The sequence below is a fragment of the Marinobacter zhejiangensis genome (assembly GCF_900114775.1).
GTDB lineage: Bacteria > Pseudomonadota > Gammaproteobacteria > Pseudomonadales > Oleiphilaceae > Marinobacter > Marinobacter zhejiangensis.
Genome location: NZ_FOUE01000001.1, coordinates 285,877 through 342,653, shown reverse-complemented (window position 1 = coordinate 342,653; position 56,777 = coordinate 285,877). Strand labels below are relative to the sequence as shown.

The following is a 56,777-nucleotide window of genomic DNA, read 5'->3' as shown; positions in this document are numbered from 1 at the left end:
GGTCAGCGCTGTTGGCGACGCCGTCACGGTCGTTATCCAGCTCGCAGCCCATGCTGTCTACGGCAGCACCGGCGGGTGTGCTCGGGCACTGATCCTGGTTGTCTTCAACACCATCGTTGTCAGAATCCATCACCACCGGAGCCGGCTCGGATTTGCTGGAAGCCTTGCCAAAGGCCAGGCTGAAGCCCAGTGACACCTGGGTGTCGAAGGTGCTTTCGTCAATGCCGTGGAATTCTCTCAGGTCGCCGCGCAGCGATACCATCTCGGTGACGTTGTAGCGAACACCACCACCAACGTTGACACGGGTCTCTTCGTGATTTGTGCCAGGGGAGTGGGTCAATTCGTCACCAAAGTCGGCATGGCCGGCACCTACTGCCAAGTACGGGTTCCACGCTTTTTCGGGAGCGGCGAAGTAATACAGGCCGTCGAGGCGGAGTTCCTCAAAGTCGCTGTTGCCAGCAGTGTACTTGCGGTCGGCATTGGCGCGGGAGTAAAGAGCCTCTACCGCCCAGTGGGGCGCGAAACGGTACTCAAGACCAAAACCGAAGGTTCCGGTTTCGCTCAGGTCGCGCTTGTCGTCGAAGTACTGATAGGCGGCAAACGGGTTGAGATAGATATAGTCCTTGTCTTCAGCCAGGGTCGGGGTGCTGATGGCTGCGGCAACGACCGCGATTGCAAGTGGACGCATGCTGGGCATGGTTAACCTCCTGTTAGTGAGTTTCATTCGTCATCCGAGCGCGCTCGCTCGTCGTGGCGGCGCACTTTCTTATAGTCAATGGCGTGTAAAGCTCTCCTTCGGCAGGGAACTTATGCGATTTCAGAGTCTTTGCCTAGCCCCGGAAAGGACGTATTTAACACCGAAAAGGTTCAGTTTTTGACGATAGGGTGTTGCGAATGGCCTGAAGAGACATGCTTGGAGCCCTCAGGATTCCGCTTCCCAGGTCAGTCAGAGCGGCCCTGCTGAGGCAGGGAAAAATAAAGGTGAGCGCTCTTTTTGCTGAAATTGAGCTGCTCTCCGCTGTCAAAGCGGACCTCAAACGCGCTTTCGTCTTCGTTGACCACCGCTCCGGGGCCGAAGATCACATGGTGCAGCCGTGGCTGGGCCCACAGCGGGCCGCCGTGACTCTCAGTGGCCTCTGTGACCTTGCTGCTCAGGGAAACCCCGGCGTCGCGGGCATAGCGTTCGCTGATGGGGGTAATCGGAATGTCCAGGCAGAGCTGGCTGCCGTTGCCGGCATCCTGGTCGCGCTGGTCGAGCCAGTGTCCGAACTGGTCGGACAAGGCAAAACACAGCTCTGGAACAAAGCGGCTGGGCCCCTGGTCACCCTCCAGGTGGGGGGTATGTCCCAGGGGACGGGTAATCAGGTGAAGCTGTTGGCGGCAGCGGGTCATGGCTACATACAGCAGCCGCCGCTCGCTTTCCACCAGGGCCCTGAGGTCATCGGTCTGGCGTGGACTGTAAGGCAGGTACTTTTCCTGCAGGCCGGGAACGATCACCTGTGGCCATTCCAAACCTTTGGTTCGGTGGATTGTCGACAGCAGCACGCCGGACTGCTGATCACGCTGGCTGGCCTGGTTCCGCAACGCCTGCAGGTGTGCCAGAGCCCGGGCGGCGTCGACATCAAGCCCAGCCAGGTACAGCAGGAAACCGTGGATGGTATCGATACGCTCGTCGGCGGTTTCGTGGGTCAGCGCGAGGCTGCGAATGCCTTCGTACAGTTCGGTACCCTCGGCGTAGCGGCGCACCAGTTGAGCGGCCTGGCCCTGGAAACCATCGAGTTTGACCAGGGTTTCCCCTAGGGTTTTCAGCTTACGGGCTGCCATGGGCGGCAGGGCGTTGAAATCGAGGTCAAGCAGCCGGCGCCCCCAGTCCGAACCAAACTGGCTAAGCATCTGTGCCAGCTGGTCCAGCTCGGCTTCCTTCAGACCGACATGGGGAAAACGCAACAGCTGGCGGGCAATAGCAAGGCGGTCGAGATCAGGTAGCTGTGCCAGGGGGCCGGCCACGACCATCAGCAATCCGGTGATGGCTTCGACCTCACGGCTGAACAACGCGCCCTTGCCGGCATCGATACGGTAGGGCACCTGGCGCGCCAGCAGTTGCAGCTCAATGGCAACACTCTGGCTCCAGACCCGGAACAGGATGGCGGTTTGTGCCAGTGATTCTGCCGACTGACCGGTTACCAGCCTCAACACCACGTCACTGTCGTTGCCGTGCTCATGGAGTGAGACGGTGGTGGCCGGGGTGCTGGGGTGGGCGTGGCAAAGGACGTCTTTGCGGCCCCGGTTGTGGTGGATCAGGTGGTTGGCCAGCAGTGCCACCCGATGCCCATAGCGGAAGCTGTAACTGAGGGTCTGTTCCAGCGGGCTGTCGAACTCCTGGCTGAAGCGGCTGAGGATGAACTCCGGGCGGGCGCCGCGAAACTCGTAGATGGTCTGGTCCGGATCGCCGACCACGGTGACCCGGGCTCGCTCCCCGGCGACGTAACGCAGCAGCAGGTGCTGGATCTCGTTGGTGTCCTGGTATTCATCCACCAGGATCAGGTCCATCTTGTTGGCGACCAGCTTCTGCAGCGCCGGCGTCTGGTGAATCGCCAGCACCGGTTCATACAGCATGTCGGCATAGCTGATTCGGCTGTGACGCTTGCGCCATTGCTCGAAACTATGGAACAGCTCGATCAGATAACGATGTTTGTCGGTGTAGCCGAGCTCCTCGAAAACCACGTCCACCGGCGACAGGGTGGTTTTAACGAGGTCGATGAAGCTGACGGCGGTTTCGACATAGTCCTTCTTGTTACGGCGGATCTCGTCAGCCAGTTCTGAAGGTGCGAGTTCACGGGTAAGCCGCCAGACCTGGAAGTTGATTTCCTGGTCGGTGAGGATGGCTTCGGAAAACGCCGGCAGGGCGCCCTCCTGGATGAACCGACGATAAAGCCGGAGCCCCATAGCGTGGTAGGTGCGGATCTCCGGGAGCGCGAGACCGGTATCCTGGGTAACCTCACGGAGCTTGCGCTCGAAATCGACCCGGGCGCTGCGGTTGAACATCAGCACCAGCAAACGGTTTGGGTCGTGGCCCTGCTCCAGCAGGTAGCGGATGCGCCAGGCCAGGGTGGAGGTTTTGCCGCTGCCAGCCACGGCGGTAATCACCACATGCTCGTAAGGGGCGGTGATGATGGCGCGTTGTTCGTCGGTGAGATAGTCGGGAAGGTGCTCGGGCATGGCGGCTATTGTAGTCCGCAACTGGCGCCGGTGTAAGACGTCCACCATAATAGCCGCGCATGACTTTTGTGGGCGCTGGGCGCGTTACTTGAACACGGTGGGGAGATGACAATGGCGGTGGTAATGGATGAATCGGTCAATGTGCTGGGGGAAGTTCTTGAGCCCTGTGGCAACGATCCGTTAACCGGGTTCTACCGTGACAGCTGTTGCAACACCGGACCCGATGACCTCGGCTTGCACTCCGTGTGCACGGTCATGACCGATGAGTTCCTGGCGTTCTCCAAAGCCCGTGGCAATGATCTGAGCACGCCGGTGCCGGCGTTTGGATTTCCCGGGTTGCAAGCGGGGGACACCTGGTGCCTGTGTGCGAGCCGTTGGCTGGAGGCACTGGATGCTGACTGTGCACCCAGGGTGCGGCTGCGGGCAACCCATCTGGCGACCCTGGACGTCTGCAACCTGGATGACCTGAAACGCTACGCCATTGACCTCAACTGATGACTGACGCATCCGCGCAAGCGGCCTGGGGGCAGTTCCAGCGCCAGCTCAGGCAGCTTGGCCAGCGCCGTCTGGTGTTGCTGGAAGGTGAGCGACAGAATTCTATTGCCTGGTTGCGCACGGTGTTACCGGCGTTGGCTGGCGATACCCGGCTGTGGATCGGCGCGGAACTGCCTGAGCCGGCACTGGATTTGGTCCCGGTGTCGGCCAACCGGGCGCGCCAGTGGTTGGGGCGTGAAACCGATGTGCTGGTGTGGGATGGCTGGGCAGGTAATCCGCCGGATGGCCTGGCGGCGTTCAGCGGTACCCTGAATGCGGGTGGGCTCTGGTTCTGGCTGGTGCCGCCCCTGGCCCAGTGGGGCCGGTTTGCTGATCCTGACTATGAGCGCACCGGGCTGGGGGAGGCTTCGGATCACCCGTTTGCCCGCCGGCTGGCGAAACTCCTGGGGGCCAATAGCACGGTCATCCGCATCGATTCCGACAGCCGGCAAGGCACGGTTCTGCCAGAACTGGGTGAGCCCGCTGAGGCTACCGGCGGCTTTACCCCGGGGGCCAGCGCTGAACAACGGCAGTTGGTCAGTGCGATCGTTCGCACCGGTCAGGGGCGGCGGCGACGCCCGCTGGTTATAACCGCTGATCGCGGGCGGGGTAAATCCGCCGCCTTGGGACTGGCGGCGATTGAGTTGCTGCAGGCCGGCCGCCAGCAGGTGGTGGTCACGGCGCCGTCGCCCGAGGCCGTGGCAACCCTGATGCGTCATGCCCGTGAGGCGGCTGGTGACCTTGCCGAGGCCGGGCACGGGGAACATGAACTGGTATTGCGGAGCGGCAGCTCGCTGCGGTTCTGGGCACTGGATGAACTGTTGCGGCAGCGCCCAACAGCGGAAGTGGTGCTGGTGGACGAGGCCGCTGCGATTCCCGCCAATCAGCTGCGGGAGATTCTGCTGGGTTGGCCCCGTTGTGTGTTTGCCAGCACCATTCATGGGTATGAAGGGGCCGGGCGAGGCTTTTCGATCCGTTTTCGCTCGGTGCTGGATCAGCATACGCCGCAGTGGCAGGCCTTCACGCTGGCGACGCCCATTCGCTGGGCCGCCGGTGACCCGCTGGAGCAACTGACCGCTGACCTGTTCCTGCTGGACGCCTCTTCGAGCGATGCCCCATGTCCAGGTGATTGGCAGCTGGAGCGCTGGGACCCGGCGGAAGCGACGGAAACCGAATTGGCCCAGGCCTTTGGGTTATTGGTGGACGCGCACTACCGGACCACCCCGGGAGATTTGCGCCAGTGGCTGGATGACCCCCAGGCGGTGAGCTGGCGGGTTACCTGCGCAGGGCGCCCGGTGGCAGTGCTTTGGGCCAGTGCAGAGGGCGGGTTGACGGAGGCATTGGCGGAAGCGGTCGCGATGGGGCGCCGTCGGGTCCGGGGGCATCTGTTGCCGCAATCGTTGGCCAGTCACAGCGGCTTTGCTGACGCGGCCCGGTTGCGGGTGCTGCGGGTGGTACGTGTGGCGGTTCGTGACGACTGTCGCCGCCAGGGGCTGGGACAAAAGCTGGTGCGCGCAGCGGAAGACTACGCCCGCGAGGTGGGGCTGGATGCCATTGGCACCAGTTATGGTGCCAGTGACGATCTGCTGACGTTCTGGCAAAACTGCGGACTGCCCCTGGTGAGGCTGGGCGTACACCGTGAGGCCAGTAGTGGTGAATATACCGTACAGCGCCTGCGGGGCTTGACCGAGACGGGCCGCGATCTTGAGCATCGGATCAGTCAGCGTTTCGCCGAGCATTGGCCGGTCCTGGTGCCAACGGTGTGGCCGGAACTGGCGTCTTCCCTTGTGCTGACAGTGACCGCCCAGTTGCCACCGGGGGGCGATCTGTCTGTCCAGGACCGGGCTGACTTGCTTGCCTTTGCCGAGGGCTTTCGTGGCTTCGAGCTGACACTGCCAGTACTGAAACGGTTCAGCGGGTGCGCGGGGGTTGTCGGGTGCATGGCTCAGAATCCGTCAGCCCAGCTGTGGAGTCGTGCCGTACTACAGGGCTGGAGCTGGCGCCGCTTACAGGTAGCCGGCGACTGCCGGGGGCGAAAGGAAGGGGAGCAACAGTTGCGGGTCTTGGTCAAGGAAACCTTGGAACTTGTGAACCGCTCGATTTAATTGTCGTTGCTAACGGATCAGAATGCGCCAGGAGCCCGAAGAGGCTTTCAAGGAATAATAACAACGCACGCCTTCTGAAACCTATCGACAGAGACGCTTACACCATGCCGGCTAAAGGATATGCCATCGGTTTCCTCGCTTTCTTTGTTCTCGCTATCGGGCTTGTCAGTCAAACCGGCTGTAGCAGCCAGCCCGCGCCTGCCAATCTGACCCACGGTGCCGCTTCGGTGGCAGACACGCCCCTCATGGCAGCAGTCGCCAGCAGCGATCAGGGCCAGGTGCAAAGCCTGGTGGAGCAGGGCGCGGCGATAAATACTCTGACTGAACACGGCACGCCGCTGGCGCTGGCGGTAGCCCGGGGCGATCGTGAGATTGCCTGGTACCTGCTCAGTCGCGGAGCGGCGGTGGATCTAGCGGGTAGTGATGGCTTCACACCGCTGATGAGGGCAGCCGGTGCCGGAGACCGAAGGATGGTGCAGCTGCTGCTTTCCGCCGGCGCCGATGTCAATGCGCAAGCGGATGACGGCACCACGCCGGTGCTGGGAGCGGCCCGTGCCGGCCAGTTGTCGGTGGTGAAGGTGTTGCTGGCGGCGGGGGGTAATGTCAATGTCAGTCAGGACGGGCGCTCGCTGCTGATGCACCTGGTCGCTGCCGGAGATTTGCTGACGGCGGAAGTGGTGTTGGCCGCCGGCGCAGACGTCAACTATCGGGCGCCGAACGGCACCACCGCCCTGGACCTGGCGCGGGCTAGCCATAACGACGACCTGCAGATGCTGCTGCTTCAGGCCGGAGCCGAGAGCTGACCGGGGTCAGCGCTGCTCAATGGGTGAATTGTCCGGCGTCCAGTCTGGAATGAAGTGGGCGTCGATCACTTCCCGGGGCACTGCTTCAACGCGGCTGTAGGTCCAGGCTGGTGTCTGGTCCCGGTCAATCATGAGGGCTCTTACACCTTCCCGCAGGTCAGGGCGCCGGGTGCACTCCAGTGCCATGGCCAGTTCCATTTCAAAGATATCTTTCAGTGCCATCTGTTGACCCCGTTTGAGCTGCTCTGATACCAGGCAGGCGGTGACCGGGCAGCCGGCGCGAAGGTTACTGATGCAGCTTTGCCACCAGTCGTTGCCTTCCGGGTGAGACAGCAGGCGACCGACCACTTCCTGGAGTGAGCCACGACGGCACAGATGGGCGATGGTCTGCTCGCAGCTCGCCAATTCACTGGTGGGGAGTTGTTCCGGGGCCGGAACATCCAGTTGATTCAGCAGTCGGTAGAGCCGGTTATCATCGGCAGCGACCGAGCCGGTCCAGCTCTGGCTCTGAAGCTGGTCAAGGAAAGCGGCCTTGCCATCCTGATGCACGGCCATGTCGGCCAGCCCGACCCGCAGGGCATCGCTGGCATTCAGACGGGCGCCGGTGAGCCCGAGGAACAGGCCCAGGCCCGCCGGCAAGCGGTTGAGAAACCAGCTGGCACCGACATCCGGGAACAGACCGATGGTGATTTCCGGCATGGCCATAATCAGGTCCGGGGTTACCAGACGGTAGCGACAGGCCGAGAGCAGCCCCATCCCGCCACCCATGACTACACGCTGAGCCCAGCCAATCACCGGTTTTGGAAAACGGTGGAGGTGGTACAGCAGCTGGTATTCCTTACTGAAGAAGCGTCGGGGGGCTTCCGGGTCGGCCTGGCCGGTCATACTTTGGTACAGCGTAACAATGTCCCCTCCAGCGCAGAAGGCACGGTCACCGGCGGCGTCCACCACCACCAGGCAAATCCGGTCGTCATCCTGCCACCGATCCAGGGCTGCCTGCATGGCGTCGATCATGTCTTCGCTGAGGGCATTGAGGGACGCCTGGGAATCCAGGGTGATCTGGCCGATCACCCCTTGCTGGCAGGCAAGCTCGTGTACCTGAATGGGCATGCTGAAGGTCTCCGGGGTGTAGGTGCACCCATGGTTGTTGTCGTTTGGGAATGTCCGCAGTGTGCCACACTCTGGCCCTGGAATGGACGCTTGCCCTGGCCTGCTTGTGCCAAAGTCGTATCTTGACCTATCGCATTTGAGCGGGGCAGGGGCTATGTTATAACTCCGCCCGCCAAGGGCTTGATTCGACAATGGTTCGGTTGTCCGTTGGCCGGTCAATAATTAATGAGAGGGAAAGTCCATGAACCTGAAGAATGTAACGGTTGCCGGAGTGTTTGCCCTGGCTGCAGCGATGCCCGCAGTGAGTGCGGCGGGTGATGCCGACGCCGTTCTGGCCAAGGCAGCAGTCTGCGCGGCCTGCCATGGCCAGAACGGCGTAGCCATGATTCCAATGTATCCGAACCTGGCTGGCCAGAACGAAACCTACCTGGTCAACGCCCTGAACGCTTACCGTGCCAAAGAGCGTAATGGTGGTAACGCGGTCATCATGCAGGCTCAGGCCGCGGCCCTGAGTGATGATGACATCGCCAACCTGGCGGCCTACTACGCCAGCCTGCCTGCCGGCGGTTGATGCGGATTGAAGCAGCCCTCACCGGGCTGCTTCGTCACTCAGGCTGCCGCGCCGCGCACGATCCGGTAGCTCGGTGAGTAGGCAATAGCGCCCGGAAGTTTCATCCGGTTCTGCTTAACAAACGCTTCCAGCATCTCCTCCAGCGGTGCCAGCAACTCAGGGTCTCCCGCAATTTCAAACGGCCCCTTCTGCTGAATCTGGCGAATTCCCTGTTCTTTGACGTTTCCGGCAACAATGCCACTGAAGGCCTTCCGCAGGTTGGCGGCAATCAGGTGGACCGGCTGTTCCCGGTGCAGTGCCAGTGCCCGCATGGATTCGTGTGTGGGTTCAAACGGCATCTGGAAAACCGGATCAATATTCAGCATCCAGTTGAAGTAGTACGCGTCCTGCATGGCGCGACGGAACGCGATTACCTCTTCGATCCCGCTTTTCATGGTTTGTGCGACCCGGATCGGGTCGTCGATGATGATTTCATACTTGCTGGCGGCTTCTTCGCCCAGCGCCTTGCGAATGAAACGGTCGATCATCTCGAAGTATTCGGCATTCTCCTGACGGCCGGTGAACACAACCGGGAACGGCAGGTTGCGATTGTCCGGGTGCAACAGGATGCCCAGCAGGTAGAGGATTTCTTCGGCGGTACCTACGCCACCAGGGAAGACGATGACCCCATGCCCAGTGCGGACAAACGCTTCCAGGCGTTTTTCAATGTCAGGCATGATCACCAGTTCATTGACGATGGGGTTGGGGGCTTCGGCGCCGATGATCGCAGGCTCGGTAATGCCGATGTAGCGGCCATCTTTTACCCGTTGCTTGGCGTGGCCGATGGTGGCCCCTTTCATCGGCCCTTTCATGGCGCCCGGGCCGCAACCGGTGCAGATGCTGAGGCCCCGCAGGCCGAGTTCGTGGCCAACCACTTTACTGTAATCGTATTCGTCGCGATTAATGGAGTGGCCACCCCAGCATACGATGGTATCTGGCTGGCGGCCGGCCTGCAGGACGCCAGCGTTACGGAGGATGTGGAAGATGAGGTTGGTAATGTCCTCCGGATCGTCGCGGCGGAAGCCCTCGGCGGTCAGTGGAATGGAGCTGGTGTAAAGAATATCCCGCAGCACTGAGAACAGGTGCTCCCGGTTGGCCCGGAGCATTTGCCCATCGACAAAGGCGTGGGCGGGGGCGTTGATCAGCTCCAGCTTGAGCCCCCGCGGCTGGGGGATCAGGCGCACATCAAAATCGGCGTGGCTTTCCATCAGCGCCTTACAGTCGTCGGTTTCGATGCCGGTGTTCAGGACCGCCAGGGCGCACTGGCGAAAGAGTCGATACAGGCCGCCTTCACTCGTATCCTTGAGCAGATCTACCTCGTGTTTGGAAAGTACTTCGAGGCTGCCTTCCGGGGAAACGAGTGCATTGATTCGGGTTTCGTTCATAGATCATCCTTTTTGGAGCGGGCAAACAGCTTCCCGTACAGCTTAACCTTAGCCCATTTCACTCGTGCGTCGCGACCACGCAATTTTGTGGCGGTTGCCGATCGGGTTAAACTATGGAGACGCCGGGACGAGGTCCCGATAACGCCTTAACCACCCGCCAGTCAGTCTACAGTCGGTTTCCACTATGAAATTCCAGATCCGTCCGGCCTCCGAAGTGGCCATCAAAAGTAAGCCCGTCCGCCAGCAGCAAATGCGTCAGTTGCGTCAGAACATTCGCAAGATCCTGATCCGCCTGGACCCGGATATCAGCGTGGAAGGCGCCTGGGACCGGGTTACGGTGGATGTGCCCGATGGCCGTGGCCTGACCGGGCAGGTGGTGGATGAGCTGGTTCGCATACCGGGTATTTCAACCATCCAGGAAGTGGCGGTGTACCCGCTGGTTTCGATGGACGACGTGGCAGAGAAAGCGGTGGCTGCGTTTGCCGCCAGCCTGGCGGGCAAGACCTTTGTGGTGCGGGCGAAGCGCCTGGGGGACCATAGTTTTACCTCCATCGAACTGGAGCGCTTTGTCGGTGGCGCCTTGCTGCAAGCCTCGGAAGCCAAAGGTGTGAGCCTGAAGACTCCCGACATCACCGTGCGGATTGAGGTGCGCCAGGGTGATTTTCTGGTTGCGCTGCGGCGACATCGGGGAGCGGGTGGCTACCCTATGGGGAGTATTGAGTCGGTGATGACCCTGATTTCCGGCGGGTACGATTCCTCGGTGGCAGCCTACCTGATGATGCGTCGGGGCCTGCGAACCCACTTCCTGTTCTTCAACCTCGGGGGCACCGCCCATGAAGTCGGGGTCAAGCAGGTGGTGCATTACATCTGGCAGCGTTATGGCTCCTCCCACCATGCCAAGTTTATCTCGGTGCCGTTTGACGCCGTGGTCGCCGAGATCATGACTTCGGTAAATCATCGTCACTGGGGCGTGGTACTCAAACGTGAGATGCTGCGTGCGGCATCCGCCATTGCCGATGAAAACAACACCATGGGGCTGGTGATGGGCGATGCGGTGGCGCAGGTGTCCAGCCAGACGCTGGCCAACCTCAATGTGGTCGACCGTGCTTGTGATCAGGTGGTGTTACGGCCGCTGATCTCCATGGACAAGGAGAACATCATTAAGATCGCCAGGGATATCGGCACCGAACCCTTTGCCCGTACCATGCCGGAATATTGCGGCGTGATTTCGCAGAAGCCCGCTACCCGCGCCAAGCTTGATCGGGTTCTCCATGATGAAGAGCAGATGAACCCGGCGGTCCTGCAGCAGGCCATCGACAGTCGCACCGAAACCCCGGTGGCGAGCCTGATGGACACCATGACCACGCCCGAGGAGGTCGAGCTGGTGCCGACCCCCGGTGTCGGCGATGTCATCATCGACGTCCGACACCCGTCCGAAAGCGAGCAGTCGCCGCTGACGCTGACCAACAACGAAGTGCTGCACATTCCGTTCTATGAACTGAACCAGAAAATCGCTGAGCTGCCCGCGGATCGCCAGTACCTGTTGTACTGCGACCGGGGCTCCATGAGTCGCATGCACGCCGGTCACCTCAAGGCCGAGGGCTATGGCAACGTCAAGGTCTACACTCCTGGGCGCTGATCGCCTGGCCCGGTGGTTGGCTTTACAAGCGCTGGAGCGGGTATCAAGATGAGGTGAGTGCCTGGCCTGTTCCGGACCGGCACGCCCCATTTGCCGATAGGACGAGGTCGAGATGATTGTGTCACCCCTGTTGCAGCATGTTTCCGGTTACATTGACGGTGAGTGGCAGGACGCGGGGGAGGGGCCGACCTTTGATGTCCATAATCCCGCCAACGGCGAGACCCTGGCGTCGGTGGCGGCGATGGGTGCCAGCGAGGTTATGGCAGCGATCAGTTCCGCGTGCTCGGCGCTGAAGCTGGCGCAGCCTTACCCGCTGGAGATCCGAAAGCAGTGGCTTGAGGAAATCCGCGAGGCGCTGCTGACCCACCGCGACGAGCTCGCCCGTATCCTGTGCTCCGAACACGGCAAACCGCTGGCGGAAGCCCGTGGTGAAGTGGATTACGCGGCCGGATTTTTCGATTATTGTGCCGCCCACATCACGGCGCTGGCCCCTGATGTGCTGGCTGAGCGGCCCCGGGGCTGCTCCTGGACCGTTCACTATCGGCCCATTGGTGTTGTCGGCCTGATCACCCCCTGGAATTTCCCCCTTGGCATGATTGCCAAGAAACTGTCAGCGGCGTTGGCCGCTGGCTGCCCCTCGGTGATCAAACCAGCCAGCGAAACCCCGCTCACCATGATTGCCCTGTTTAGCCTGTTGGATGAATACACCAGTCTGCCACCGGGCATGGTCAACCTGGTGATGGGCCCCGCCAGCGTGATCGGCAAGGTGCTGTGTGACAGCCCGGACGTGCCGATGCTGTCATTTACCGGCTCGACCGAAGTGGGGCGGCGCTTGCTGGTGGAGACCGCGCCACAGGTCAAGAAGCTGTCGCTGGAGCTGGGGGGGAACGCCCCCTTTATTGTCTTTGATGATGCTGACCTTGAGGCTGCCGTCGATCACCTGATGGCCAACAAGTTTCGTGGCGGTGGCCAAACCTGCGTTTGTGCCAACCGGGTCTACGTTCAGCGGGGCGCCCTGGCGCGATTCGAAGCCCTGCTGGCGGAGCGGGTCAATGCGCTGACGGTGGGTGATGGTATGGCGGACGGTGTCGATATCGGACCGCTGATCAACCAGGCGGGTTTCGACAAGGTGCGCCGCCATGTCAGTGACGCCCTTGCCAAGGGCGGCACCCTGGTAGCGGGCCCTGACCCCGTCACGCTGGACAACGCCGGGCTGTTCTATCCGCCGACGGTGGTGTCGGGTGTGACTGCGGAGATGGACTGTGTCCGTGAAGAAACCTTTGGACCGTTTGTGCCCCTGGCAGCCTTTGATGGTGAGCAGGAAGTAGTGGCGCTGGGCAACGACACCGAATTCGGCTTGGCGGCGTATGTCTTTACCCGGGACCCGGAGCGGGCCCAGCGGGTGGCGGCCTGTCTGCGGTTTGGCCATGTCGGCTGGAACACCGGCACCGGTCCGACACCGGAAGCGCCGTTCGGCGGCATGAAAGCCTCCGGGATTGGCCGCGAAGGTGGCGTTGAGGGACTGTTTGAGTTCGTGGAGCCGCAAACCATTCCACGGGGGGACTGAGTCCCCCGGTAATCCTCACCGGAAACCAAAGAATTCTCCTGCTATAATCCCGGACCTGTTCATTTAACCAGTAACGGGTCTTGTCTTATGGATGTCTCCCACATTATCGATTCCCTCAACGACGCCCAGCGTGAGGCGGTGACCGCCCAGAACGATCATCTGCTGGTGCTGGCGGGAGCGGGCAGTGGTAAGACCCGGGTGCTGGTTCACCGGATTGCGTGGTTGATGCAGGTGGATGGCGTGCCGCCCACTGGAATCCTGGCGGTCACCTTTACCAACAAGGCGGCCAAAGAGATGCGTTACCGCATCGAGCAGATGATGCAGATCCCGGCGCGAGGGTTGTGGTTCGGTACGTTTCACGGCATTGCCCACCGCCTGCTGCGCGCCCACTGGCAGGACGCCGGGTTGCCGGAGAACTTCCAGGTCCTCGACAGCGACGACCAGTTGCGGCTGGTGAAACGGGTGATGCGGGAGCAGCAGATCGATGAAACCCGCTGGCCGCCCAAGCAGGTGCAGTGGTTTATCAACGGTCAGAAAGACGAAGGCCTGCGGGCGGGCTACATCCAGGTCAATCCCGGTGACCATTTCACCGAGACCATGGTGAAGGTCTACCAGCAATACGAATCCCTGTGCCAGCAGGGTGGCATGGTGGACTTTGGCGAGCTGCTGCTGCGCTCCCATGAGCTTTGGCTGAATCGGCCGGAGCTGCTGACCCATTACCAGCGCCGCTTCCAGCACATTCTGGTGGACGAGTTCCAGGACACCAATACCATCCAGTACGCCTGGCTCCAGGTGTTGGCTGGCCACCGGGTGCCGATGACCATCGTCGGCGACGATGACCAGTCCATCTACGGCTGGCGGGGCGCCAAGATCGAGAATATCCAGCAGTTCCAGCGGGACTTTCCCAATGCCCGGCTGGTGCGGCTGGAACAGAATTACCGCTCCACCAAAGTGATCCTCAAGGCCGCTAACTCGGTCATCGCCAACAACCAGGACCGGCTCGGCAAGGAGCTCTGGACCGACGGCGCCGAAGGGGAACCCATCAGCCTTTATGCCGCGTTCAACGAGCAGGATGAGGCCAACTACATTGCCGACAGTATTGAAAGCTGGGTGAATGAGGGCAACCTGCGTCGCGAGTGCGCCATTCTCTACCGCTCCAACGCCCAGTCCCGGGTGCTGGAAGAGGCGCTGATGCGACAGGGGATTCCTTATCGAGTCTATGGTGGACTGCGCTTCTACGATCGACAGGAAATCCGTAATGCCCTGGCGTACCTGCGGCTGGTGCATTACCGCCGGGACGACGCCGCTTTCGAACGGGTAGTCAATGTGCCGCCGCGGGGGATCGGCGCCAAGAGCCTGGCCGACCTGCGCAGTTATGCAGGTGAGGTGGGTATTTCCCTGTGGGAGGCCAGCGAGCGGATGTTGCAGGCGGGGCAGGTCAAGGGGCGAGCCAAGACCGGTTTGCAGGCCTTTATCGACATCATCGAGTCGCTGGCAGACAAGGCCGAGCATGCCACCCTGCAAGGTCTGATGAAACAGACCATTGAGGACAGCGGCCTCAAGGACTACCACGCCAACGAAAAGGGTGAAAAAGCCCAGGCCCGTATTGAAAACCTTGAGGAACTGGTCAACGCCCTCTCGGACTACGAAGTGGAAGACGGCGTTGATCCGCTGGCGGAGTTCATCGCCCAGGCCGCGCTGGATGCTGGTGAGGCCCAGGCGGAAGCCCATGAAGACAGCGTCCAGCTGATGACCCTCCACTCCGCCAAGGGCCTGGAGTTTCCGCAGGTGTTTCTGGCTGGGGTGGAGGAGGGCCTGTTCCCCCACAGCATGTCAGTGGAAGAGCCTGGGCGGATGGAAGAGGAGCGCCGTCTGGCCTATGTCGGCATTACCCGGGCGATGAAGAAGTTGGTGCTTACTTACGCTGAATCGCGGCGTATCTACGGCCAGGAAAAGTTCCATGCCCTGTCCCGGTTTGTCCGGGAGATTCCTGCCGATTGTCTGCAGGAAGTGCGCTTGCGTAACACGGTCAGCCGTCCGGCGATGGTGGCGCGTCCCAACGAGGGGCTCTTCGCCAGCGAGTCCAGCGCCCAAGCCGGATTCAGCCTCGGTCAGCGGGTTCGTCACCCGAAATTTGGCGAAGGTGTGGTGATGAACTGTGAGGGTACCGGGCATCATACCCGCATCCAGGTCAATTTCGATGAAGGCGCCAAATGGCTGGTGCTGGCCTATGCGCCGCTGGAGGCGTGTTAGCGGTCTGGTAGTGTGCGATGGAGAGCGTAACCAAGCGTTCGATGGGCCGTCTTCCCTGACTGGCCCGGCGGACAGGTCGGGTTATTGCTCCGGCACTTCCCGGATGCGCCCCTGCTCATCAATCGCAACAAACACGAAGAGTGCTTCGGTCACTTTGCGGGGGCGCTTGGCGGTACGGTCCAGGGTCCAGACCTCCACGTTGATCTTCATGGAGCTACGACCAATGTCCACCAGCTCGCAATAGCAACTGACCGGTGAGCCTACCCGCAGCGGAGACAGGAACTCCATGCGGTCAACAGCTACGGTGGCAGTGCGCCCCTGGGATACGCGTCCGGCAATGGTTGCCGCCGCCAGATCCATTTGCTTGATCAGCCAGCCAGCGTAGACATCGCCGTTGGCATTGGTATCCCCAGGCAGTGGCACCACCTGAATGGTAAGTTCGCCGCGGGGGCGGGGTTTGTCATCGTCTAGTGTCGTCATCATGAGCCACCTGTTGTGATTCTTATTGAGTTCAAGAAAGCCAAAAGCAGCATGTTAACCGCGGTGGGAGGCGCTGCAAATGAAATTGACTTTAAATCGCGCCATTTCCAATCCTTAAACATGTCTGTAATATTTCAAAAGCTGTAACAAAGTTGTCATAGAGGCTGCGTATTCTCCACTCATCGGCTCACCCATGCCGTTAGTCTGTGGATCGGATAAGCCGCCAATTTTCTTAAAAAAGGCGCGATCTGATCCCATCAGCTCACCAAAAGCAGCTTAATAAGCTCAAAGTGATGGAGACGTAACGTGATCAAACTGAAAACAGCTTTTGCCAGCCTGGCGGTTGCCGGCACCCTGGCTGCGGTTTCAACTCCGACCCTGGCCCGCGACACCATCAACATTGTTGGTTCTTCCACTGTTTACCCGTTCGCGACTGTGGTTGCTGAGCACTTTGGCCGCGACACCGATTTCCCGACTCCGAAGCTGGAGTCCACAGGTTCCGGCGGTGGTCTGAAGCTGTTCTGTGCCGGTATCGGTACCCAGCACCCTGACATCACCAACGCTTCCCGCCGTATGAAGGCGAGCGAGTTTGAACTGTGCCAGACTAATGGCGTAGAAGAGATCGTTGAAGTTCAGATCGGCAGCGACGGTATCGTTCTGGCCAGCTCCCAAGAAGCTGAAAACCTGAACGTATCCCTGCAGCAGCTGTTCCTGGCCCTGGCCAAGGAAGTTCCGAACCCGAACGGCAGCGAAGAGCTGGTTGCCAACCCGTACAACAACTGGAGCGACATCGACGCGAGCCTGCCGAACACGGCGATTCGTGTAATGGGACCTCCTCCGACGTCCGGTACTCGTGACGCGTTCAACGAGCTGGCTCTGGAAGGCGGCTGTAAGACTTTCTCCTGGATCAAAGCCATCAAGGACGAAGACAAGAACGCCTATAAGGCCATCTGTCACAGCGTTCGTGAAGACGGTGCTTTCGTTGAAGCTGGTGAGAACGACAACCTGATCGTTCAGAAGCTGACCGCTGACCACTCTGCCTACGGCATCTTCGGCTACAGCTTCCTGGAAGAGAACTCCGGTACTCTGCAGGCCGCTACCGTTGCTGGCTTTGAGCCGACCATGGACAACATCAGTGCTGGCGACTACCCGCTTGCCCGCTCCCTGTGGTTCTACGTGAAGAAGGCTCACGTGGGTGTGGTTCCGGGTATTGCTGAGTACGTTGCCGAGTTCGCCAGCGAAGGCGCCTGGGGCGACAACGGTTACCTGGCAGACGTAGGCCTGATCCCGCTGGATCGTGCTGACCGCATGGCTGCTGCTGAGCGTGCCGCTGCCCTGGAAACTATGACTGGTGACGAGCTGTAAGTCAGCGGGTCATTGTCGAAAGTGGTAACGAAAAGTGCGGGGCCTGTACCCGCACTTTTCGTGTTTAAAAGGCCTGTTTGTCAGTGTCGATTGGCACTGGAAACCGGCTTTCAATAGCAGATACAGAGAGAAACCATGCAACCGGCGAATCTACTTCCACTTATTGTGGTGCTGGTCATTATCGCCTTTGTCCTGGGGTACGCACGGTCACGCGCCCTGGCGGCACCGCTCGGCGGTATCAAGCACCTGAAATCGCTACCTTTCTACTACGCTGCCCGGGCAGCCATGTGGTGTGGATTGCCGGCCCTGTTGGTGCTGGCCTGCTGGCTCGGTTTTGAAGGCAAGGTTATCCAGACCCTGGTGGTTGGCAGTCTGCCAGCCGAACTGCAGCCGGATTCGGCGGGTAAAGCCAGCCTGGTGCTGTCTCAGATCACCAACGTCGCATCCGGAGCCTTGTCAGCGGATTTCGTCCCGCCGGCCATTGTCGAAGCGTCCACCCGGTTGACCAACCTGCAGCAGAGCAGCCAGTTGATGATGACCTTGCTGGTGGTCTGTATCGCGGTTCTCGGTGGTTTCCTGGCCTGGCTGCGCATCGCGCCTCACGTGAATGCCCGGGTTAAATTTGAAACCACCCTGCGCAGAATTTTCTTTGCCTGTGCTGGTCTGGCGATCCTGACCACCGTGGGTATTGTGTTTTCGGTTATTTTCGAGACCGTTCGCTTCTTCGGCAAAGTGCCGATGACTGAGTTCCTGTTTGGTACCTCCTGGAGTCCACAAACTGCGATCCGGGCTGACCAGGTGGGGTCTGAAGGGGCGTTCGGAATGATCCCTCTGTTTGTGGGAACCCTGCTGATCTCGGCCATTGCCATGGTGGTGGCGGTACCGGTTGGCCTGATGTCGGCCATTTACCTCGCCGAATACGCCAGCCCGCGGATGCGCGGCATCGTCAAGCCGCTGCTGGAAATGCTGGCGGGTGTGCCGACGGTGGTTTACGGCTTTTTCGCCGCGCTGACGGTGGCGCCATTCATCTCAGGACTGGCGGCGGCATTGGGGCTGCAGGCGTCTGCGGAAAGTGCGCTGGCGGCGGGCCTGGTGATGGGCGTAATGATTATTCCGTTTGTGTCGTCCCTGTCGGATGATGTGATTAATGCCGTTCCCCAATCCCTGAGGGACGGCTCTCTCGCACTGGGCGCAACCCAGTCCGAGACTGTGAAAAAAGTCATCTTCCCGGCGGCGCTGCCCGGCATCATGGGTGGAATTCTGCTGGCGGTTTCGCGGGCCATCGGCGAGACCATGATTGTGGTCATGGCCGCAGGTCTTGCCGCGAACCTTACTGCCAACCCTCTGGATTCGGTGACTACCGTAACGGTCCAGATTGTCACCTTGCTGGTGGGCGATCAGGAGTTTGACAGCGCCAAGACCCTGGCGGCGTTTGCCCTCGGTATGCTGCTGTTCATCGTCACCCTGGCGCTGAACATCCTCGCTCTCCATGTTGTTAGAAAATATCGGGAACAGTATGACTAACTCAACTTCGCAGGCGGAAATTGTCCGCCAGTCGCTGAAGCGACGTTACCGTAAGGAAAGGCGTTTCCGGGCCTATGGTATAACGGCCATTGCGTTGGCCATCACTGCCCTGGTGGTGCTGTTCAGCGACATCATCAGCAAAGGCCATACTGGCTTTCTCAAGACGACTGTGACCCTGGAGGTGACTTTCGATCCTGAGATCATGTACCTGGAGGACGCCACCGATCCTGCCCAGATTCGTAATGCGGATTACCTGGCGCCCCTAATGGCGGCCCTGAAGCGGGAGTTTCCGGAGGTCTCCGGCCGCAGTGGGGAACGGGCTCTGAAAGGGCTGCTCAACAGCTATTCCTCCAGTGAAGTGAAGGACCTGGTGGTGGCTAATCCGGCGGTCATGGGTACCACGCAGACACTGACCTTTGTGGCCAGCGATGACGTCGATGTATTCGTCAAACACCGTGATGACAGCAGCTACTCGCTCAAACTGACCGAGGAACAGCAGGCGTGGACGCTGGCCCTGATGGAGCGTGGGGTGATCGACACCTCGTTCAACGATGTGTTCTTCACCCATGGTGACAGCCGCGACCCCGGCCATGCCGGTGTCCTGGGTGCCATTGTCGGGTCTTTGCTGACCATGGCGGTAACCCTGTTGTTGTCATTCCCCATTGGTGTTGCGGCGGCGATCTATCTGGAGGAATTTGCTCCCCAGAATCGTCTGACCGACTTCATTGAGGTCAACATCAACAACCTGGCGGCGGTTCCCTCGATCATCTTTGGTCTGCTGGGCCTGGCGATCTTTATCAACCTGTTCGGTATGCCTCGCTCGGTACCGGTGGTGGGTGGTCTGGTGCTCATGCTGATGACCCTGCCGACCATCATCATTTCCAGCCGCGCAGCCATCAAGAGTGTGCCGCCGTCCATTCGCGAAGCGGCGGAAGGCATTGGCGCCTCCAAGATGCAGGTGGTTTTGCACCATGTCTTGCCACTGGCGATGCCCGGCATGCTCACCGGTTCGATTATCGGTATGGCGCAGGCTCTGGGTGAAACGGCCCCGCTGCTGCTCATTGGTATGGTGGCCTTTATTGTTGATGTCCCGGACGGCTTCTTCAGTTCGGCGACGGTCTTGCCGGTCCAGATTTTCCTGTGGGCGGGTAGCCCGGAACTGGGCTTTATTGAACGCGCGTCGGCAGCCATTATGGTGCTGTTGACCTTCCTGATCAGTATGAACGCATTGGCCATCTGGCTCCGTAAACGTCTTGAGCGCCGGTGGTAAGGAGAATCCCATGAGTACTTTGAATACCAGCATTACCACTGATACGGCCCAGCGCGAAACAACGACACAGGACGCCGTGTCCATGGCGAAGGAAAAACCGGCGGAAGCGGCGATTGAATACGGCAAGACGGTGGGTACCCCGTTTGCCGACGACGCCAAGTTCTGTCTGCGGGATGTTGAAGTGTTCTACGGCGATACCCAGGCAATCAAGGGCATCAGCCTCGACATTGCCCGCAACGAGGTTATTGCCTTTATCGGTCCGTCAGGCTGCGGTAAGTCAACATTCCTGCGCTGTCTGAACCGGATGAACGACAGTATTGATATCTGTCGTGTGAAAGGGCGCCTGGAACTGGATGGCCAGGACCTCTACGATCCCAAGCGCGATGTGGTGGAATTGCGGGCTCGGGTGGGCATGGTTTTCCAGAAGCCCAACCCGTTCCCGAAATCAATCTACGATAACGTTGCCTACGGCCCACGTATCCATGGTCTGGCGAATCGCAAGTCGGAACTGGATGACATCGTTGAAGACAGCCTGCGCAAGGCTGGCTTGTGGAACGAGGTCAAGGATCGCCTGGATGCACCGGCAACCGGTATGTCTGGTGGTCAGCAGCAGCGTCTGTGTATCGCCCGTACCATTGCGGTAAGCCCGGAAGTGGTGCTGATGGACGAGCCCTGCTCGGCGCTGGATCCGATCGCGACCGCCAAGGTGGAAGAGCTGATCGCGGAGTTGTCACAGAGCTACACCATCATCATCGTAACCCACTCCATGCAGCAGGCGGCCCGGGTATCGCACCGTACCGCTTACTTCCACCTGGGGCACCTGGTTGAAGTCAACGACACCGACAAGGTGTTCACGGCGCCAGAGCATGAGTTGACTGAATCTTACATCACCGGCCGTTTCGGCTGATTGTCGCTGCGACGGATTGATCAGGAGAAGAAAGAGCTATGCCTACACAACAGGATGATGTTTACGGTGATCACATTTCCAATCAGTTCAACGAAGAACTGGCGGAGCTGAAAACCGAGTTTCTGAAAATGGGTGGATTGGTCGAGCAGCAGCTGATGGACGCAGTCCAGGCGCTGATCGAAAACGACAGCCAGCTGGCGGAAGATGTCCGTGCCCGTGACAAAGCGGTGGACCGAATGGAAGTGGCCATCGACGAGGAAGCGACCCGGGTTATTGCCCGTCGCCAGCCGACTGCCCGCGACCTGCGCCTGGTGGTTTCGGTGATCAAGATGGTGAACGACCTGGAGCGGGTGGGCGATGAGTCCAAGAAAATTGCCAAGTTTGCCATTGGCTTGTCAGAGGAAGGACAGGCGCCCCGTGGCTATGTGGAAACCCGTCACATTGGAAACCACGTTGCCAGCATGTTGCACGATGCCCTCGATGCCTTTGCCCGCCTTGACTCTGAACAGGCTCTGAGGGTGATGAAGGAAGACAAGCGGGTCGACGAAGAGTATCAGGCGGCGACCCGTACGCTGTTGACCTTCATGATGGAAGATACCCGCAATATCTCCCGCTGCATGTCGGTGATGTGGGTGCTTCGTGCGCTGGAGCGCGTGGGCGACCACGCCTGCAATATTGCCGAGAACGTCATTTTCATGGTGAAGGGTGAGGACATCCGTCACACCTCCATGGAACGGGCCGAGGAAGTTGTGAAGCGGTAATCCGTTTCACTGCAAAAAAAAAGCCGGTACAGGGAAACCTGAACCGGCTTTTTTTATGGGCCTGACGTGGGTCGGATCAGGCCTGTTTCATACGATCCGTGTATGGAGGCCAGCCCAGGGGTTTACCCGCCAGCAGGTGCAGGTGAATGTGGAACACGGTCTGGCCGGCATTTTCGCCGCAGTTCATCACGGTGCGGTAACCGTCGTCGGCAAAGCCCATCTCTTCGGCGAGTTTGGCCGCCACCAGGTACAGGTGGCCCACCAGTTCGCGGTCGGCGGGGTCCAGGTCGTTGATGGTGGCGATCGCCTGCTTGGGGATGATCAGCAAGTGCACCGGGGCCTGGGGGTTGATGTCGCGGAATGCCAGGCAGAGGTCATCCTCGTAGACGATGTCGGCGGGAATTTCCCGGTTGATGATCTTGGTGAAAATCGTTTCTGACATGGCGGTTGGGTCCTTACCGTGGTTAAAAGTGTGCTGGCATCGCTGCCGGTTCAGGGCAGCGGCAGTGCAGGTAAACGGCTGGCCAGTAACTGCAGCGCCGCTGGCAGTTCCTCCTCAATGCCCATGGCATAGCGGGCCACGCGATTTTTCGCAAAGGGAAGCGCCTGGGCCAGGCCCAGCCCCAGGTTTCGGGCCAGGTGCAGCGGTGGAATGCGGTTGCTGAACAGGTAGTAGAACAGGTCCATGGCCAGCATCATGCGGCGGTTGGCCGGGCGACGCAGCTGTTCATAGCGTTGCAGGCTGGTGCGGTCCGCCAGGTCCAGACCATTGCGGCGACACTCCTTCAGCAGATCCTGCAGACAGAGGGCGTCCTGGAAACCGAGGTTGACGCCCTGGCCGGCCAAGGGGTTGATGGTGTGTGCGGCGTCGCCCACCAGTGTAATCCGGCCGTGGCTGTACTGTTTGGCATGCTGGCGGGCAATGGGGAAGCTGGCGCAGGCATCGACATGGGTCAGCGTGGGCAGCTCCTGCGGGAACGCCTGTTGAATCCGCGCCAGCAGTGCTGGTCTATCCAGGGCCTTAAGCTGGTTCAGGGTATCCGGGCTGTCGTACCAGACCAGCGACGCCCAGCTCTCACCAGGGTAATCTTCGCCCGCGCTGTGCAGTGGCAGGAAAGCGCGAGGGCCACTGGGATGGAAGGCCTGCCAGGTAATATCCTCGACGGTACCGCGATAACGCACGGAAATCACCATGGCTTGCTGGCCATACTGGTCCCGCTCGGTGCCAATGCCTGCCATGTCCCGCACCCGGGATTGGGCGCCATCGGCACCCACCACCAGCTGACAGGTCAGCTCAGTGCCGTCATCAAGCATGACTGTGGCCTGATCTTCCTGCTGACTGACCGCCTGCACGCTGCAGCCTATCAATAGCGAAACCGTTGGCTGATCGCTGGCGCATTGCCACAGTGAGCGCTGGGTAACGCGGTTTTCGACGATATGGCCCAGGTGACTGGTTTTAAGGTCCTGGGCACTGAACACGGTGCGCCCGAGCGTTGCTGGAAGTAGGTTGCTCAATGGATGGCGGGCGGCATCCCATACCCCGAGACGGGCGTAAGGGGTGGCTCGCATGGCGATTATCCGGTTCCAGGCACCCAGTTGCCGCAGATAGCGTTCGCTGCCGGCGCTGATGGCTGAGACTCTGAGGTCGGGCGGTTGGGTCGGGTCGAAGTCTGCGGCGGTATCGCGGTCGACCAAGGCGACACGAAAACCATTCTGGCCAAGACCGGTGGCAAGGGCTGCGCCAACCATCCCGGCTCCAACCACCACAATGTCATACGCTTGCGTCATAGGAGTATCCTGTCCGAGGCCCCCAAGTTTACGCGATGGGGCCACGGAGACAAGCGTACCCGCTCATTGGCGGGTAAATGATGACCTGGGGCAGAATTCTGGCGGACTAATACCCCATAAGGTCCGGTGAAATAAGGTCATCTGTTTGTAGTCGCCGGGGCTTCTGGCCCTTACGTAGCCAAGCCGGTTTCTGAGCGCCGGGTTTGGTAAAGCCCTGGTTAATCACTACTGGATGGACGAGTTCCAGAAAGTCCTTGGTTTTCATGTGGATAGATTCGGTATGGGTGCCGGCGGCAAAGGCCAGTTCGGGTTGGTTGGTCAGCGCTTCGCTGACATAAACCGACATATCAAAGAGGTTGCCAAACGGTGGCATGGCGCCGACCTCACAGTCCGGGAAACGGTCCTGGAATTCCTGCTCGTCCGCCAGGTCGAGAAAGTCGGTGTCGAGGATGCTGCTGAGCCGATCCCAACGGACCCGCCAGGTTGCGGGCATGACCAGCATGGCCATTTTGCCGTCCAGTTCAATGATGACGGTTTTGGCGACCCGGTCGCCGGCGATTTGAACGTGATGGGCCAGCTGCTGGGCCGTGAACGCAGGAGGGTGGGGCAGGCACATGTATTCAACGCCCGCCTGATCGAGAAACTCTTTCAACTGTTGTACCGGCATTGTTACAGCCTCCTACCAGCAATGACAGTTTACCGGTTGGTCGTCAGTCGGTGGTGCCAACCGTACGTAGGGGTGGCAAAGGAGTCGGCTGCACACCCTTACCCGTCAGCTTAGCCAAGACAGGGAAGAATGCTAGAGGTTTTCGAAGGGTTTTGAGAGCTCTGTCCCACTTGGTGATGGGTGTGGGGGGGAGAGGGAACCCCGGATGGGGTTCCCGGTATGGCACAGGCTTAGTCAGCCTTGTACAGGTGAACGTCACGTTGAGGGAAAGGGATGGAAATACCTTCGGCATCGAAGGTCTTCTTCACGTTTTCCTGCATATCGAAGTAAATGCCCCAGTAATTTTCGGCCTTTGCCCAGACGCGGACCGTAAAGTCCACCGAGCTGTCGTTGAGTTTGCCGACAACCACCATGGGGGCAGGGTCTTTGAGAACCCGCTCGTCCTGCTCCAGCAGTCGGGTTATGACCGCTTTGGCCTTGCTGATGTCATCGCCGTAGCCAATGCCAAAGGTCATGTCGACGCGACGGGTATCGTAGGCGCTGAGGTTGATCAGGCTGGAGTTGGACAGGTTGCCGTTGGGAATGACAATACGGCGGTTGTCGAAGGTGTTGAGGACGGTGTAGAGGATCTGGATTTCCACAACGGTACCCAGGTAGCCCTGGGCTTCGATTACATCGCCAACCTTGAACGGTTTGAAGATCAGGATCAGCACACCACCGGCGAAGTTGGAAAGGCTGCCCTGCAGAGCCAGGCCGACGGCCAGACCGGCCGCACCCATAATGGCGACAAAGGAGGTTGTGGCGATGCCAACCATCGACGCGACCGAGATCAGCAGCAGGATCTTGAGGGTGGCACTGATCAGCCCGCCCAGGAATTTGCCCAGTGTCGGATCTTTGGCCGAGAGCCGGGCGTCGAGAACGCGCACCATCCGGTTGATAAGCCACAGGCCTACTATCAGGGTGATGACGGCGAGTATCACCTTGGGAGCGTAAGTCATGATCATGCTGGTCGCCTGATCCATCAGCTCGGCGGCTTGTCCGTTCGTTCCGAAGAGGTCTTCCATTCGAACTCCTTGTTCAGATCTGAGGTTTTTTTAGGGAAACGGGTAAGTCAGTGAGCGCCCAACGATCACGGGCTCTGCTCCTGTTTATAGCAGAGTATGGTATTGGCCGTGTAGCGGTTATGACAGTCTGGGCGAAATTATGTTGCTGAAGTAAAAGAAAAAGCTGTCAAAAAGGGCCTTCGAGTCAGGCTCCGCTCCAGGCAACCAGCTCGTCGGGGTTACCTCGAACGACAATGCGCCCTTCTTTCTGGCTGAGCTGGTAGTCGTACATGGGGTCGTAATAGTCGACCAGCAATTGCTGGATCCAGGCATCGTGGCCCCCCAGGTTGTCTTGGGTGCGCTGTTGCTGGAGGGCTGACTCCATCAGTTGGTGTAACTGTTGATAACGTTCTCCGCCCAGTCGTTTGCGGATGCGGTGGAGGGCGCTAAGCAGGTAGTCGCTGAAGTTACTCCAGCCAGCTTCTTCGCCATCCCGTTCGCAGTAGGCGGCGAGCATGTCCTCAACATAGTCCTCGCGGATAATACGGATGCGTTCCTCTATCGGACGCTCCAGAATCATGAGTTCGGCTTCTGCCATCCGGGCTCGCAGGGCATCGGACAGGCTGCAGCGGCCAATCAGTTTGCTTTCATCTTCCAGGTAGATGGGGCCCTTGTGGTGGTGGCTGGCCTTGAGCATGGCAACGGCAAGGGCATTTTCGAAGTCTATCTGCCCTGGCTGTGGTGACACCTGTCGGCCGAAACTGGAGCCCCGGTGGTTGGCCAGCGCCTCGAGGTCGACCGGGTTGGGCAGGCGTGCGAGCACCCGAGTCTTGCCGGTCCCGGTTTTGCCGCTGAGGATGCGGAACGAAGCCGAGGCTGTGAGCTGCTCAAGGCTGTCAATCAGGAAGCGGCGCATGGCCTTGTAGCCGCCGCTTACCAGAGGGTACTCAAGGCCCGCTTCCTGCAACCAGCGCTGGGTCAGTTGCGAACGCAGTCCGCCACGGAAACAGAACAGGTAACCGTCCGGATTCTGCAGCGCGAAGCGCTTCCAGGCAGCAATTCGCTCCGCCTTGATGTCACCGGACACCAGCTGATGTCCCAGTTCAATAGCCTTGGGCTGGCCCTTTTCCTTATAGCAGATGCCCACCCGGTGACGCTCGTCGTCGTTCATCAGCGGGGCATTGATGGCTTGCGGGAAGCTGCCTTTGGCAAACTCGACCGGTGCCCGGACATCCATCAGGGGAATGTCGTTCAGGAACAGCTGGAGGTAATTGTCGGTATTCGGTCTGGACATGGGCTTGCGTGATTCACTGCACCGGAATGGAAGGCGCAGTATAGCGGAATCGGCGGATTATTGTCCTTGGCGGATGCCGGATGGCGTCAGGGACATTAGAATGTCGGCCTTTCCCCGTATCACAGGAAACACCATGTCCGCACAAACTCTGGATCGCCACCTGCAGAAGACCCTGAGCCGAGGGCGCGTGGCGGTAACCCGGCCCGCTGGCTGTCCCGCTATTGAGCTCTACCTGTTCGACCCGCAGGTATTGCAAGGCCCGCTCAGTCATGACGAGGCCCAGGCGGTGGTGGGCGAGCCGGCCTACTGGTCATTTTGCTGGGCCAGCGGGCAGGTGTTGGCAAAGTGGATACTTGATCACCCGGAGCTGGTGGCGGGGAAGCGGGTGCTGGATTTCGGCAGCGGGTCGGGAGTGGTAGCGATTGCTGCCGCTCTCGCGGGCGCGGCCGAGGCGATTGCCTGTGACCTGGATCCGGCGGCGCTGGATGCGGCGGAAGCCAATGCCGCCTTGAACGGTGTTGCGTTGACCCGCTGCGATGACTGGTACCAGCGCCCGTCGGGAGTGGAGGTAATCACCGCTGCTGATGTGCTTTATGATGCGGACAACCGAGGCTTTCTGGCGGAGTTCAGGGCTGCGGCCCCCCAGGTGCTGCTGGCCGATTCCCGAGTCAAGGATCTGGGCGATCCGGAGTATCGTCGGCAGGCGGTGATTGAAGCCCGCACCTGGCCGGATCTCAACGAGTTTGAAGAGTTTAATCAGGTGCGTATCTACCAGACAAGCTGAGTGCCCATCTGGGCGAACCGCCGGTCGTCATCGGTTAGTAACAAGGAAACCGCTATATAAATGGCGGAATGGGAAAGTAGAGGCGTTCAGATGATGCGGGAATTGTTGCTGCTCCGTCACGGCAAGTCCGACTGGCGGCAGCCGGTATCGGATTTTGATCGCCCACTGCGTAAGCGGGGGCGACAGGGTGCCAAGCGTATTGGAGAGTGGCTGGTGGAGCAGGCACTGGCACCGGATTATGTGCTGTCTTCGCCTGCGGAACGGACGGTATCGACGGCCGAAAAGTGTGTGCGGGCGCTGGGGCGAAAAGCCCCCTGGGTTCACACCGACAAACGACTGTACCTGGCAGACGCTGAGGTGTTGCTGGCGGCGTTGCAGACGGTGCCTGGTGATTGTCAGCGGGTGCTGCTGGTCGGTCATAACCCGGGGTTGGAAGACCTGGTGCGCCAGCTGGCTTCTATGCCCCCGCAAACGCCGGACGATGGCAAATTGATGGCGACAGCAACGTTGGCGCACTTCCGGGTGACAGGCGAGTGGAGTGAGGTGTCTTGGGGGGCAGCCGAGCTGGTGGAGATCGTTCGGGCGAGAATGCTGGCAGAATCGGTACCGGAAGACGACTGAGCCCGGGTGTTATAGGACAATAAAAAAAGGGCAACCATGGGTTGCCCTTGCTCGGAACGGTCGCGACATCCATTGTCGCGTCTGGTGAAACTGCAACAGCCATGTTGCATCACTATCCTGTTTGCCACTCCGTGGCTCGCCGCTCCATGGCGCCAGCTTCCTAGCCAGCGATCCAGATTGTTATCCCTAAAGCCTAGCGTCCGTGAGTCCTTGCTTCTCCCCGCTTCCAGTTGCAGGGGTGCTTCCTAGCGTCTTCCGTATTCCCTGTCATCCTTGACGGCTTCACTATACCAATTCGACTTTGACGGATTTGTGACGGATTTCCATCGGTGTTCTGGGGGAATTTTGATCAAAGAAAATAAATAATAAAAAACAGGTGGTTACGATTTTGTTTGGACGACTGCCAATGGCTGCCTACGCAAGGATTCCGAACTGTCTTACGTCAGCGTGAGATATTTCCTACATGGAAAATGGCGATATTCTCCATTGCTCCAGCCTGGGTTAAAGCGGTGATTCGGAAACCGGGGGCGGTAGCAGGGGCCATAGCGCCATACCCAGCATTATTCCAACGCTGTCGGCGAGCATATCGGCCAGAGAAAATTCGCGATGAGGCAGTGGCCACTGGATCAGTTCAATGGCTACGCCATAGGCTGCGACGAGCGCGAGCAGGACAGCGGGGTGACTTCTCGGCCAACTCAGACGGGCCAGTAGGGTCAGCTCCATGAATGCCACTAGATGGTTGAGCTTGTCGCTGGGGGAGGGCGGCATCAATTCACTGCCGGATGTGGTGGCCAGGTAGAGAATGGCGATAGCGGATATGGCCAAGGCCAGTCGCCAAAGTGGTTGGTAACGAAGTACGGTAAACAGCTGGCTTTTCAGGGGCGTCATGGTCCGGTTTCGGCTGTGGCAAGGGCCGCAACATGATATGCTTTGCGCCCCACCCCTGTCATTGCGGTAGTGACCACTGGAGAGCCCGCTTCTATGTTCAACGGCAACTTCTTCCACGGCCTTGGCTATCTGGGCGAAGGGTTTCGGCTGATAAAACAGCCCGGTCTGCGGCTGTTTGTAATTATCCCATTGATGATCAATCTCGTGCTGTTTGTCAGTATGGCGTACTTCATGGCGACGGCCTTCTCGTCGCTGATTGAGACGGCCATGGGCTGGCTGCCGGACTGGGCCTGGTTGCAGAGCCTGGACTGGTTGTTCTGGCTGCTCTACGGCGCGGTCATCCTGTTAATGCTGGCCTACGGTTTCGTGGTGGTGGCCAACCTGATCGGTTCACCGTTCTATGGCTACCTGGCGGAATTGACAGAAAAACACCTGACGGGGGAGGAGCCTACGGTTGAAGGCGGTTGGGCGCAGATCGTCCGCGACATCCCCCGGGCGCTTTGGCGAGAGGTGCAGAAGATCCTCTATTACCTGCCCCGCGCGCTGGGGTTGTTCATTATTGGATTGATTCCCGTCATCAACCTGGCTGCGGCGGTGCTGTGGTTCATCTTCAATAGCTGGATGATGGCCTTGCAGTATGTCGACTACCCTGCGGATAACAACCGGGTCAGCTTTCCCATGTTGAAAAAGCAGCTGGCCCAGCGGCGGTTGTCTGCGCTGGGGTTCGGGTTTCCAGTGGCGCTGGCGGCGATGGTGCCGGTGCTCAATCTGTTAGTTGTTCCTGCTGCGGTTTGCGGTGCCACCGCCTTCTGGGTGCGTGAATCCCGTTTGCCGGTAAAGACATAAGTTGGAGGTTTTTTGGATACGTCAGATTTCGTCATAGGACAACGCTGGGTCAGTCACAGTGATACCGGACTGGGCCTCGGCATTGTGACGGAGGTTTCCGGTCGTCGGGTGACCCTGGGTTTTCCCGCGGCTGATGAGGAGCGCACCTACGCGATTGATAGCGCGCCGCTGGCTCGGGTGATTTTCCAGGTTGGTGAACAGATCGAAACCTTCGAGGGCGACCGGCTGACGGTTCGCGAGGCAGAAGACCTGGGCGGGGTCATGCTTTATCACGCCGATGATGGCAGTGACACCCTGAAACAGATTTCAGAAGTCAGGCTGAGCAGTGTGGTGAACTTTTCGGCACCGCAGCAGCGACTGTTTGCCGGACAATTCGATCGCAACGGTGCTTTCCGGTTGCGGGTGGCGGCCCTGCAACACATGGAGCGGTTACGTGCATCCCCTGCACAGGGGCTGATTGGAGCCCGCACCCAGCATCTGCCTCACCAGATCCATATTGCCCATGAAGTGGCGACCCGATTCGCCCCTCGAGTGTTGTTGGCGGACGAGGTAGGACTGGGTAAGACCATTGAAGCCGGGATGGTCATTCATTATCAGCTTCACACCGAACGTGCCCGACGGGTATTGATTGTGGTGCCTGAGTCGCTGCTGCATCAGTGGCTGGTGGAAATGCTGCGTCGTTTTAACCTGCGTTTCTCCATCGTCGATCAGGACCACTATGGTGACGACTATGACCAGGACAGCGAAGAGCCCATCGAGCGGGACAACCCGTTTGAGGGTCAGCAGCTGGTGCTGTGTAGTCTGGACTTCCTGACCCGCAATCGTGAAGCCCAGAAAGACATGCTCGCGGCGGGATGGGACCTGGCGGTTGTCGATGAGGCCCATCACCTGGCCTGGAGTCCTGAGGGCGCGAGTCCGGAGTACCAGGTCGTGGAGCGCCTGGCCGATATTTCCCGTGGTCTCCTGTTGCTGACGGCAACGCCAGAGCAGGTGGGGGTGGCCAGTCACTTCGCCCGTCTGCGCTTGCTCGACCCGGCCCGTTTTCACAGCCTTGAAGTGTTTCGCCAGCAGGAACAAGATTACGAGCAGGTCAATCAGGTGGTTCGCCGCTTGTTGGCCAGTTCTGGGCTGCCGGACGACAACGACCAGGCGGTTCTGGCCGGGTGGTTGGGGGACGATTTGCCAAACCTGATGCAGGCCGAAGAGCCGGTTGCCGCCATTGTGGACGCCCTGCTTGATCGCCATGGTACGGGCAGGGTGCTGTTCCGTAACACCCGTGCTGCGATTCAGGGCTTTCCGGAACGCCGGCCAGAGCCGGTGCCACTGCCCTGCCCGGATCTGTACGCTGATGCTCACGGGATGGCAGCGTTGGCCCCTGAACGGGCCGTTGCCGACGAGGCCTGGCTGGCTGAGGACCCGAGAGTCGCGTGGCTGGAAAAGACGCTGACGGGTCTGAAGCGGGAGAAGGTGGTGGTGATCTGCGCCCATGCGGAAACGGCGATGGCGCTGGAATACCACCTGCAGTTACGGGCGGGCATCCGTAGTGCGGCCTTTCATGAGCACCTGAGCCTGATTGAGCGTGACCGGGCTGCGGCGTATTTTGCCGAAAACGAGCAGGGTGCCCAGGCACTGATCTGCTCGGAGATTGGCAGTGAGGGCCGCAACTTCCAGTTCGCTCACCATCTGGTGCTGTTTGACCTGCCGGCCAATCCGGACCTGCTGGAGCAGCGCATTGGTCGTCTCGACCGTATTGGTCAGTCAGAAACCATTCATATCCACCTGCCGTATCTGCAGGGGACCACCCAGGAAGCCCAGTACCGCTGGTTCCACGAAGGGCTGAATGCGTTTGCTGAGAGCTGTGCTGTGGGCGTGGCCGTTCAGGAGACGGTGATGGATGCCTGGCAGGCGGTGATCAACGGCGAAGACGGGGCTGATCTGGAGGCGCTGGTGGCCGCCAGCCGTACCGAGGCGGACCGCCTCCGTGCCCTGCTGCAGAATGGCCGGGATGCGCTCATTGAGCTGAACTCCTGTCGTCGGGAACAGGCGCAAGCCCTGATTGCCCAGATCGAAGAGGAAGAGAGCTCCGTGCAAGTGCGGGAATTCATGATGGAGGCGTTTGATATTCTCGGGGTGGATGTGGAAGACCATTCAGAGCATGCCGATATACTGAAGCCCAGCGAACAGCGGCATACCGGCCATGTTCCCGACCTCCCGGAAGACGGCCTGACCGTCACCTGGGACCGGCGCCAGGCGCTGGAACGGGAAGACATGGCCTTCATGAGCTGGGAGCATCCTTTGGTAACGGGCGTGCTGGAATCCGTGACCAGCACGGATCTTGGCAAGGCCGCCCTGGCGAGTATGTCGGTCAAAGGGCTGCCCCCAGGTACCCTGATGCTGGAAGGACTGTTCCGTGTGCACTGCCCATCGCCGGATGCCCTGGAACTTTCCCGCTACCTGCCGCTGTCGCCCCTGCGGCTGCTGGTGGATGTGCGTGGACGGGACCTGTCAGCGGCGTTGCCACACGACCGGCTTAATGATCTGTGCTCCAACATTCGCCGCCGTACTGCGCAGGCGGTGGTGCCAAAGATCCGCACAGAAGTGGAAACCATGGTGGGGCACATAGAACGGCTGTCGGCGGATCATCTGGAGCCGCTGCGTGAGGCGGCCCTGGCGCGGGTGAAAGGTTTCCTGCAGCCAGAGATCCAGCGTCTGGAGGCACTGCGGAAGACCAATCCTGCCATTCGTGACGAGGAAATCGACTTCTTCCGCGACCAGCTGGCGATGAGCGAAGAAGCCCTGGCGCGCGCCACCCTGGTGCTGGAAGGCATTCGTGTGATCGTGACCTCGTAACGGCGGGCCTGGTGCTGGCGACCGGTCTGGTGATCGGGTAACGTGGTGCCAGGTGATTTAACGGTTTTGCCCCTGGTCGTAGGGTGACCCTGGGGCAGTGAATTTCAGGATAACCAACGGGAAAGAGAGGCTACCATGACCTGGTTTCTTCTGTTTGTTGCCATTGCCGGACTACTGATGGTGATGGCCAGGGAGTCTGGCGCAAAGCCGGCCATTATGGTGTTGGCGGCGGTGGGTGTGGTGTCCCTGCTGTTTGCTTCCGGCACGCTGGCCCTGGTGTTGTTTATTGCCGCTGGCGCGGTGGCCGCGGCGGGTCTTCCGGGCTTTCGTCAGAGCTGGTTGACGGGACGAATGTTCGACACCTTCAAGAAGGTTGCTCCGAAGGTTTCCGAGACCGAGAAGACTGCCCTTGAAGCCGGTACTGTTGGTTGGGACGGAGAGCTGTTCAGCGGGCGGCCGGATTGGCACAACCTGTTGATCAACCGCAATACCGGTTTAACTGAAGAAGAGCAGGCCTTTGTCGATGGTCCCTGCGAAACCGCCATTGCCATGTGCAATGCCTGGGACGTGGCGGTGGAGCGCGCGGACCTGCCGCAGGAAGCGTGGGACTTCCTCAAGAAAGAAAAATTCTTCGGCATGATCATTCCCAAGTCCTACGGTGGCCTTGGCTTTTCCGCCAAAGCCCAGTCCGCGGTGCTGCAGAAGCTGGCGCCCAATGAGTCGCTAATGGTCACCGTGGGTGTGCCTAACTCCCTGGGGCCCGGTGAGCTGCTGCTGAAATACGGCACTGACGAACAAAAGAACCATTATCTCCCGCGTCTGGCCGATGGCCGTGAAATTCCCTGTTTTGGCCTGACCGGGCCCCGGGCGGGTTCCGATGCGACGTCTATCCCCGATACCGGCATTGTTTGTAAGGGGACCTACGACGGTAAGGAAGTTATTGGCCTTCGCCTCAATTTTGAAAAACGCTGGATTACCCTGGCGCCAGTCGCCACCGTGGTGGGGCTGGCGTTCCGCATGTTTGATCCGGACGGATTGCTCGGTGATACTCGTGACTACGGCATTACCTGTGCCCTGGTGCCCCGGGATACCGACGGCATGGAGATTGGCCGGCGCCACTGCCCGGTTGGCAGTCCCTTTATGAATGGGCCCATCGTCGGTAAGGACGTGTTCATTCCCCTGGAATTTATTATCGGTGGTCAGGAAATGGCGGGGCAGGGCTGGCGGATGCTGGTGGAGTGCCTGTCGGTCGGGCGTTGCATCACCTTGCCGTCCGGTGCGGCCGGAGCTGCGGCTTATGCGGTGGGCACCGCCGGTGGTTTCACCCGGGTGCGCCGGCAGTTCAATACACCGGTGGCTGAGATGGAAGGGGTGCAGGAGCCACTGGCCCGCATTGCCGCCCACGCCTACATTACCCGGGCGGCGGTCAACCAGACCGCCAACATGGTGGACAACGGGGAAAAGCCCGCGGTGCCATCGGCGATCCTCAAGTACCACCTGACGGAATTCCAGCGTCAGACTCTGGCCGACGCGATGGATGTCCACGGCGGCAAGGCGGTGACCCTGGGTCCCCGCAACTACCTGGGCATCAGCTACGCTGGCGTGCCGGTGTCGATCACCGTTGAAGGCGCGAATATCATGACCCGTAGCCTGATGATCTTTGGTCAGGGCGCGATCCGTTGTCATCCTTATGTGTTGCAGGAACTGGCGGCTAAGGATAACGACGACCAGATGGCCTTTGACGAAGCCTTCTTCGGCCATGCCGGCCTGATCTTCGGGAACGCGGCCCGTGCCTTTACCCAAGCGCTGGGACTGGGTCGCCCGGAAGTGCCTTTTGACAGTGTCTCTCGCCGCTATGCTCAGGCTGTCGCCCGCTTCAGTGCGGCATTCGGACTGTGTTCCGACGCGGCCATGACCACGCTGGGGGCGGAGTTGAAAATGCGTGAACTGATCTCGGCGCGACTGGGTGACGTCCTTGCCAACCTTTACCTGGCCTCCATGGTTCTGAAGCAGTGGTATGAAGCACGACCGGTGGAAAGCGAGGAGGAGTTGATGAGCTACAGCCTGCAACTGCTGCTCCACCGGGCGGAAAAGGCGTTGGATGAATTCCTGCTCAACCTGCCCAACCGGCCGGTTGCCATGGCCTTGCGGGCAATCACGCTGCCACTGGGACGGCGCTGGCATGCGCCCGGGGATGACCTGACCCGTGTGGTGGCCAGGGCCATGTCCACGGATACCGCCTTGCGTGGAAGCCTGCTGGAAGGCGCCTGGACGTCTGTAAGCGAGGGTAGCGCACAAAATCCGGTGGCCAGTTACAACCACCTGCTTAAGGGCTACGCACGGGCGGAAGGGCTGTATCGCAAGGTTGCCAAGGCCTACGGAAAAGGTGAGCTGCCGGTTGAATCCCTGCACCCTGAACAACGGGTGGAGTCTGCGCTGGAGGCCGGCCTGCTGTCGGCTGAGGAAGCGGAATTCATGCGTGATTACGAAGCCCGTGTTCTCGAAATGCTGACTGTGGATGATTTTGCATTCGACGCCTTTGCCCGCAACCAGGAAACCCTGGTCCGGCATTCCGCAGCGTAGTGCATAGTTTGGTGACGCGGGTAGTGACGAAAGGGAAGCGCCAATGAGCCTGTGGTGGTCTGCTTTGGCTGTCAGCACCGGCGCCATCATTGGCGCTAATCTGCGGTGGTTGCTGGGACTGTGGCTGAATACGCCCTACCATGTGATACCGGTGGGCACACTGGTAGCCAATCTGGCCGGAGGCTGGCTGATCGGTATACTGATCAGCTACTTTAGCCATGGCACCACGCTGGCCCCGGAGTGGCGTCTGTTTGCGGTCACCGGGCTTTGTGGCGCGCTGACGACGTTTTCCACCTTTTCCCTGGAAATGTACGCCGCCCTTCAGGGCGGCAAGTACCTGATGGCCGTCACTGGCAGCCTGGCGCATTTGCTGGGCAGCCTGCTGATGGTGTTGCTGGGGGTCATGACTTACAACTGGCTAAAGGGCTGAGTATTCTCACCTATTATATTGAAAATGCCCTTGGCAAGTCAGGGAACTAAGAGTAGAGTGCTCACTGAAGGAAAGATTAGCAAAGCATTTCATGAATAAGACGTATTCCGCCGTAGTGTGTAGTGCATCGTCCTGTTTTTGAACCCGCGCGTTGAGTTTTTCCCTATAAACGTCCGTCACCGTGAGTGTGGCGGCAGTAATATGATTGATTTCAGGAAGTGTAAGCATGTCTACTACTACCGGTACCGTTAAATTCTTCAACGAAGCGAAAGGTTTTGGTTTCATCACCCGTGAAGGTGGTCCTGACGTATTCGTTCACTACAGCGCAATTCAGGGCAACGGTTTCAAGACCCTGGCTGAAGGCCAGCAGGTTGAGTTCACCGTTACCCAGGGCCAGAAAGGTCCTCAGGCGGAGAACGTTGTTGCTCTGTAATTAACAGGCAATAACTAAAAAGGCAGCTTAGGCTGCCTTTTTTTGTGCCTGTAGGTTTTTCGTTTAACGCCCGAACAGCTCCTGATAGAAGGCCAGGGTGCCGCGCCAGGTGCGCTCGGCAGCCTGTTCGTCATAGGCGACGGGCATGCCAAAACGTTCGGCCACGACATCGGCGTCCGGGTTGCTGAACGAATGCTTCACGCCGGGATAGCTGGTCAGGGTTAAATCAACGCCCGCGGACTGCATTTCATGAACCAGCGCGGCGACCTGGTCGGCCGGAACCATTTGGTCTGCTCCGCCGGTATAGACCTGAACCCGTGCCTTGACCCGTCCGGGTTCGGCCTGAATCGGGCTGGCCAGGGAGCCATGGATGCTAACAACACCAGCCAGATCCATCCCCATCCGCGCCATGTTCAGGACCACTGCGCCACCGAAGCAGTAGCCCTGGGCAGCGATCTTGCTCGCATCCACCGTTGGCTGATCCTGAAGCAGCCGCATGGCTGCCTCGAACCGTTCGCGAATGACGTCGCTGTTTTCCGTGGCGGCCTGCATGAACTGGCGGGCGTTATCGGGATGGTCGGCCACCTTGCCACTGCCGTACATATCCAGGGCAAAGGCGGTGAAGCCCTCGGTAGCGAGCCGTTCCGCTTGCTGGCGGGCAAACTCGTTGTGCCCCCACCACTCATGAACGATCAGGATGCCGGGCCGCTGACCGCTGATCTGGTCATCGTAAGCAAGGTAGCCGGTGAATTGATCATCGCCTACCCGGTAGTTGATTTCCTCGGTGTGCAGCTCGGCTTGAACCAGCGCAGGGGCGATTGCCAGCACGATCAGGGGGTGGAGCAGGGCATGGGGCTTCATTGCATTCCCTCGGGTCATGGGTTTTATTTAACGGGTGGTAACGTAAGAGTAGCTGGTTCTGGCCTGCGTGACGGAAAGGAGCTGAGTGGGTGAACGGTTGGGGGTGGTGGATCGAAGGTTGGCGGCAGCGGAACTTGGCGTTGCGGCGGCTGGTGACGGTTTTGCTGACAGTGCTGCTGACGACAACTTTGGCACCGGCGGCGGAGGTCCCGGCAAGTGGCCTGTCCCTGTTCCGTCCAGCGATTTTGTTTAACAGCGCCCCGTTGGATGATAGCGGTTTCAATGCCCAGTTGATTGAAGGTATTGAACGCTTTGAACACCGCTATGATGTTGCGGTGACCCGCTTCGTCGGAGCCGACCCGGAGCAACGTATGCAACGGCTGGAGACGATCGCCAGCCAGGGCTATAGCCCCATCCTGGTCCCCAGCAGCAGTTCGACACCAGCGGTGCTTGCTGTTGCACCTCGTTACCCGGCGACCACCTTTGTCACGCTCGATTACATCCTGACTCTGCCAAACGTCCATTCGGTGGCGTTCCGGGAGGCGGAAGTCGCTTTCCTGGCGGGTATGGCGGCGGCCTCTCGCAGTTCCTCGGGTCATGTCGGGTTTATGGGGGCGCAACCTCAATCCGTTATTCGTGAGTTCCGTCGCGGGTTTGAGGCCGGCGCCCGATTCATCAATCCAGCGATCGACGTTCACGAGGTGTACCTGTCAAAGCACAGCCGGCGGCCCTGGGATGACCCTGATCAGGGGGCGAGGCTGGCTGCCGAGTTATACGCGGACGGTGTGGACGTCCTGTTTTCGGTGGCTGGGCGAAGTGGCCTGGGGGCGATGGCGGAAGCCGGGCGCCAGCGCCGGCTGGTGATTGGTGTGGATGCCAACCAGAACGCGCTTTTCCCCGGCGTCGTGTTGACCTCGGCGGTGAAACGTCTGGATGAGGCGGTCTACGTTTCGCTGATCAATGAGCGCTACCGGCTCTGGAGTGCCTCTCACAAGATGCTGGGGCTTGCTCAGGGCGGTTTGAGCCTGGCGATTGATGAATACAGCCGGCCGTTGTTGGGTGAGGCGTTGGTGCGGCACCTTGAGATGGCTGAACGCAAGATCGTCCTGGGTGTGCTCGATCCGGAAACCGGTTACGAGAATACCGAGCTTTGGCAGGCGCTGACTGACTCGGCCTTCCGCCCCGAGGCTCTAACCCTGGTACTGCCCGATGAGGCCCGGTTTCCCTTGGTGGTGGGGAGTGGCGATGAGCTGGTTCAACCGCGACCGGGGTTGCTGGTGGATGCCCTTGCGATCGCGGAAGAGCGAATGGGGATTCGTATCGACTACGTGCGACAGCCCCGCCGGAGAGGGGTAATCAGCCTTCGCCAGGGCGGTGTGGATGCGCTGGTCAGTGTGACCGATCCGGCGCTGTTTGATGAGGTTGGTCGTCTACCCGGTGAACCGGGGCGTCCGGACCGTGAGCGGGCATTGATGCTTTGGAACTGGGCGACCTACCGGCTCAGCCCTGAGCAGCCAGACGATCTGCCGACATCGTCTTGGCTACCATCGCCGGTGTTAGCGCCAACGGCATCGTCTGCGGCGGCGCGCTTGCGCGCCATGGGGCTTGAAGTCTACGAAAACCCACGTCTGGAAAGTCGGTTTGAAATGTTGCTCCGGGGTCGGGTCCAGGCGGTTGTGGACTACGACCTGCTGGCGGACCTGCTACTGACAGCGGACGAACGCTACCGGGGGCGTGTCCAGCGGGTTCCGCTCGATTTGGGGGAAGGGGCATCCTATCTGGTGTTTTCGAAGCGGTTCTATGACCGTTACCCGGAGTTCTGTGAGCTGATGTGGAACCAGTTGTCGGAAATCCGTGAGTCTGCTGAACTGTGGGACAGGGTGCCATCTTATCTGGATGAGCGGTAAAAATGATGGGAGGTAGGTAGTCATGTTGATTGGCGTTCCGAAGGAGATCAAGAACCATGAATACCGCGTCGGCTTGATACCGGCCTCGGTCCGGGAACTGTGCCACAACGGTCATCAGGTTGTGGTTGAAGCCATGGCAGGCGCTGGAACCGGGTTCAGCGATGCCGATTATGGCGCTGCGGGAGCGTTATTGGTCGACGGTGCTGATGAGGTCTATGCCAGAGCCGAAATGATTGTGAAGGTGAAGGAGCCCCAGGCAAGTGAACGTCGGCTGCTCAACTCCAGCCACACCCTGTTTACCTATTTGCACCTCGCTCCGGACCGCCCTCAGACTGACGAGCTCGTGGCGTCTGGAGCCCTATGTATTGCCTATGAGACGGTGACTGACGAACTCGGACACTTGCCGTTGCTGGCGCCGATGTCGGAGGTGGCCGGGCGCATGGCTGTGCAGGCTGGCGCCTATTGCCTGGAAAAGTCCATGGGCGGTCGGGGGGTGCTGCTCGGTGGTGTCCCCGGTGTATCTGCCGCACGGGTCACCGTGATTGGAGGCGGTGTGGTCGGGCGAAGCGCGACAACCATTGCGGTCGGGATGGGGGCGGATGTCACCGTGCTGGATCGCGACCTGGGCGTGCTACGTCACCTTGACCATGTCTACGGCAACCGTATAAAAACCCTGTTTTCCACCCAGGAGGCCCTTGAACAAGCGGTAATCAATGCCGACCTGGTCGTGGGGGCTGTGCTGGTACCCGGGGCATCGACGCCAAAACTGGTGACCCGTGACATGTTACGGCGGATGGCCGAAGGTAGCGTGTTTGTTGATGTTGCCATTGACCAGGGAGGATGTGGGGAAACCTCCAGGCCAACAACCCATGCCGATCCCACCTTTGTAGAAGAGGGGGTGGTGCACTACTGTGTGGCCAACATGCCTGGCGCTGTAGCTCGAACCTCCGCGATGGCGCTCAACAATGCGACCCTGCCCTTTGTACTGGCATTGGCCAACAAAGGGCCGGTGGCGGCACTCAGAGATGACCCCCACCTGCTGGCTGGCCTGAACATCGGTTGTGGGCAGGTGGTACACCCAAGCGTGGCCGAAGCCCATGGCTATACGCCGGTTGCGGCTTCCATTCTGCTTGACCAACTTTCCAGACGCTGAGGGAATGACATGAAACTGGTAGGTTCCACAACCTCGCCCTACGCACGCCGGATCCGCCTGTTACTGGCCGGCACCCCACACGATTTTGTCAATCTCGACATCTATGGCGGTGACCGGGATGAGCTGCGCAGGCAGACGCCGGCACTGAAGATTCCGATGCTGGAAGATAACGGTCAGGTGCTGTACGACTCCCGCGTGATTGCCCGATACCTGAGCCCGAAGCTGGGGTTGCCACCACTGAACTGGGATCAGGAAAACCAGCTGACCCTGGTGGATGCAGCCAATGATTCGTTCGTCACTCTGCTGCTGTCGAAGCGCTCGGGCATCGATATTGACCAGGACTCCCTGTTCTACACCCTCCAGCACGAGCGGGTAACCCGGACCCTGAATGCGCTGGCAGAACAGGTTGAGGCGGGAGACTTTGACCACTGGAACTACCCGGCCATCTGCCTCTATTGCCTTGTCGACTGGATTGATTTCCGCGATTTGCTTGAGGGGAAAGCTGCGCCGGTCTTACTGGCTTACCGTGACCGCTGCCGTGATCGGCCTGGTGTGGTCGAGACCGATCCCCGTGTGAGCTGATGTTGGAGCTTTTGCCGTTTCTGGACTAGGTTTTTAGTGAAGTGCACCGGTGTGTTTCGGCACTCCGGACTGTGACTGACACAATAAGAGGGAAACGGCTATGCTTCTGGGTCATGCGTTTGGTCTGTTTACCCACCCTGACGACGAGTGGGCATCCATCCGAAAAGAACACGAAACACCAACACGAGTGTATGTAACGTATGTGTTGCTGCTGGCGGCGATTGCGCCAATCTGTGCTTATGTCTCCACCGCCTATTTTGGCTGGACCGTGGGCAGTGACCGGATCATCAAACTGACTGAAATCAGTGCGATTCAGCTGAGTGTGCTGACTTACCTGGCCATGCTGGTGGGGGTTTTCGCCCTGGGCTACGCCATCAACTGGATGGCCCGTACTTACGGTGCCAGGGAGGAGCACAACGCGGCTAACGGCATCGCGCTGGCGGCGTATTCCTGTACCCCGCTGTTCCTGGCCGGCTTCGCCTTGCTGTATCCGGTGCCCTGGTTCAACGCCTTGGTGTTTCTGGGCGCAGCCTGTTATGGCGCCTGGCTGATGTACGATGGGTTGCCCATTGTGATGCAGATTCCCAAGGAGCGGGCTGTTATGTACGGCGGAGCCTTGTTGACGGTGGCGCTGGTGATACTGGTGTCTACCCGGGTGGGCTCGGTGCTGCTGTGGAACTTTGGCTTCGGTCCGGTCTTTGTCAGCGGCTAATCATCGTTTGCCCTGCTGCCACCTGGCCTGGGTGGCAGCGCTCCTACCGCCCTGCCGGTGCTTTTCCCTACTGCGTCAATACCATCTCCTGCTCTGTGTAATGGCCAACCATGGTGGCCAGTCCATCCACCAGTTCGTCGAAACTGATGGGCGGGGCCGGGTCACAGAGATGCCGCACCACTGAAAAAATTCCGCCGTTGATCAGAATGTAGCTCATGGTCGGGATGTTCCGGATACGGAGGGTTTCCGGGTGGTGCATCAGGTACTGGGTGACCAGTTCCGATAAGGCCTTCTGTAACGGCTCCATATGCTCTTCGAAGCCAAGGGTCATGGCATGACGGGCACATTTCAGGTAGCGCTCGTCGTCCTGCTGCAGGAAATTGCGGAAGTGTTGCAGCAAATCCCGTACGGCTTCCTTGATGGGTTTCCGAACAAGGGCCGGAATGAGTGGCTGGATCAGGCCGATGGTGTCGGCCACGAAGCGCTCGGCCATGACCTGGAATATCTGCTCTTTGTTGTCGAAATACTCATACAGCGAGCCCACACCAACCCCTGCAATATCAGCAATTTGCCGGGTAGTTGTCGCTGCCGGGCCATGCTCGGCCATCGCGATGAATCCGGCTTCGATAATGGCGTTGACGGTTGCTTTGGCACGTTTCTGTCGAGGTACTCTGGCCATAATTTTTCCCGAATTGAACCCGAACAAGCATTCGCTTTAACGTGGTCTCAGGTGGTGGTCTGTCTGTGGCCACGAAAACGTTAAGCAACGATTGTAGGTCTTTCATGTTCGGAATGGGTTCGCCGAAGAAACCGAGCAGCTGTGCCAATGCGGTTGTTACGGGCGCTGGCAGTGGTATTGGTCGCGCCTTTGCCCTGGAAATCGCCAACCGGGGTGGCGCGGTACTGTGTTCGGATATCAATCTCGCCGCCGCTGAAGAAACCGCCGGGCAGATCACCGCCAGTGGAGGTCAGGCCAGGGCCTGCCAATGCGATGTCAGTGACCTGGGCCAGGTGGAAGCGTTAGCCAAGGCCGCGGATGAGCATCTTCCCGGTGACGTGGACCTGGTCATCAACAACGCCGGGGTGGGGATCGGTGGCTTACCCATTGGCGAAACCGCCATTGAGGATTGGCACTGGACCCTGGGGATTAACCTCTGGGGGGTGATCCATGGCTGTCATGTGTTTGCGCCCAGGCTGCGCAAGCTCGGACGGGGCGGCCTTGTGAATGTTGCCTCAACCGCCAGCTTCTCAGCGGCGCCGTTGATGGGGCCGTACAACGTGACCAAAGCGGGCGCCCTTGCCCTCACTGAAACCCTGGCGGCGGAACTGGCCGGATCCGGGGTGGCTGTGACCGCGCTGTGTCCCACCCTGGTGAAAACCAACATCAATGCCAACGGCCGCATCGTTGGTGATTCCTCAAAACTGTTTGACCGGCTGATGAACCGCTTTGGCATGTCCGCCGAGCGGGTGGTCAACGATGCCCTCAATGCCCTTGATCGGGGTGATCTCTACGTTATGCCCCAGTTTGATGCCCGTCTGATCTGGCGGGCCAAACGCCTGATCCCTCGCACTTATGCACTGGGCACGGGCCTGATCAACCGCTTTGGCGCCAGCCGTCTGAACTGAATTCCCCGGCCGCAAGGAGTAACTCATGGCTAAGATCGACCTGGATAAAATGCTCACCAAGGTGAAGAACACCCAGTGGGCGCTGTCAGACATTGATTGGGAGGCCCCAGGGGCCGACCTGATTACGGAAGAACAATGGCCAAAGCTCAAAGAGTTCATGGCCGACCTGATGTGGATCGAACACGTGGGCGCCCGCGCTTTTGCCGCCATGGCCAAGAAGGCACCTACGGACACCTTACGGGAGCTGTACACCTACTTCCACGCCGAAGAACAGCGCCACGCCAATGCCGAAATGGCGCTGATGAAGCGCTGGGGGATGCTCGACGGCGACGAACTGCCAGAGCCCAACATCAACCTGCGCCTGGTCATCGAGTGGCTGGACCGATACAGCGATGAAATGCCGGTCTATGTACTGGGCACAGTGGTGCCGATGCTGGAAATCGCGCTCGATGGCGCATTGTGCAAGTTCCTGCTCGATACCGTGGACGACCCGGTTTGCCACCAGGCGTTCGAGAAGATCAACGATGACGAGTCTCGCCACTTGGGGGTTGGGTTCACGGTGATGGAAATGCAGGGCCATGGCGCTACCTACATCAAGATGGTGGAGATGGCGGCACAGCTGATGGACCCGCGGCTGATCCTGGGCATTGCTTCCTATTTCCCTCTGCTCAACAAAATGAGGGACAACGTTGTGGCTATGGGGCTGTCCGAAGAGAAACTGTACGAGTGCATGCGCAAGTTCGAGAAAATCGGTGGTCGCACTGAAGACGGGCGGCGCAACGTCTGGTTTCAGATCATCAAGCAGCATTCCCGTTGGGTGGTGGATCGTGACAACCGTTTCTACCACGCACCCGTGGACGCCATCGTCAGATTGACCGGGTACATCCCCCGCAAGGCCCTGCCGGCCATCCCAAGCTGGGTACGGGAACTGACCTACAAACCGACCGCCTGACCTGGGCCCTGAGAGTGTGATATGAGCAAATCGACAACAACCCGCAAGAACCCCTCGGCCACGGTACTGATCGTTGGCGCCGGTTTTGCTGGTCTGGGTGCCGCCATCCGCCTGCAGCAGGCGGGTATCCGCGATATCGTGACCCTGGAGCGTGCTGACCGTGTCGGCGGTACCTGGCGGGATAACAATTACCCGGGGGCGGCCTGTGACATCCCGTCCAACCTGTATTCCTACTCCTTTGACCAGAACCCGGACTGGTCCCGCAGTTTTTCTGGCAGCGAAGAAATTCTTGGTTATATCCAGGCGATGGTGGAGCGTTTCGGGCTTCAGAAGTACATCCGTTTCAACCAGAACGTGACCGACCTGGCCTTCGATGATGAGCTGGGGGTGTGGCATGCCACCACCGAGGCGGGGGAGGTCTTTTCTGGCCGTGCCGCAGTGATGGCCCAGGGACCCTTGTCCAACGCCGGCTTCCCCGACATTCCGGGTATCGAAGACTATCAGGGCCATAAGATCCACAGCGCCGCCTGGGATCACGACTACGATTTCCGCGGCAAGAAAGTTGGTGTGATCGGCACCGGAGCCAGCGCCATCCAGATCATTCCGGAGCTGGTCAAGGAGGCTGGCAAGCTGACGGTGTTCCAGCGTACGCCGGCCTGGGTGATGCCGCGTCCGGATTTTGAAACCCCGGACTGGCAGAAGACCTTGTTCCGCAAGGTACCGGCCAGCCAGTCAGCGCTGCGCAAAGGGCTGTATCTGGCTCACGAATCCATGGCGCTGGCGGTTATCTGGGATTCTCCGGTCACCCGGATGGCTGAACGGCTGGGCCGCTGGCACCTCAAGCGCCAGGTCAAGGATCGCTGGCTGCGCCGACAACTCACGCCGGACTACCGCATTGGCTGCAAACGAATCCTGGTGTCGAACGATTACTACCCGGCCTTGCAGCAGCCGAACTGCAAATTGATTACCTGGCCGATTGCCCGGCTATCGGAGCACGGTATTCGTACGGTGGAGGGGATTGAGCACCAGTTCGATGCGATTGTGTTTGCGACCGGGTTTGACGTTAGCCACTCGGGCACGCCGTTCCCGGTGCGTGGCAGTGGTGGCCGGCTCCTGGCCGATGACTGGAAGCGCGGTGCCCAGGCCTACAAGAGCATCAACGTGGCCGGGTATCCCAATCTGTTCCTGACCTTTGGGCCCAACTCCGGACCGGGGCACAACTCGGCGCTGGTCTACATGGAGTCTCAGATCGACTACATCGTCAAAGGCGTCAAGACCATTCTGAGCCGGAACCTGAAAGCGCTTGCCGTCCGGGATCGTGCCCAGCAGGAGTACAACGAGGCCATCCAGCAACGTCTGGCCAAGACCAACTGGAATTCCGGCTGCAAGAGCTGGTATCTCACCGAGGATGGCTTCAATGCCACCATGTACCCGGGGTTCGCGTCCCAGTACGCTAACCAGATGAAAGAGCTGGATCTCAGGGATTACTCTCTAGTAACTGCTTAACACTCGCTGGCCGACTCCAGTAGTAACCCTGGCCGTACAGGCCCGGGAACTGCTGGAGCCAATAGGCCGTTGCCTCGTTCTCTACCCCTTCCACCACAATATTCAGCTGCAAGGCATCTCCCAGTTCCAGCGCTGTGCGGAATATCCGTTGCCGGGTTGGGTTGGTCAGGATGTCCTCCAGGAAACTGCGGTCGATCTTTAGCTCATCGAGGTCGAAGCTGGCCAGGGTACCCAGGGAGGAGTGCCCGGTGCCAAAGTCATCCAGTGCGATCTGGATACCGGCACTGCTCAGTTGGTGGATCATCGCCCTGGCTTTGTCCGTATTGCTCATCACCGACGTTTCTGTGATCTCAAGGATCAGGTTACGAGGCTGCACCATGTGGTTTTGCAGGGTGGCAAGTACGGCCTGATCAAAGCCTGGCTGGCTCAGATCCTGGGCGGAAATATTGATCGCCACCGCAACTTCGCGGCCGTAGTGCTGGGCCAGTAATGGCCAGTCGCGGCAGGCGCGGTCCAGTGCCCAAAGGGTGACCGGATAGATGGCTCCGACCTGCTCCGCCAGCGGTATCCACTGGTCGGGGGTGACCATGCCGAACTCCCGGTGTTGCCAGCGGATCAGTGCTTCGAATGCTACTGTCTTGCCGTCGCGGACACTGACTTTGGGCTGGTACAGCAGGTAGATATCGCCGCTGCTGAGGGCATTTTCCAGGTCGAGCATCAGGACCTGCTTGCGCAACTGTTGCTGGGCGATATCAGAGTCGTATTCGGTCAGAGTCTGGTTTTTATCAAGTGCGGCGAAGCCGGCGCAGGACAGCACCTCAGCGGAGGATTTACCGTGAATGGCTGAATCGGCGACGCCCACAGACGGGTGCCAGCTGAACGCATAGCGGCCTTCAATGTAGCTGCCTTCGAGCCAGTCGGTGATGGTTTTATGGATGGCGGCTGGCCGCCCGGGAAGCATGTTGGTTCGCAGTGCGAAGGCGTGGCTGGTAATGTCGATGGTGGCCAGCCCTTTATGGTTGAAGCGAACCAGGGCCTCACCAAAGGTATCCCGGAGGAAATCGTTGAGCCGGGCCAGGTAGCTGTTGAGCAGGTTGGTTGCGGCCTGGTAACCCAGCGACTGTTCGATCTGGCTGAAGTATTCCAGGCGTACCAGGAACAGGTTGTAGCGTTCGCCCCGGCGCTGCATCTCTTCCAGGGTTTCTTCCAGAACCAGGCGGTTGGGCAGACCGGTATTCTGGTGGGTGATCAGCAATTGGTCGTAATCGGCTTTCAGGCGGGTTCGGCGCAACTTCTCTTGACGAGCCTGGATCGAGGCACTCAGGCGCCGCCGGCGTTCTTCCAGCAGTAGCTGTCCGATACCCATGGTCAGCAGTATCGAGGCAATGGCTGTGCCCAGGAAAAACGCCGAGTTGGTTACGCTGTTGACGGGAACCAAGCCCACTGTGCGGATCGATGACGTGATTGCGCCAATGAATATGGCAATAACCGCCAGCGCGTAGTAGCGGGCGTATAGATGGGAATGCAGGCGCTTGGTGACAATGATCAGGATATAGAAAAGTGCGGCACCGGCGATAATCAGGAGCGTGCCTTGGCCAAGGTAGGGAATCCGGATCGGAGTGGTGACCAGCAGCAGCAAGGCGATCAACGACACCGCATTGAGGATCCAGGTGGGGCGCCTCGGGAGGTCAATAAAGTGTGGCGTAAACTGGCAGATGGCGATGACACACAGGGGCAGGGTGACACTGAGCAGGCCATTCGCCGCCGGGTAATTGGGCCAGAGCAGCCATGGGCCAAAGCCCTCCAGCACCAGCTGGGAAAGGATAATGCTGATCATCAATACGCTGAGCCACGCCAAACCAGGGCGTCGCAGCAGGGTCACGATCATCAGGTTGAGCAACAGGGCAAACCCCAGGACGCCACTGACAAAGGCCTTCCAGACCAATGTGCTGGCGGTGGACCCGACCACCGATTCCGGGGTCTGCAGTGATACTGGCAGCATGGTGGGCCCTGAGTTGCGAACTTCAAACAGGAACAGGGTGGAGCTTTGTGGGGCGATGGTGACCGGCCAGACCCATTGCGGAAGGTCGTATATACGGTTGCTGAACGGGTACTCATCCCCCATCACCGGCATGCGGGTAACGCCGTCGCGGCCAATCGCCGCGGGGGCGATATGGTCCAGGAACGGTGCCGGTACCACAATCAGCCGCTCCATGGGGCGCTCCGACAGGTTTTCGATGCGGAAGCGGAAAGTCACTGGATGCCTGAGATAGCCCAGGCCGCTCCCGCTGCGCTCGGCGTGGAGCCACTGGTCGTCCTGCCAGAGCCGGCCGGTAAGAATTTCGTCCAGATCTCGCATCGAATAGTCGACACGAATGTCGTTCGCAGGGGTCGAGCTGGTGATGGCGCCGGAGGGGGCGTGACTGGGGGTGTTGAACACAGATTGTGCCAGCAGGCCGTACAGAATGGCGGCGATGACCAGTAGCAGCGGCCGCCACAGGTTGGTGATTGAGCGCTGTAGGCGATCGACCCGCGAGCCGGCTAATGAACCGTGGGAAGGATGTTCAAAATCCATGGACAGCTGACCTGTTTATCCTTTCCTCAAGCGAGTTTGGGAAAGTGCTGAGAGATAATCCATTTGCCTAACTAATAAGAGCTTGAGCTTAAAAGCATTTTACGAGATTTTAAAGTCTGTTCCCATGGCTGTCTGAAAGTTTCATGGCCAAGTGTTCATGCATTATCCATTCTGCGGGTGCTCAAGGTTGGGGCTGGCGCTGGTATAGTAGGCCTCATCGATCCTGCAACACCCCGCGAGTTCCGGTCTGAATCGAACTCTCCTATGAGCTTAGTCGTAAAACGCCGTGGCGGGTGAAGTGGGTCAAAATTTTCTGCAAAAATAAGGTACCCGGGATGCGGTCATCGATTCTGATTTCCTTTCTGGTGCTGCTGGTCAGCAGTGCCTTGTCGGCGCAGGCCGACACGTCACCATTGCCTAACCTGGCGTCGGTCAATGCAGCGGCCGCCTATCTCGATGATGGGGAATTGCTGTTGTCGAAAAACGCGGATCGGGAAGTGCCGATTGCTTCCATAACCAAACTGATGACCGCGCTGGTGGTGTTGGAATCCGGGCAATCCCTGGATGAACCGCTGGAGTTCCTGGCGCGTCACCAGCAAGCCCCCAACAATGCCTATACCCGCATTCGGGTTGGATCGACCCTGCGTCGGGGCGACGTGTTGCGGATTGCGCTGATGTCTTCCGAGAACTTTGCGGCCTATACCCTGGCTCGCCATCACCCCGGTGGTTACGACGCCTTTGTAGCGGCCATGAACCGGCAGGCCGAAACCTTGGGTATGACCGGCACTCACTTCGTCGACCCCACCGGTCTGTCCGCTGGTAACTATTCAACCGCCGCAGACCTGGTCAAGCTGGTGGTGGCAGCCAGCGCTCATGAGGCAATTCGGGAGTATTCGACCACTCAGTACTTCACCGCCAATTTCCGCCAGCCTCGTTACACGTTGGATTTTGGTAATACCAATATCTTGGTTCACCGGGACAGCTGGGACGTGGCATTGAGCAAAACCGGTTACCTTAATGAAGCGGGACGCTGCCTGGTGATGGTGTCGGAGCTGGATGGCCGCGATGTGGTGATGGTACTGCTGGACTCCTTTGGTTCCCGTTCGCCGGTGGGTGATGCGGGTAGAATCAAACGCTGGCTGCGCACTGGTGATCTGGGGCGGGTAGCCGGCGCGGCGAAGGCTTACGAGCAGCGGCGAAATCCGCAGTTTGCGGCGGCGGATAGCGCTCGGACCGTCAATTGATCAGGGCGCTACTCAGGGCGCTACTCAGGGCACTATTTCAGGGCACTTTTGGGGGCAGGGAATGATTCAGGTTTTTACCACCGGCGGAACGATTGATAAGCACTACTTCGACGCCAACAGCGAATTTGAGATTGCCGACAGCCTGTTGCCGGAACTGCTGCAGGAAGCCAACATCACCGATCGCTTCCACATAACCGAGCTGTTACGCAAAGACAGCCTGGAGATCACCGAGCAGGACCGCCTGGCCATTGTGGCTGCGGTATCCGGAGCTGAAACTTCGCGTATTCTGATCACCCATGGCACCGACACCATGCCGGACACGGCGCAGGCGCTGTCTGGGATTGCAGGCAAAACCGTGGTGCTGATGGGGGCCATGCAGCCAGCGCGTATGCGGCGTAGCGATGCGGTCTTTAACCTGGGGTTTGCCTGGGCAGCGCTGAAACTGTTGCCAGCAGGGGTATACATTGCCATGAACGGCGAGGTGTTCGAAGCCGGTCAGGTGCGAAAGAACCTGGCGGCCCAGCGCTTCGAGCGGAGCTGAGCCCGAAGCCATCACGCCATACAGGCAATTTCCTCAGCCGTGAGCTGGCGGTACTCACCAGCAGCCAGTGCGGGGTCCAGCATAATGCCGCCTACTTTAAGCCGGTGCAGCCCGGTTACCCGGTTGCCGACGGCGGCGATCATGCGTTTGACTTGATGATAGCGCCCTTCGGTAATGGTGAGGTCTATGGTGAGCTCATCCACCAGCGATACGTCTGCTGCCACTGCGGGTTTGGAGTCATTCCTCAGCATCACGCCCTCCGTCAACAACACCACGGCGTCTTCTGCCAGGGGTTCGGCCAGGCTGACCCGGTAGGTCTTGGGGCATTGGTGTCGGGGCGATGTGACCCGATGGCTCCACTGCCCATCAGTGGTCAGCAGCAGTAGCCCGGTGGTGTCCAGATCAAGCCGTCCGACGATCACCAGTCCTCGCCGCTGGTCGGCGGGGATCAGGCTGAGCACGGACAAATGGTCACCGTCCTCCGTTGAACAGACCACCCCCGCCGGCTTGTGCAGCATCAGATAACGCTCTCCGGGTAAGGCGAGTGGCTGCCCCTGCAGGGTCACCTGCTGCCCGCTCTGGAGCTTGTACGCGCCTTTGCGGCAGACCTCGCCGTCCACCTCGATCTCGCCAGCCCCCAGCGCCCGCTTGGCTTCTTTGCGGGACAGTCCGGAGGCGTTGGCGATAAAGAAATCCAGTCGCATGGAGTGTGCCGACCTAGAGAGTGATTCCCAGGTTTTCCAGCAGGCCCTGATCCGGATAGCCATCGGCGATCAGGTTATTGGCGTGCTGGAACTGGCGGATGGCCCGACGGGTGGAGGGCCCCAGAATGCCATCAGGTTCACCCGCGCTGAAGCCCTGGTCATTGAGGGTTTGTTGCAGCGTCTTGATGGTTGCCCTTGACAGCCGTGGCAGATCCTCTGGCGGCGGGTTGGTCAGGCCGCCGGCACCGGCGATCCGGTCTGCCAGGTGGCCGACGGAAATGGCGTAGAACTCCGAGCGGTTCCAGCCCATGATGACCTTGAAGTTGTGGTAGGCAAGAAACGCAGGGCCGCTATGGCCCGACGGTACAATCAGTGCGGCCTGGATTGAGGCATTGTCCAGCGGATGGCCGAAAGCGTCTTTCAGGCCCATGGCACGCCACTCACTCAACGGGCGCCGGGCGCCATCGGCGAGGGCATAATCAAAGTTGGCCGGCAGCAACACTTCGCGACCCCAGCGGTAGTCGCCATCCCAGCCCATGGACTGCAAGAATTTGCCAGCGGACATCAGGGCATCGGGCAGGCTGTGCCAGAGGTCGCGGCGGCCATCACCATCGGCATCCACTGCGTGTTGCAGGAACACCGTTGGCATGAACTGGACATGTCCCATGGCGCCAGCCCAGGAGCCTTCCATCTGTTCGACGGGGATGGCGCCCTCATCAATGATCTGCAAGGCAGCGATCAGCTGGGTGGTGAAGAACCGGCTGCGTCGAGGGTCACAGGCCAGGGTCGCGAGGGCGCTGGGCACTGACATGTTGCCAAAGTAGCTGCCAAAGTTGGTTTCCAGCCCCCAAAAGGCCAGCAGGTACGGGGCTGGAACACCGGTTTCCCGGGTCACCCGTTGCAACAGTTCATCATGGGTGCGCAGAAGCAGCCGGCCCTCAACAATGCGCCGGGTATTGACCCGCCGGTTCAGGTAGTCGGCAAAGGTGGTGGTGAACTCGGGCTGCTTGCGGTCTAGCTCGATGACCCGATCCAGGTGCTCCACCTGGGCCAGCACCTGGTTGGCGGTGGGGGCTGACACACCGGCTTCGACGGCTTTGGTTTCCAGTCCGGCAACGCATTCACGGAACCGTTCCTGGCTCTCGGCGGCGGTTTCGGGCTGGCCGGTGGTTTGGTCTTGGCTTTCGGCGTGCGCCTGGAAGGACGTCAGACTTGCCAGCAGCGCCAGCGAGTAAAGCGGGTTGCGGATTATGGCTGGGGTACGGTTCCGATCCTGGTACCGGGAGTGCAGGTTGAGCACGTGAGACCTCGACAAACGGTGGTTGTAATCTGGCCCCAATGGTAGCGCGTTTGCGGCTAAAAGAGCGGCTGATTTTGCGGCATAAGGTGACAAATGTTTAAGGAGCCGTTGGTTAGCGTCGGGATAAGGCGCTTTGATCTATAGTTGAAGGAACCATTTCTCCAGGCGGCGTTGCTGGTTTGCCTGGTCACCGTTGTTGAGGAAGGTGCCTGTCTATGGCGTTGTTGAAGGCGCTGGTGGTTGATGATGCCAGCTTTGTTCGTGACTTGGTCAAGCGCACCATGCGTCAGAGTTTTCCAGTGATTGACGTTTCTGAGGCGCCCAATGGAAAACGGGCGCAGTCGCTGATGATGCGGACCCAGTTCGACTTGATCCTGTGCGATTGGGAAATGCCGGAGATGTCCGGTCTGGAGTTGCTGCAGTGGATGCGTCAGGCTGAGGCCTATCGCAAGGTTCCGTTTATCATGATTACCAGCCGCGGCGACAAGGAGCATGTTGTTGAGGCGGTTAAGCAGGGTGTATCGGAATATCTGGGCAAGCCATTCAGTCCGGAAGGGTTGGGCAAAAAGATCATCAAGGTGATGGGGCGGCGGCTGGAGGAGGCCATGGCCCGGGCAGGTAAGTCCCTCGCCGGACCGCCCGACGCCTTTGCGGAATCTGCGGCGCTGTTGACCCGGAAGTCATCGCCGGCCCCGGTTAGTCCGGCGTCGGCTCCGGCCGCTGCCCAGGTAAAACCGGCGACTGTACCAAGAGCGCCCGCCCCGCAAGGGCCAAGAAGCATGGCGTCGGTACGATTCGCTGACAGCTCTCTGCGCTCTGTTGTGAAAGATATCAATCTGACTGAAGTGCAGGTCATTGCCAAGCGGGGGCAGTCATTTCCCGGCATTCTGGAGCCTGCGGTGGTGGACATCGAGACCGCCGAGGGGCAGGTGTCGCGCTTAAACGGCTATGTCCACCAGCTGCAGGCGGTGGACAAGCGCCAGGACACCGACTTTGTCAGTATGGTGATTCGCTTTGTCGACGAAGACCCGGTGAAGCTGGAAGAGCTGTCGCGCTTCATCTCCCGCTTTCGTGCTGGGCTTTGATCCGCGTTAATTGGGGATTTCTGAGTCCGGGGTTTCAGGGGGCAGTTCGGTCAGGCGCCCGCGGGGGAAGTGACAGATGAATTCGCTGCCTTCGCCAATCCGGCTCTTGATCTCCAGGTTGCCGTCATGGTTCAGCAAGACGTGCTTGACGATCGCAAGACCCAGGCCTGTACCGCCGGTTTCCTTGTGGCGGCTGGGGTCGGCACGATAGAAGCGCTCGGTGAGCCGGGGGATATGGACCGGGTCGATGCCGATTCCACTGTCGCGTACGGACAGGTGGGCGCCATTGCGGTCGGTGTACCAGGAAATGAAAACCTGGCCGCCAGCCGGCGTGTATTTGACCGCGTTGAAGATCAGGTTGGAGAAGGCGCTGCGAATCTGGCTCTCGTCGCCGGTGAGCAGCCGCCGCTCGCCAATGTCCATGGTGATCTCATGGGCCTGGTCGCCGCTCAGGGCTCGGGCATCGTTACAGATCAGGGAGATCATGTTGCCGACATCAATGACGCTGTCCGGGGCGGAATGTTCGCCGGTTTCGATTTTTGACAGCAGGATCAGGTCGGTAATCAGCGCTTCCATCCGTGAGGCCTGCTGGTCCATGGTCAGGATAGCCCGACGCCACTTGGGGGGGAGATCGTCGGCATTGTCCACCAGGGTTTCCAGATAGCCACTGATCACGGTCAATGGCGTGCGCATCTCATGGGAAACGTTGCCCACAAAATCCCGCCGCATCTGTTCCAGCTGGTACAACCGGGTAACGTCTTTGGCCACGATCAGGCGGTCGTCATCACCGAACAGGCTGATCTGTATCTGCAGGTGAATATGGGGCTTGGCGGGAGAGGTAAGCTCCAGCGGCTCGCGGTAATCACAGGTATCGAAGTAGGCTTTAAACGCGGGGGTACGGATCAGGTTATGAATGGGCTGGCCGCGATCCGATTCGCGCTGAAAGCCCAGTAAATGCTCAGCTGATCCATTCCACCATTCCATGGTGCCGCGGGAGTCGGTCATGATGACACCGTCACGCATGGCGTTGGTGGACTCCTGGACCCGGTTGATCTGCCGCAGCAGGCGGTCGCGGTTGCTCAGGTGGTTCTGCCGCATCTTGTGCAGACCGTCGAAAATATCCCCCCACAACCCGAGGCTTTCCGGGGCGCCAGCCATCCCGTTTGGGTTGAGCAGCCACTGGTATAGCTTACGGGCCTGAACCAGCGTCCAGGTCAGGTAGACCAGGAGGCCGGTCAGCAGGCCCAGGACAGGTTGCCCGAAGAACAGCCCAACACCGGTGAACGCGATCAGGATGGCGATGATGATGCGCAGATAGCGCGACCAATTGTGCTGCATGTAGCTACCGATATCGGGTTTTGACAGTTAGGCGGCCCGGGTGGAGAACCGATAGCCGGTCCCTCGGACGGTCTGGATCAGGTGATCGTATTTCTCGCCCAGCGCCTTGCGCAAGCGACGGATATGGACATCCACGGTACGCTCTTCAACATAGACATTGCCACCCCAGACCTGGTCCAGCAGCTGGGAGCGGGTGTAGACCCGTTCCTGGTGCGTCATGAAAAATTGCAGCAGACGGTACTCGGTCGGGCCCATACTGAGTGCGCCTTCGCCGGTAGTGACCCGGTGTCCGACCGGGTCCAGAGTCAGGCCCTCAACTTCAATGGGGCTTTCAACGCCGGGCGGTGTAGTACGGCGTAGCACTGCCTTTAGGCGGGCGACCAGCTCCCGGGGCGAAAATGGCTTGGTGATGTAGTCATCGGCACCCACTTCCAGTCCCTGGATTTTGTTGTCTTCCTCCACCTTCGCGGTCAGCATGATGATCGGAATCTCGGAGGTGCTTTCCTCTTTCTTCAGCCGGCGCGCCAGCTCGACACCGCTGGTACCGGGCAGCATCCAGTCGAGCAGGATAAGGTCCGGCTGTTTATCAATGATCAGGGCATGCGCCTCTCGGGCATCCGCTGCCTCTAAATAGTTGTAATCTGCCATCTCGAGGGCAACGGCGATCATTTCCCGGATCGGGGCTTCGTCATCGACGATCAGGACAGTTTTTCCAGACATGGGCATTAACCTGTATCCATCGGATTATTGTTGCTGCCTCATTACAACGACCAACTGTTACAAGTATATGACAGGGTTGGTGTGTCGTCGTTATTGTCACGGGTGAGGCGCTGTTCAGCCGTTGTGGCTCAAAATGCCAGATCCAGGGCCAGCCCTGCAAAGACCGAGAACCCTGCCCAATTGTTGTTAAGGAAAGCCTTAAAGCAGCCATCGCGATCTCGGTTGCGTGCCAAATGCTGTTGATAGACAAACAGGCAGGCCATGACCACGGTGCCCAGATAGAAAAATGCGCCCAATTTTGCCTGAACACCAACCATGACCAGGATCAGAACCACCAGGGCCTGCAGGGTTGCAATGATGACTCGGTCGCTGTCGCCGAACAGGATGGCGGTGGACTTTACGCCAATCTTCAGGTCATCGTCCCGATCGACCATGGCGTAGAAGGTGTCGTAGGCGACGGTCCACAGCAGGTTTGCGGTAAATAGCAACCACGCGAGCCGGGCCAGTTCTCCGGTCTCTGCAGCCCAGGCCATGGGAATTGCCCAGGAGAACGCCGCCCCCAGAACCAGTTGTGGCAGGTGGGTAAAGCGTTTCATGAACGGGTAGCAAAAGGCCAGGGCCAGGCCGCCGAAGGACAGGTAAAGGGTCAGGGTGTTGGTGAACAGAACCACCATCAGGAATGACACCAGGGCCAGGGTCAGGAACACCGCCACCGCTTCCCTGGCATCAATGCGCCCGGCGGCCAGGGGGCGTTCTTTGGTGCGTTTGACATGTCCGTCGACCTTGCGGTCGGCAAAGTCATTAATGGCGCAGCCGGCAGCGCGCATCAGGAAAACACCGAGGGTGAAAATGATCAGGTTGCTGATGCTCGGCAGGCCGCCGGCAGCCAGCCATAACGCCCAGTACGTTGGCCACAACAGCAGCAGAGTGCCAATGGGGCGATCAATGCGCATGAGTTTGGCGTAATCGGAGAGGCGGGATTTCAGTGCTGGCGAAGTGATATCCAGGGGCATGCTGACCGGGTCCTTGCTCGTGCTGTGGTTCGCGACGATAACTGGGGCGATTATAGCCCGTTGCTGTTGCTTAACTTAAGTGCGATTGCTATCCGGACGGGCCAGCAGGTCGGGTAGAAAATATTCCCCAACCAGCAGGCGGCGCTCTCCAGAGTGGAACAGTGAGCGTCGGGCAACCGGGGGTTGCTCCTGGTCACGGCGATGGCAAAGGCCGGTTTGCAAAGGACCCCGGGACCAGCGCTGGCTGCTGAACAGATAGGCGCCCAGCGGTGTGCGGCCGAGGTTCTTCAGGCGGCGGTCGGCGCCACGGAGTGTGCTGCGGGGAATTATGGTGCGTGCGAGCACCCAGGGGGTGTCATCGCCGCAGAGACGAACCTCCCGGATCCAGGCGACCTGGCCCATGGGAATGCCGAGGGTCAGCGCTTCCTCCCGGGTTGGGCGATAAAAACCCTCCCGGGCGACTTCAACATGAAAGCCCTGCTGGCATCGCAGCTGTAAGGCCCGTGTCAGCGAACCTTCCAGTTGGAGCCAGTAGCGGCTGACAGGGTCGAGACCGTGGCGCTTCAGGTTGGCGGCTGCCAGAGAGCAATACCAGGTGGTTGGCGGTAACGCCGCCGGAATTCGGCCGTGCTCAGAGTCCTTTGACGGCATAAATCCCCGGCGCATTACGCCAGTAGCCCTTGTAGTCCATGCCAAAACCAAACAGGAAGCGGTCTTCCACCTCCAGGCCGGTAAAGTCTGCCTTCAGGTCAGGGCGGGCTTTGCGATCGTGTTGCTTATCAACCAGCACAGCGGTCAGCACCTCTTCGGCGCCCATGGACTTGCAGTAGTCGGCGATGGCCGCGAGGGTGTTGCCTTCGTCAAGAATGTCGTCGACGATCAGGACTGTCCGCCCCTGCATGCTCTCCTCTGGGCGCAATTTCCACTCCAGAATGCCTCCGGTGGTTTCCTGGCGGTAGCGGGTGGCGTGCAGGTACTCGGCCTGGACCGGAAATTTCAGCAGCGGCAGCAGCTGCCCGGTCAGGATCAGGCCACCGTTCATCACGCAGAACAGCAACGGATCGCTGTCTTTGAGTCGCTCGGTAATGGCGTTTGCCATGGTTTGGATAGCGGCGTGAACCTCGGGTTCGGCCACCAGGCAGTCGGCCTCGGCGAGTACTTGGTTCATCTCGGCGACGGTATCGGTCATAGCGGTCAGA

Annotated in this window: 50 protein-coding genes (1 of these 50 running past the window's edge); 29 read left to right on the top strand and 21 right to left on the bottom strand. The window is 59.7% G+C overall.

From position 1 onward, the window contains the following. Positions 1 to 697: the 5' portion of an OmpA family protein gene (locus BMZ67_RS01530; protein ID WP_092020154.1), read on the bottom strand. Its footprint begins 503 nt before the window's first position; only the first 697 of its 1,200 coding nucleotides appear in the window; the start codon lies at positions 695 to 697; its stop codon lies off the left edge, out of view. A gap of 245 nt (positions 698 to 942) precedes the next feature. After that, positions 943 to 3,267, bottom strand: a complete 2,325-nt coding sequence (locus tag BMZ67_RS01525; RefSeq protein ID WP_245749836.1) for an ATP-dependent helicase — start codon at positions 3,265 to 3,267, stop codon at positions 943 to 945. Positions 3,268 to 3,330: 63 nt separating this feature from the next. Between BMZ67_RS01525 and BMZ67_RS01520 the strand changes: the two genes are divergently transcribed. From BMZ67_RS01520 to BMZ67_RS01510, 3 genes are all read left to right on the top strand, one after another. After that, the gene (locus BMZ67_RS01520) at positions 3,331 to 3,714 is read left to right on the top strand and encodes a DUF2237 family protein (RefSeq protein ID WP_245749835.1); all 384 of its coding nucleotides are present in this window, start codon (positions 3,331 to 3,333) and stop codon (positions 3,712 to 3,714) included. Continuing rightward, positions 3,714 to 5,858 (top strand): tRNA(Met) cytidine acetyltransferase TmcA, encoded by a 2,145-nt coding sequence (locus BMZ67_RS01515; protein WP_092020152.1) that lies wholly within the window; start codon positions 3,714 to 3,716, stop codon positions 5,856 to 5,858. The genes BMZ67_RS01520 and BMZ67_RS01515 overlap by 1 nt, the downstream gene beginning before the upstream one ends. A 104-nt stretch (positions 5,859 to 5,962) precedes the next feature. Continuing rightward, positions 5,963 to 6,661 carry an ankyrin repeat domain-containing protein gene (locus tag BMZ67_RS01510; protein ID WP_092020151.1) on the top strand — a complete coding sequence of 233 codons (699 nt, stop codon included), beginning with the start codon at positions 5,963 to 5,965 and terminating at the stop codon, positions 6,659 to 6,661. A 6-nt stretch (positions 6,662 to 6,667) separates the two neighbouring features. Here the strand turns inward: BMZ67_RS01510 and BMZ67_RS01505 are convergent, their stop codons facing one another. After that, positions 6,668 to 7,771 (bottom strand): enoyl-CoA hydratase/isomerase family protein, encoded by a 1,104-nt coding sequence (locus tag BMZ67_RS01505; protein ID WP_092020150.1) that lies wholly within the window; start codon positions 7,769 to 7,771, stop codon positions 6,668 to 6,670. Positions 7,772 to 8,012: 241 nt separating this feature from the next. Here BMZ67_RS01505 and BMZ67_RS01500 point away from each other — a divergent pair, with 241 nt between their 5' ends. Continuing rightward, on the top strand, positions 8,013 to 8,342 hold the full coding sequence (locus tag BMZ67_RS01500; protein WP_092020149.1) for a c-type cytochrome: 330 nt from the start codon (positions 8,013 to 8,015) through the stop codon (positions 8,340 to 8,342). Positions 8,343 to 8,380: 38 nt separating this feature from the next. On the opposite strand, the gene ppnN is transcribed toward BMZ67_RS01500, so the two are convergent. Next, complete coding sequence (gene ppnN / locus BMZ67_RS01495) at positions 8,381 to 9,766, bottom strand: nucleotide 5'-monophosphate nucleosidase PpnN (RefSeq protein WP_092020148.1); 1,386 nt, start codon at positions 9,764 to 9,766, stop codon at positions 8,381 to 8,383. Between the two features lie 184 nt (positions 9,767 to 9,950). Between ppnN and thiI the strand changes: the two genes are divergently transcribed. From thiI to uvrD, 3 genes are all read left to right on the top strand, one after another. After that, a complete protein-coding gene (gene thiI, locus BMZ67_RS01490) occupies positions 9,951 to 11,405 on the top strand; it encodes a tRNA uracil 4-sulfurtransferase ThiI (protein ID WP_092020147.1) in 1,455 nt (484 codons plus the stop codon). A 112-nt stretch (positions 11,406 to 11,517) separates the two neighbouring features. Then, positions 11,518 to 12,972 (top strand): NAD-dependent succinate-semialdehyde dehydrogenase, encoded by a 1,455-nt coding sequence (locus BMZ67_RS01485; protein ID WP_092020146.1) that lies wholly within the window; start codon positions 11,518 to 11,520, stop codon positions 12,970 to 12,972. 87 nt (positions 12,973 to 13,059) lie between these two features. Beyond that, the gene (uvrD, locus tag BMZ67_RS01480) at positions 13,060 to 15,225 is read left to right on the top strand and encodes a DNA helicase II (RefSeq protein WP_092020145.1); all 2,166 of its coding nucleotides are present in this window, start codon (positions 13,060 to 13,062) and stop codon (positions 15,223 to 15,225) included. A gap of 81 nt (positions 15,226 to 15,306) precedes the next feature. On the opposite strand, the gene BMZ67_RS01475 is transcribed toward uvrD, so the two are convergent. After that, positions 15,307 to 15,705 (bottom strand): acyl-CoA thioesterase, encoded by a 399-nt coding sequence (locus BMZ67_RS01475; RefSeq protein ID WP_092020144.1) that lies wholly within the window; start codon positions 15,703 to 15,705, stop codon positions 15,307 to 15,309. Positions 15,706 to 16,011: 306 nt separating this feature from the next. Between BMZ67_RS01475 and BMZ67_RS01470 the strand changes: the two genes are divergently transcribed. From BMZ67_RS01470 to phoU, 5 genes are all read left to right on the top strand, one after another. Beyond that, positions 16,012 to 17,070, top strand: coding sequence for a substrate-binding domain-containing protein (locus BMZ67_RS01470; protein ID WP_092020143.1), 1,059 nt, complete (start codon positions 16,012 to 16,014; stop codon positions 17,068 to 17,070). Positions 17,071 to 17,205: 135 nt separating this feature from the next. Continuing rightward, positions 17,206 to 18,594, top strand: a complete 1,389-nt coding sequence (gene pstC, locus BMZ67_RS01465; RefSeq protein WP_092020142.1) for a phosphate ABC transporter permease subunit PstC — start codon at positions 17,206 to 17,208, stop codon at positions 18,592 to 18,594. After that, positions 18,587 to 19,864: a phosphate ABC transporter permease PstA gene (pstA, locus tag BMZ67_RS01460; RefSeq protein ID WP_092020141.1), complete on the top strand. Its 1,278-nt coding sequence runs from the start codon at positions 18,587 to 18,589 to the stop codon at positions 19,862 to 19,864. The genes pstC and pstA overlap by 8 nt, the downstream gene beginning before the upstream one ends. 10 nt (positions 19,865 to 19,874) lie before the next feature. Then, complete coding sequence (gene pstB, locus BMZ67_RS01455; RefSeq protein ID WP_092020140.1) at positions 19,875 to 20,771, top strand: phosphate ABC transporter ATP-binding protein PstB; 897 nt, start codon at positions 19,875 to 19,877, stop codon at positions 20,769 to 20,771. A gap of 38 nt (positions 20,772 to 20,809) precedes the next feature. Continuing rightward, positions 20,810 to 21,532, top strand: a complete 723-nt coding sequence (gene phoU, locus BMZ67_RS01450; RefSeq protein ID WP_092020139.1) for a phosphate signaling complex protein PhoU — start codon at positions 20,810 to 20,812, stop codon at positions 21,530 to 21,532. Positions 21,533 to 21,608: 76 nt separating this feature from the next. Here phoU and BMZ67_RS01445 read toward each other — a convergent pair whose 3' ends face one another. The 5 genes from BMZ67_RS01445 to mnmH all read right to left on the bottom strand — a co-directional run bounded on the left by BMZ67_RS01445 (position 21,609) and on the right by mnmH (position 26,324). After that, positions 21,609 to 21,974: a histidine triad nucleotide-binding protein gene (locus tag BMZ67_RS01445; protein ID WP_092020138.1), complete on the bottom strand. Its 366-nt coding sequence runs from the start codon at positions 21,972 to 21,974 to the stop codon at positions 21,609 to 21,611. A gap of 50 nt (positions 21,975 to 22,024) precedes the next feature. Further along, complete coding sequence (locus tag BMZ67_RS01440; RefSeq protein WP_092020137.1) at positions 22,025 to 23,320, bottom strand: FAD-dependent monooxygenase; 1,296 nt, start codon at positions 23,318 to 23,320, stop codon at positions 22,025 to 22,027. Positions 23,321 to 23,426: 106 nt separating this feature from the next. Continuing rightward, entirely contained in the window at positions 23,427 to 23,987 is a 561-nt protein-coding gene (locus tag BMZ67_RS01435; protein WP_092020136.1) for an aminoacyl-tRNA deacylase, read from the bottom strand. 230 nt (positions 23,988 to 24,217) lie between these two features. Then, positions 24,218 to 25,051, bottom strand: a complete 834-nt coding sequence (locus BMZ67_RS01430; protein WP_092020135.1) for a mechanosensitive ion channel family protein — start codon at positions 25,049 to 25,051, stop codon at positions 24,218 to 24,220. A 184-nt stretch (positions 25,052 to 25,235) separates the two neighbouring features. Continuing rightward, positions 25,236 to 26,324, bottom strand: coding sequence for a tRNA 2-selenouridine(34) synthase MnmH (mnmH, locus tag BMZ67_RS01425; RefSeq protein WP_092020134.1), 1,089 nt, complete (start codon positions 26,322 to 26,324; stop codon positions 25,236 to 25,238). A gap of 133 nt (positions 26,325 to 26,457) precedes the next feature. Between mnmH and BMZ67_RS01420 the strand changes: the two genes are divergently transcribed. Together BMZ67_RS01420 and BMZ67_RS01415 are read left to right on the top strand one after the other, a co-directional pair. Beyond that, positions 26,458 to 27,108: a 50S ribosomal protein L11 methyltransferase gene (locus BMZ67_RS01420; RefSeq protein ID WP_092020133.1), complete on the top strand. Its 651-nt coding sequence runs from the start codon at positions 26,458 to 26,460 to the stop codon at positions 27,106 to 27,108. A gap of 60 nt (positions 27,109 to 27,168) precedes the next feature. After that, positions 27,169 to 27,729 (top strand): SixA phosphatase family protein, encoded by a 561-nt coding sequence (locus BMZ67_RS01415; RefSeq protein ID WP_217642439.1) that lies wholly within the window; start codon positions 27,169 to 27,171, stop codon positions 27,727 to 27,729. Between the two features lie 501 nt (positions 27,730 to 28,230). Here BMZ67_RS01415 and BMZ67_RS01410 read toward each other — a convergent pair. Next, positions 28,231 to 28,617: a VanZ family protein gene (locus BMZ67_RS01410; RefSeq protein WP_092020132.1), complete on the bottom strand. Its 387-nt coding sequence runs from the start codon at positions 28,615 to 28,617 to the stop codon at positions 28,231 to 28,233. Between the two features lie 93 nt (positions 28,618 to 28,710). On the opposite strand from BMZ67_RS01410, the gene cysZ reads away from it, so the two are divergent. From cysZ to BMZ67_RS01385, 5 genes are all read left to right on the top strand, one after another. Next, positions 28,711 to 29,463, top strand: coding sequence for a sulfate transporter CysZ (gene cysZ, locus BMZ67_RS01405; RefSeq protein WP_092020131.1), 753 nt, complete (start codon positions 28,711 to 28,713; stop codon positions 29,461 to 29,463). A 12-nt stretch (positions 29,464 to 29,475) separates the two neighbouring features. After that, on the top strand, positions 29,476 to 32,313 hold the full coding sequence (rapA, locus tag BMZ67_RS01400) for an RNA polymerase-associated protein RapA (protein WP_092020130.1): 2,838 nt from the start codon (positions 29,476 to 29,478) through the stop codon (positions 32,311 to 32,313). 135 nt (positions 32,314 to 32,448) lie between these two features. Further along, the gene (locus BMZ67_RS01395) at positions 32,449 to 34,896 is read left to right on the top strand and encodes an acyl-CoA dehydrogenase (RefSeq protein WP_092020129.1); all 2,448 of its coding nucleotides are present in this window, start codon (positions 32,449 to 32,451) and stop codon (positions 34,894 to 34,896) included. Positions 34,897 to 34,945: 49 nt separating this feature from the next. Beyond that, entirely contained in the window at positions 34,946 to 35,326 is a 381-nt protein-coding gene (gene crcB / locus BMZ67_RS01390; protein WP_092020881.1) for a fluoride efflux transporter CrcB, read from the top strand. 226 nt (positions 35,327 to 35,552) lie between these two features. Then, positions 35,553 to 35,759: a cold-shock protein gene (locus BMZ67_RS01385; protein ID WP_091810972.1), complete on the top strand. Its 207-nt coding sequence runs from the start codon at positions 35,553 to 35,555 to the stop codon at positions 35,757 to 35,759. A gap of 63 nt (positions 35,760 to 35,822) precedes the next feature. Here the strand turns inward: BMZ67_RS01385 and BMZ67_RS01380 are convergent, their stop codons facing one another. Further along, positions 35,823 to 36,620, bottom strand: coding sequence for a dienelactone hydrolase family protein (locus BMZ67_RS01380; protein ID WP_092020128.1), 798 nt, complete (start codon positions 36,618 to 36,620; stop codon positions 35,823 to 35,825). Positions 36,621 to 36,709: 89 nt separating this feature from the next. On the opposite strand from BMZ67_RS01380, the gene BMZ67_RS01375 reads away from it, so the two are divergent. The 4 genes from BMZ67_RS01375 (at position 36,710) to BMZ67_RS01360 (ending at position 40,974) form a co-directional block, all read left to right on the top strand. Beyond that, a complete protein-coding gene (locus BMZ67_RS01375; RefSeq protein ID WP_092020127.1) occupies positions 36,710 to 38,527 on the top strand; it encodes a BMP family ABC transporter substrate-binding protein in 1,818 nt (605 codons plus the stop codon). 22 nt (positions 38,528 to 38,549) lie between these two features. Beyond that, entirely contained in the window at positions 38,550 to 39,680 is a 1,131-nt protein-coding gene (gene ald, locus BMZ67_RS01370) for an alanine dehydrogenase (protein WP_092020126.1), read from the top strand. A 9-nt stretch (positions 39,681 to 39,689) separates the two neighbouring features. Then, the gene (locus BMZ67_RS01365; protein ID WP_092020125.1) at positions 39,690 to 40,262 is read left to right on the top strand and encodes a glutathione S-transferase family protein; all 573 of its coding nucleotides are present in this window, start codon (positions 39,690 to 39,692) and stop codon (positions 40,260 to 40,262) included. Between the two features lie 100 nt (positions 40,263 to 40,362). Next, positions 40,363 to 40,974 (top strand): Yip1 family protein, encoded by a 612-nt coding sequence (locus BMZ67_RS01360; RefSeq protein WP_092020124.1) that lies wholly within the window; start codon positions 40,363 to 40,365, stop codon positions 40,972 to 40,974. 67 nt (positions 40,975 to 41,041) lie between these two features. Here the strand turns inward: BMZ67_RS01360 and BMZ67_RS01355 are convergent, their stop codons facing one another. Next, positions 41,042 to 41,653, bottom strand: a complete 612-nt coding sequence (locus tag BMZ67_RS01355) for a TetR/AcrR family transcriptional regulator (protein ID WP_092020123.1) — start codon at positions 41,651 to 41,653, stop codon at positions 41,042 to 41,044. Between the two features lie 104 nt (positions 41,654 to 41,757). On the opposite strand from BMZ67_RS01355, the gene BMZ67_RS01350 reads away from it, so the two are divergent. Genes BMZ67_RS01350 through BMZ67_RS01340 form a run of 3 tightly spaced genes read left to right on the top strand, consistent with a single transcriptional unit; the run spans position 41,758 to position 45,058 of the window. Next, the gene (locus BMZ67_RS01350; protein WP_092020122.1) at positions 41,758 to 42,600 is read left to right on the top strand and encodes an SDR family NAD(P)-dependent oxidoreductase; all 843 of its coding nucleotides are present in this window, start codon (positions 41,758 to 41,760) and stop codon (positions 42,598 to 42,600) included. Positions 42,601 to 42,625: 25 nt separating this feature from the next. Continuing rightward, positions 42,626 to 43,552 carry a reductase gene (locus BMZ67_RS01345; protein ID WP_092020121.1) on the top strand — a complete coding sequence of 309 codons (927 nt, stop codon included), beginning with the start codon at positions 42,626 to 42,628 and terminating at the stop codon, positions 43,550 to 43,552. A gap of 21 nt (positions 43,553 to 43,573) precedes the next feature. Then, entirely contained in the window at positions 43,574 to 45,058 is a 1,485-nt protein-coding gene (locus tag BMZ67_RS01340) for a flavin-containing monooxygenase (protein WP_092020120.1), read from the top strand. Here BMZ67_RS01340 and BMZ67_RS01335 read toward each other — a convergent pair. Continuing rightward, positions 45,030 to 47,633: an EAL domain-containing protein gene (locus tag BMZ67_RS01335; RefSeq protein ID WP_092020119.1), complete on the bottom strand. Its 2,604-nt coding sequence runs from the start codon at positions 47,631 to 47,633 to the stop codon at positions 45,030 to 45,032. The genes BMZ67_RS01340 and BMZ67_RS01335 overlap by 29 nt on opposite strands. A gap of 335 nt (positions 47,634 to 47,968) precedes the next feature. On the opposite strand from BMZ67_RS01335, the gene pbpG reads away from it, so the two are divergent. Continuing rightward, complete coding sequence (gene pbpG / locus BMZ67_RS01330; RefSeq protein ID WP_092020118.1) at positions 47,969 to 48,877, top strand: D-alanyl-D-alanine endopeptidase; 909 nt, start codon at positions 47,969 to 47,971, stop codon at positions 48,875 to 48,877. Positions 48,878 to 48,938: 61 nt separating this feature from the next. After that, a complete protein-coding gene (locus tag BMZ67_RS01325; RefSeq protein ID WP_092020117.1) occupies positions 48,939 to 49,418 on the top strand; it encodes an asparaginase domain-containing protein in 480 nt (159 codons plus the stop codon). 11 nt (positions 49,419 to 49,429) lie between these two features. Here the strand turns inward: BMZ67_RS01325 and BMZ67_RS01320 are convergent, their stop codons facing one another. After that, a complete protein-coding gene (locus BMZ67_RS01320; RefSeq protein ID WP_092020116.1) occupies positions 49,430 to 50,122 on the bottom strand; it encodes a pseudouridine synthase in 693 nt (230 codons plus the stop codon). A 13-nt stretch (positions 50,123 to 50,135) separates the two neighbouring features. Further along, a complete protein-coding gene (locus BMZ67_RS01315; protein ID WP_245749882.1) occupies positions 50,136 to 51,332 on the bottom strand; it encodes a lytic murein transglycosylase in 1,197 nt (398 codons plus the stop codon). A gap of 305 nt (positions 51,333 to 51,637) precedes the next feature. Between BMZ67_RS01315 and BMZ67_RS01310 the strand changes: the two genes are divergently transcribed. Next, positions 51,638 to 52,507: a response regulator gene (locus tag BMZ67_RS01310; RefSeq protein ID WP_092020115.1), complete on the top strand. Its 870-nt coding sequence runs from the start codon at positions 51,638 to 51,640 to the stop codon at positions 52,505 to 52,507. 6 nt (positions 52,508 to 52,513) lie between these two features. Here the strand turns inward: BMZ67_RS01310 and phoR are convergent, their stop codons facing one another. The 5 genes from phoR to BMZ67_RS01285 form a co-directional block, all read right to left on the bottom strand. After that, positions 52,514 to 53,845, bottom strand: coding sequence for a phosphate regulon sensor histidine kinase PhoR (gene phoR / locus BMZ67_RS01305; RefSeq protein WP_092020114.1), 1,332 nt, complete (start codon positions 53,843 to 53,845; stop codon positions 52,514 to 52,516). Positions 53,846 to 53,872: 27 nt separating this feature from the next. Next, positions 53,873 to 54,565: a phosphate regulon transcriptional regulator PhoB gene (gene phoB, locus BMZ67_RS01300; protein ID WP_092020879.1), complete on the bottom strand. Its 693-nt coding sequence runs from the start codon at positions 54,563 to 54,565 to the stop codon at positions 53,873 to 53,875. Between the two features lie 128 nt (positions 54,566 to 54,693). Continuing rightward, the gene (ubiA, locus tag BMZ67_RS01295) at positions 54,694 to 55,578 is read right to left on the bottom strand and encodes a 4-hydroxybenzoate octaprenyltransferase (RefSeq protein ID WP_092020113.1); all 885 of its coding nucleotides are present in this window, start codon (positions 55,576 to 55,578) and stop codon (positions 54,694 to 54,696) included. 75 nt (positions 55,579 to 55,653) lie between these two features. Beyond that, positions 55,654 to 56,229, bottom strand: coding sequence for a chorismate--pyruvate lyase family protein (locus BMZ67_RS01290; protein WP_092020112.1), 576 nt, complete (start codon positions 56,227 to 56,229; stop codon positions 55,654 to 55,656). Beyond that, a complete protein-coding gene (locus BMZ67_RS01285; protein ID WP_092020111.1) occupies positions 56,210 to 56,767 on the bottom strand; it encodes a hypoxanthine-guanine phosphoribosyltransferase in 558 nt (185 codons plus the stop codon). The genes BMZ67_RS01290 and BMZ67_RS01285 overlap by 20 nt, the downstream gene beginning before the upstream one ends. Between the last annotated feature and the right edge of the window lie 10 nt (positions 56,768 to 56,777).

Excerpts from the sequence above, each read along its gene's own strand:
- BMZ67_RS01525 (WP_245749836.1), bottom strand. The coding sequence starts at position 3,267 with ATGGTGGACGTCTTACACCGGCGCCAGTTGCGGACTACAATAGCCGCC.
- BMZ67_RS01520 (WP_245749835.1), top strand. The coding sequence starts at position 3,331 with ATGGCGGTGGTAATGGATGAATCGGTCAATGTGCTGGGGGAAGTTCTT.
- BMZ67_RS01515 (WP_092020152.1), top strand. The coding sequence starts at position 3,714 with ATGACTGACGCATCCGCGCAAGCGGCCTGGGGGCAGTTCCAGCGCCAG.
- BMZ67_RS01510 (WP_092020151.1), top strand. The coding sequence starts at position 5,963 with ATGCCGGCTAAAGGATATGCCATCGGTTTCCTCGCTTTCTTTGTTCTC.
- BMZ67_RS01505 (WP_092020150.1), bottom strand. The coding sequence starts at position 7,771 with ATGCCCATTCAGGTACACGAGCTTGCCTGCCAGCAAGGGGTGATCGGC.
- BMZ67_RS01500 (WP_092020149.1), top strand. The coding sequence starts at position 8,013 with ATGAACCTGAAGAATGTAACGGTTGCCGGAGTGTTTGCCCTGGCTGCA.
- ppnN (WP_092020148.1), bottom strand. The coding sequence starts at position 9,766 with ATGAACGAAACCCGAATCAATGCACTCGTTTCCCCGGAAGGCAGCCTC.
- thiI (WP_092020147.1), top strand. The coding sequence starts at position 9,951 with ATGAAATTCCAGATCCGTCCGGCCTCCGAAGTGGCCATCAAAAGTAAG.
- BMZ67_RS01485 (WP_092020146.1), top strand. The coding sequence starts at position 11,518 with ATGATTGTGTCACCCCTGTTGCAGCATGTTTCCGGTTACATTGACGGT.
- uvrD (WP_092020145.1), top strand. The coding sequence starts at position 13,060 with ATGGATGTCTCCCACATTATCGATTCCCTCAACGACGCCCAGCGTGAG.
- BMZ67_RS01475 (WP_092020144.1), bottom strand. The coding sequence starts at position 15,705 with ATGACGACACTAGACGATGACAAACCCCGCCCCCGCGGCGAACTTACC.
- pstC (WP_092020142.1), top strand. The coding sequence starts at position 17,206 with ATGCAACCGGCGAATCTACTTCCACTTATTGTGGTGCTGGTCATTATC.
- pstA (WP_092020141.1), top strand. The coding sequence starts at position 18,587 with ATGACTAACTCAACTTCGCAGGCGGAAATTGTCCGCCAGTCGCTGAAG.
- pstB (WP_092020140.1), top strand. The coding sequence starts at position 19,875 with ATGAGTACTTTGAATACCAGCATTACCACTGATACGGCCCAGCGCGAA.
- phoU (WP_092020139.1), top strand. The coding sequence starts at position 20,810 with ATGCCTACACAACAGGATGATGTTTACGGTGATCACATTTCCAATCAG.
- BMZ67_RS01445 (WP_092020138.1), bottom strand. The coding sequence starts at position 21,974 with ATGTCAGAAACGATTTTCACCAAGATCATCAACCGGGAAATTCCCGCC.
- BMZ67_RS01440 (WP_092020137.1), bottom strand. The coding sequence starts at position 23,320 with ATGACGCAAGCGTATGACATTGTGGTGGTTGGAGCCGGGATGGTTGGC.
- BMZ67_RS01435 (WP_092020136.1), bottom strand. The coding sequence starts at position 23,987 with ATGCCGGTACAACAGTTGAAAGAGTTTCTCGATCAGGCGGGCGTTGAA.
- BMZ67_RS01430 (WP_092020135.1), bottom strand. The coding sequence starts at position 25,051 with ATGGAAGACCTCTTCGGAACGAACGGACAAGCCGCCGAGCTGATGGAT.
- mnmH (WP_092020134.1), bottom strand. The coding sequence starts at position 26,324 with ATGTCCAGACCGAATACCGACAATTACCTCCAGCTGTTCCTGAACGAC.
- BMZ67_RS01420 (WP_092020133.1), top strand. The coding sequence starts at position 26,458 with ATGTCCGCACAAACTCTGGATCGCCACCTGCAGAAGACCCTGAGCCGA.
- BMZ67_RS01415 (WP_217642439.1), top strand. The coding sequence starts at position 27,169 with ATGGCGGAATGGGAAAGTAGAGGCGTTCAGATGATGCGGGAATTGTTG.
- BMZ67_RS01410 (WP_092020132.1), bottom strand. The coding sequence starts at position 28,617 with ATGACGCCCCTGAAAAGCCAGCTGTTTACCGTACTTCGTTACCAACCA.
- cysZ (WP_092020131.1), top strand. The coding sequence starts at position 28,711 with ATGTTCAACGGCAACTTCTTCCACGGCCTTGGCTATCTGGGCGAAGGG.
- BMZ67_RS01395 (WP_092020129.1), top strand. The coding sequence starts at position 32,449 with ATGACCTGGTTTCTTCTGTTTGTTGCCATTGCCGGACTACTGATGGTG.
- BMZ67_RS01385 (WP_091810972.1), top strand. The coding sequence starts at position 35,553 with ATGTCTACTACTACCGGTACCGTTAAATTCTTCAACGAAGCGAAAGGT.
- BMZ67_RS01380 (WP_092020128.1), bottom strand. The coding sequence starts at position 36,620 with ATGAAGCCCCATGCCCTGCTCCACCCCCTGATCGTGCTGGCAATCGCC.
- ald (WP_092020126.1), top strand. The coding sequence starts at position 38,550 with ATGTTGATTGGCGTTCCGAAGGAGATCAAGAACCATGAATACCGCGTC.
- BMZ67_RS01365 (WP_092020125.1), top strand. The coding sequence starts at position 39,690 with ATGAAACTGGTAGGTTCCACAACCTCGCCCTACGCACGCCGGATCCGC.
- BMZ67_RS01360 (WP_092020124.1), top strand. The coding sequence starts at position 40,363 with ATGCTTCTGGGTCATGCGTTTGGTCTGTTTACCCACCCTGACGACGAG.
- BMZ67_RS01355 (WP_092020123.1), bottom strand. The coding sequence starts at position 41,653 with ATGGCCAGAGTACCTCGACAGAAACGTGCCAAAGCAACCGTCAACGCC.
- BMZ67_RS01350 (WP_092020122.1), top strand. The coding sequence starts at position 41,758 with ATGTTCGGAATGGGTTCGCCGAAGAAACCGAGCAGCTGTGCCAATGCG.
- BMZ67_RS01345 (WP_092020121.1), top strand. The coding sequence starts at position 42,626 with ATGGCTAAGATCGACCTGGATAAAATGCTCACCAAGGTGAAGAACACC.
- BMZ67_RS01340 (WP_092020120.1), top strand. The coding sequence starts at position 43,574 with ATGAGCAAATCGACAACAACCCGCAAGAACCCCTCGGCCACGGTACTG.
- BMZ67_RS01335 (WP_092020119.1), bottom strand. The coding sequence starts at position 47,633 with ATGGATTTTGAACATCCTTCCCACGGTTCATTAGCCGGCTCGCGGGTC.
- pbpG (WP_092020118.1), top strand. The coding sequence starts at position 47,969 with ATGCGGTCATCGATTCTGATTTCCTTTCTGGTGCTGCTGGTCAGCAGT.
- BMZ67_RS01325 (WP_092020117.1), top strand. The coding sequence starts at position 48,939 with ATGATTCAGGTTTTTACCACCGGCGGAACGATTGATAAGCACTACTTC.
- BMZ67_RS01320 (WP_092020116.1), bottom strand. The coding sequence starts at position 50,122 with ATGCGACTGGATTTCTTTATCGCCAACGCCTCCGGACTGTCCCGCAAA.
- BMZ67_RS01310 (WP_092020115.1), top strand. The coding sequence starts at position 51,638 with ATGGCGTTGTTGAAGGCGCTGGTGGTTGATGATGCCAGCTTTGTTCGT.
- phoR (WP_092020114.1), bottom strand. The coding sequence starts at position 53,845 with ATGCAGCACAATTGGTCGCGCTATCTGCGCATCATCATCGCCATCCTG.
- phoB (WP_092020879.1), bottom strand. The coding sequence starts at position 54,565 with ATGTCTGGAAAAACTGTCCTGATCGTCGATGACGAAGCCCCGATCCGG.
- ubiA (WP_092020113.1), bottom strand. The coding sequence starts at position 55,578 with ATGCCCCTGGATATCACTTCGCCAGCACTGAAATCCCGCCTCTCCGAT.
- BMZ67_RS01290 (WP_092020112.1), bottom strand. The coding sequence starts at position 56,229 with ATGCCGTCAAAGGACTCTGAGCACGGCCGAATTCCGGCGGCGTTACCG.
- BMZ67_RS01285 (WP_092020111.1), bottom strand. The coding sequence starts at position 56,767 with ATGACCGATACCGTCGCCGAGATGAACCAAGTACTCGCCGAGGCCGAC.